Source organism: Streptomyces sp. NPDC006711, assembly GCF_042869775.1.
In the GTDB taxonomy this organism is placed as follows: Bacteria; Actinomycetota; Actinomycetes; order Streptomycetales; family Streptomycetaceae; genus Streptomyces.
This window is the reverse complement of record NZ_JBIAGO010000017.1, coordinates 112,555-161,500: the sequence shown is the minus strand read 5'-3', so window position 1 is coordinate 161,500 and position 48,946 is coordinate 112,555. Positions and strand designations below refer to the sequence as shown.

The 48,946-nt window shown below is 71.7% G+C and carries 47 protein-coding genes and 1 pseudogene (1 of these 48 cut by a window edge); 20 read left to right on the top strand and 28 right to left on the bottom strand.

Annotated elements, in window-relative coordinates; all coding sequences use genetic code 11:
- Nucleotides 1-176 precede the first annotated feature (176 nt).
- Nucleotides 177-968, bottom strand: a complete 792-nt coding sequence (locus tag ACFYM2_RS28050; RefSeq protein ID WP_388460112.1) for a SigE family RNA polymerase sigma factor — start codon at nt 966-968, stop codon at nt 177-179.
- Nucleotides 969-1,161: 193 nt separating this feature from the next.
- Between ACFYM2_RS28050 and afsQ1 the strand changes: the two genes are divergently transcribed.
- From afsQ1 to ACFYM2_RS28025, 5 genes are all read left to right on the top strand, one after another.
- Nucleotides 1,162-1,839, top strand: a complete 678-nt coding sequence (afsQ1, locus tag ACFYM2_RS28045) for a two-component system response regulator AfsQ1 (protein ID WP_189762146.1) — start codon at nt 1,162-1,164, stop codon at nt 1,837-1,839.
- A gap of 40 nt (nt 1,840-1,879) precedes the next feature.
- Nucleotides 1,880-3,385 carry a sensor histidine kinase gene (locus ACFYM2_RS28040; protein WP_388840050.1) on the top strand — a complete coding sequence of 502 codons (1,506 nt, stop codon included), beginning with the start codon at nt 1,880-1,882 and terminating at the stop codon, nt 3,383-3,385.
- Entirely contained in the window at nt 3,382-4,017 is a 636-nt protein-coding gene (locus ACFYM2_RS28035; RefSeq protein ID WP_388840047.1) for a hypothetical protein, read from the top strand. The genes ACFYM2_RS28040 and ACFYM2_RS28035 overlap by 4 nt, the downstream gene beginning before the upstream one ends.
- A 58-nt stretch (nt 4,018-4,075) precedes the next feature.
- Nucleotides 4,076-4,627: a VanZ family protein gene (locus ACFYM2_RS28030; RefSeq protein WP_388460106.1), complete on the top strand. Its 552-nt coding sequence runs from the start codon at nt 4,076-4,078 to the stop codon at nt 4,625-4,627.
- A 93-nt stretch (nt 4,628-4,720) separates the two neighbouring features.
- Complete coding sequence (locus tag ACFYM2_RS28025) at nt 4,721-4,924, top strand: PspC domain-containing protein (protein ID WP_350232300.1); 204 nt, start codon at nt 4,721-4,723, stop codon at nt 4,922-4,924.
- Nucleotides 4,925-4,939: 15 nt separating this feature from the next.
- On the opposite strand, the gene ACFYM2_RS28020 is transcribed toward ACFYM2_RS28025, so the two are convergent.
- From ACFYM2_RS28020 to ACFYM2_RS28010, 3 genes are all read right to left on the bottom strand, one after another.
- The gene (locus tag ACFYM2_RS28020; RefSeq protein ID WP_359003520.1) at nt 4,940-5,632 is read right to left on the bottom strand and encodes a hypothetical protein; all 693 of its coding nucleotides are present in this window, start codon (nt 5,630-5,632) and stop codon (nt 4,940-4,942) included.
- 76 nt (nt 5,633-5,708) lie between these two features.
- A complete protein-coding gene (locus ACFYM2_RS28015; RefSeq protein ID WP_350232298.1) occupies nt 5,709-6,008 on the bottom strand; it encodes a hypothetical protein in 300 nt (99 codons plus the stop codon).
- 124 nt (nt 6,009-6,132) lie between these two features.
- Complete coding sequence (locus tag ACFYM2_RS28010; RefSeq protein ID WP_359003523.1) at nt 6,133-7,287, bottom strand: adenosine deaminase; 1,155 nt, start codon at nt 7,285-7,287, stop codon at nt 6,133-6,135.
- 129 nt (nt 7,288-7,416) lie between these two features.
- Here ACFYM2_RS28010 and ACFYM2_RS28005 point away from each other — a divergent pair, with 129 nt between their 5' ends.
- Nucleotides 7,417-8,181 (top strand): alpha/beta hydrolase, encoded by a 765-nt coding sequence (locus ACFYM2_RS28005; protein WP_388460101.1) that lies wholly within the window; start codon nt 7,417-7,419, stop codon nt 8,179-8,181.
- Nucleotides 8,182-8,209: 28 nt separating this feature from the next.
- Here the strand turns inward: ACFYM2_RS28005 and ACFYM2_RS28000 are convergent, their stop codons facing one another.
- Complete coding sequence (locus ACFYM2_RS28000) at nt 8,210-9,115, bottom strand: LysR family transcriptional regulator (protein WP_359003529.1); 906 nt, start codon at nt 9,113-9,115, stop codon at nt 8,210-8,212.
- 120 nt (nt 9,116-9,235) lie between these two features.
- On the opposite strand from ACFYM2_RS28000, the gene ACFYM2_RS27995 reads away from it, so the two are divergent.
- Both ACFYM2_RS27995 and ACFYM2_RS27990 read left to right on the top strand, forming a co-directional pair.
- Nucleotides 9,236-10,519, top strand: a complete 1,284-nt coding sequence (locus tag ACFYM2_RS27995; RefSeq protein ID WP_359003532.1) for an MFS transporter — start codon at nt 9,236-9,238, stop codon at nt 10,517-10,519.
- 94 nt (nt 10,520-10,613) lie between these two features.
- Nucleotides 10,614-11,615 (top strand): sigma-70 family RNA polymerase sigma factor, encoded by a 1,002-nt coding sequence (locus ACFYM2_RS27990; RefSeq protein ID WP_388840044.1) that lies wholly within the window; start codon nt 10,614-10,616, stop codon nt 11,613-11,615.
- A gap of 151 nt (nt 11,616-11,766) precedes the next feature.
- On the opposite strand, the gene ACFYM2_RS27985 is transcribed toward ACFYM2_RS27990, so the two are convergent.
- Nucleotides 11,767-13,095, bottom strand: coding sequence for a tetratricopeptide repeat protein (locus ACFYM2_RS27985; RefSeq protein WP_388840041.1), 1,329 nt, complete (start codon nt 13,093-13,095; stop codon nt 11,767-11,769).
- Between the two features lie 139 nt (nt 13,096-13,234).
- On the opposite strand from ACFYM2_RS27985, the gene ACFYM2_RS27980 reads away from it, so the two are divergent.
- Nucleotides 13,235-13,486 (top strand): hypothetical protein, encoded by a 252-nt coding sequence (locus tag ACFYM2_RS27980; RefSeq protein ID WP_359003540.1) that lies wholly within the window; start codon nt 13,235-13,237, stop codon nt 13,484-13,486.
- Nucleotides 13,483-13,812, top strand: coding sequence for a hypothetical protein (locus tag ACFYM2_RS27975; protein ID WP_388460092.1), 330 nt, complete (start codon nt 13,483-13,485; stop codon nt 13,810-13,812). The genes ACFYM2_RS27980 and ACFYM2_RS27975 overlap by 4 nt, the downstream gene beginning before the upstream one ends.
- Before the next feature lie 778 nt (nt 13,813-14,590).
- Here ACFYM2_RS27975 and ACFYM2_RS27970 read toward each other — a convergent pair.
- Nucleotides 14,591-15,412, bottom strand: a complete 822-nt coding sequence (locus ACFYM2_RS27970; protein ID WP_388840038.1) for an NAD(P)H-binding protein — start codon at nt 15,410-15,412, stop codon at nt 14,591-14,593.
- Nucleotides 15,413-15,499: 87 nt separating this feature from the next.
- Between ACFYM2_RS27970 and ACFYM2_RS27965 the strand changes: the two genes are divergently transcribed.
- Complete coding sequence (locus ACFYM2_RS27965; protein WP_388840035.1) at nt 15,500-15,919, top strand: winged helix-turn-helix transcriptional regulator; 420 nt, start codon at nt 15,500-15,502, stop codon at nt 15,917-15,919.
- Between the two features lie 109 nt (nt 15,920-16,028).
- On the opposite strand, the gene ACFYM2_RS27960 is transcribed toward ACFYM2_RS27965, so the two are convergent.
- The 13 genes from ACFYM2_RS27960 to ACFYM2_RS27900 form a co-directional block, all read right to left on the bottom strand.
- Nucleotides 16,029-16,355, bottom strand: a complete 327-nt coding sequence (locus tag ACFYM2_RS27960) for an STAS domain-containing protein (protein WP_388840033.1) — start codon at nt 16,353-16,355, stop codon at nt 16,029-16,031.
- Nucleotides 16,356-16,385: 30 nt separating this feature from the next.
- Nucleotides 16,386-16,973 (bottom strand): Uma2 family endonuclease, encoded by a 588-nt coding sequence (locus ACFYM2_RS27955; protein ID WP_388840030.1) that lies wholly within the window; start codon nt 16,971-16,973, stop codon nt 16,386-16,388.
- A 109-nt stretch (nt 16,974-17,082) separates the two neighbouring features.
- The gene (locus tag ACFYM2_RS27950) at nt 17,083-18,360 is read right to left on the bottom strand and encodes a thymidine phosphorylase (protein WP_388460087.1); all 1,278 of its coding nucleotides are present in this window, start codon (nt 18,358-18,360) and stop codon (nt 17,083-17,085) included.
- A 110-nt stretch (nt 18,361-18,470) separates the two neighbouring features.
- Complete coding sequence (locus tag ACFYM2_RS27945) at nt 18,471-18,863, bottom strand: cytidine deaminase (protein ID WP_388840027.1); 393 nt, start codon at nt 18,861-18,863, stop codon at nt 18,471-18,473.
- Nucleotides 18,860-20,149: an ABC transporter permease gene (locus ACFYM2_RS27940; protein ID WP_359003564.1), complete on the bottom strand. Its 1,290-nt coding sequence runs from the start codon at nt 20,147-20,149 to the stop codon at nt 18,860-18,862. The genes ACFYM2_RS27945 and ACFYM2_RS27940 overlap by 4 nt, the downstream gene beginning before the upstream one ends.
- Complete coding sequence (locus ACFYM2_RS27935; protein ID WP_350232281.1) at nt 20,146-21,270, bottom strand: ABC transporter permease; 1,125 nt, start codon at nt 21,268-21,270, stop codon at nt 20,146-20,148. Before ACFYM2_RS27935 ends, ACFYM2_RS27940 begins: the two co-directional genes overlap by 4 nt.
- A complete protein-coding gene (locus ACFYM2_RS27930) occupies nt 21,267-22,802 on the bottom strand; it encodes an ABC transporter ATP-binding protein (protein WP_359003657.1) in 1,536 nt (511 codons plus the stop codon). Before ACFYM2_RS27930 ends, ACFYM2_RS27935 begins: the two co-directional genes overlap by 4 nt.
- 256 nt (nt 22,803-23,058) lie before the next feature.
- Nucleotides 23,059-24,123: a BMP family ABC transporter substrate-binding protein gene (locus ACFYM2_RS27925; RefSeq protein ID WP_359003570.1), complete on the bottom strand. Its 1,065-nt coding sequence runs from the start codon at nt 24,121-24,123 to the stop codon at nt 23,059-23,061.
- A gap of 140 nt (nt 24,124-24,263) precedes the next feature.
- The gene (locus ACFYM2_RS27920) at nt 24,264-25,520 is read right to left on the bottom strand and encodes an amidohydrolase (protein WP_388840100.1); all 1,257 of its coding nucleotides are present in this window, start codon (nt 25,518-25,520) and stop codon (nt 24,264-24,266) included.
- A 215-nt stretch (nt 25,521-25,735) separates the two neighbouring features.
- Nucleotides 25,736-26,812 carry a hypothetical protein gene (locus tag ACFYM2_RS27915; RefSeq protein WP_359003573.1) on the bottom strand — a complete coding sequence of 359 codons (1,077 nt, stop codon included), beginning with the start codon at nt 26,810-26,812 and terminating at the stop codon, nt 25,736-25,738.
- Between the two features lie 26 nt (nt 26,813-26,838).
- Complete coding sequence (locus tag ACFYM2_RS27910) at nt 26,839-27,798, bottom strand: N-acetylneuraminate synthase family protein (protein ID WP_388840023.1); 960 nt, start codon at nt 27,796-27,798, stop codon at nt 26,839-26,841.
- A 52-nt stretch (nt 27,799-27,850) separates the two neighbouring features.
- Nucleotides 27,851-29,062, bottom strand: coding sequence for an acylneuraminate cytidylyltransferase (locus ACFYM2_RS27905; RefSeq protein WP_359003579.1), 1,212 nt, complete (start codon nt 29,060-29,062; stop codon nt 27,851-27,853).
- Complete coding sequence (locus tag ACFYM2_RS27900; RefSeq protein ID WP_388840019.1) at nt 29,062-30,444, bottom strand: DUF6716 putative glycosyltransferase; 1,383 nt, start codon at nt 30,442-30,444, stop codon at nt 29,062-29,064. Before ACFYM2_RS27900 ends, ACFYM2_RS27905 begins: the two co-directional genes overlap by 1 nt.
- A 188-nt stretch (nt 30,445-30,632) precedes the next feature.
- On the opposite strand from ACFYM2_RS27900, the gene ACFYM2_RS27895 reads away from it, so the two are divergent.
- Together ACFYM2_RS27895 and ACFYM2_RS27890 are read left to right on the top strand one after the other, a co-directional pair.
- Complete coding sequence (locus ACFYM2_RS27895) at nt 30,633-31,616, top strand: glycosyltransferase family 2 protein (RefSeq protein WP_388840016.1); 984 nt, start codon at nt 30,633-30,635, stop codon at nt 31,614-31,616.
- Nucleotides 31,616-32,989, top strand: a complete 1,374-nt coding sequence (locus ACFYM2_RS27890; RefSeq protein ID WP_388840013.1) for an alpha-2,8-polysialyltransferase family protein — start codon at nt 31,616-31,618, stop codon at nt 32,987-32,989. Before ACFYM2_RS27895 ends, ACFYM2_RS27890 begins: the two co-directional genes overlap by 1 nt.
- A 24-nt stretch (nt 32,990-33,013) precedes the next feature.
- On the opposite strand, the gene dnaN is transcribed toward ACFYM2_RS27890, so the two are convergent.
- Complete coding sequence (gene dnaN, locus ACFYM2_RS27885) at nt 33,014-34,171, bottom strand: DNA polymerase III subunit beta (RefSeq protein WP_359003589.1); 1,158 nt, start codon at nt 34,169-34,171, stop codon at nt 33,014-33,016.
- A gap of 235 nt (nt 34,172-34,406) precedes the next feature.
- Here dnaN and ACFYM2_RS27880 point away from each other — a divergent pair, with 235 nt between their 5' ends.
- Nucleotides 34,407-35,588, top strand: coding sequence for an acyltransferase family protein (locus ACFYM2_RS27880; protein ID WP_388840010.1), 1,182 nt, complete (start codon nt 34,407-34,409; stop codon nt 35,586-35,588).
- On the opposite strand, the gene leuE is transcribed toward ACFYM2_RS27880, so the two are convergent.
- Nucleotides 35,575-36,237: a leucine efflux protein LeuE gene (gene leuE / locus ACFYM2_RS27875; RefSeq protein WP_359003592.1), complete on the bottom strand. Its 663-nt coding sequence runs from the start codon at nt 36,235-36,237 to the stop codon at nt 35,575-35,577. The genes ACFYM2_RS27880 and leuE overlap by 14 nt on opposite strands.
- A 166-nt stretch (nt 36,238-36,403) precedes the next feature.
- On the bottom strand, nt 36,404-37,984 hold the full coding sequence (locus ACFYM2_RS27870; protein WP_388840007.1) for a methylmalonyl-CoA mutase: 1,581 nt from the start codon (nt 37,982-37,984) through the stop codon (nt 36,404-36,406).
- 197 nt (nt 37,985-38,181) lie between these two features.
- Between ACFYM2_RS27870 and ACFYM2_RS27865 the strand changes: the two genes are divergently transcribed.
- Nucleotides 38,182-39,126 (top strand): L,D-transpeptidase family protein, encoded by a 945-nt coding sequence (locus tag ACFYM2_RS27865; RefSeq protein ID WP_388460078.1) that lies wholly within the window; start codon nt 38,182-38,184, stop codon nt 39,124-39,126.
- 318 nt (nt 39,127-39,444) lie between these two features.
- On the opposite strand, the gene ACFYM2_RS27860 is transcribed toward ACFYM2_RS27865, so the two are convergent.
- From ACFYM2_RS27860 to ACFYM2_RS27845, 4 genes and pseudogenes are all read right to left on the bottom strand, one after another.
- Nucleotides 39,445-40,467 carry a hypothetical protein gene (locus ACFYM2_RS27860; RefSeq protein ID WP_388840004.1) on the bottom strand — a complete coding sequence of 341 codons (1,023 nt, stop codon included), beginning with the start codon at nt 40,465-40,467 and terminating at the stop codon, nt 39,445-39,447.
- Nucleotides 40,467-41,129 (bottom strand): RNA polymerase sigma factor, encoded by a 663-nt coding sequence (locus ACFYM2_RS27855; RefSeq protein WP_359003667.1) that lies wholly within the window; start codon nt 41,127-41,129, stop codon nt 40,467-40,469. Before ACFYM2_RS27855 ends, ACFYM2_RS27860 begins: the two co-directional genes overlap by 1 nt.
- A 461-nt stretch (nt 41,130-41,590) precedes the next feature.
- Nucleotides 41,591-41,755, bottom strand: a pseudogene (locus ACFYM2_RS27850) (ATP-binding protein); the annotation flags it as partial.
- A 13-nt stretch (nt 41,756-41,768) separates the two neighbouring features.
- On the bottom strand, nt 41,769-43,331 hold the full coding sequence (locus ACFYM2_RS27845; RefSeq protein ID WP_388840097.1) for a glycoside hydrolase family 20 protein: 1,563 nt from the start codon (nt 43,329-43,331) through the stop codon (nt 41,769-41,771).
- Nucleotides 43,332-44,173: 842 nt separating this feature from the next.
- On the opposite strand from ACFYM2_RS27845, the gene ACFYM2_RS27840 reads away from it, so the two are divergent.
- The 5 genes from ACFYM2_RS27840 to ACFYM2_RS27820 all read left to right on the top strand — a co-directional run bounded on the left by ACFYM2_RS27840 (nt 44,174) and on the right by ACFYM2_RS27820 (nt 48,401).
- Nucleotides 44,174-44,803 carry a 2-oxo-4-hydroxy-4-carboxy-5-ureidoimidazoline decarboxylase gene (locus ACFYM2_RS27840; protein ID WP_388840094.1) on the top strand — a complete coding sequence of 210 codons (630 nt, stop codon included), beginning with the start codon at nt 44,174-44,176 and terminating at the stop codon, nt 44,801-44,803.
- Nucleotides 44,804-44,970: 167 nt separating this feature from the next.
- Nucleotides 44,971-45,351, top strand: coding sequence for a succinate dehydrogenase, cytochrome b556 subunit (gene sdhC / locus ACFYM2_RS27835; protein WP_100574740.1), 381 nt, complete (start codon nt 44,971-44,973; stop codon nt 45,349-45,351).
- Nucleotides 45,352-45,359: 8 nt separating this feature from the next.
- Nucleotides 45,360-45,839, top strand: coding sequence for a succinate dehydrogenase hydrophobic membrane anchor subunit (locus ACFYM2_RS27830; RefSeq protein ID WP_350232267.1), 480 nt, complete (start codon nt 45,360-45,362; stop codon nt 45,837-45,839).
- 31 nt (nt 45,840-45,870) lie between these two features.
- Nucleotides 45,871-47,625 (top strand): succinate dehydrogenase flavoprotein subunit, encoded by a 1,755-nt coding sequence (gene sdhA / locus ACFYM2_RS27825; protein WP_388460076.1) that lies wholly within the window; start codon nt 45,871-45,873, stop codon nt 47,623-47,625.
- Nucleotides 47,625-48,401 carry a succinate dehydrogenase iron-sulfur subunit gene (locus tag ACFYM2_RS27820; RefSeq protein ID WP_359003609.1) on the top strand — a complete coding sequence of 259 codons (777 nt, stop codon included), beginning with the start codon at nt 47,625-47,627 and terminating at the stop codon, nt 48,399-48,401. The genes sdhA and ACFYM2_RS27820 overlap by 1 nt, the downstream gene beginning before the upstream one ends.
- A gap of 109 nt (nt 48,402-48,510) precedes the next feature.
- Here the strand turns inward: ACFYM2_RS27820 and ACFYM2_RS27815 are convergent, their stop codons facing one another.
- Nucleotides 48,511-48,946, bottom strand: the 3' portion of a protein-coding gene (locus ACFYM2_RS27815; RefSeq protein ID WP_359003673.1) for an Lrp/AsnC family transcriptional regulator. Its footprint extends 17 nt past the window's final position; the window shows 436 of its 453 coding nt (coding positions 18-453); the start codon falls outside the window, past its right edge; the stop codon is at nt 48,511-48,513.

Below are 48,946 nucleotides of genomic sequence, written 5' to 3'. Positions count from 1 at the left end.
TCGTGGGGGGGGGGGGGGGGGGGGGGGGGGGGGGGGGGGGGGGGGGGGGGGGGGGGGGCCGCCCGCCCCCCGGGCCCCCCCGGCCCGGGGGGGGGGGGCCGGGCCCCCCCCCGCTCCCCCCGGGGGTCCCCGTGTCCCCCGTGGACCCCCGTTTCCCTTTCCCCTCCCCCAGACCTTCAGGCCACCAGCTCGCCGAAGGACTCCTCCTCGTCACGGCCGAAGCTGAGGACGTCGTCCTCGCGCAGCCGGCGCAGCGAGCGCCAGATGCTTGACTTCACCGTGCCGACACTGATGTTGAGTATGTCCGCGATCTCCGGGTCGGTGCGGCCCTCGTAGTAGCGCAGGACCAGCATCGTGCGCTGCGTCTCGGGAAGGCGGGCCAGCGCCTGCCAGAGCACGGCGCGCAGTTCGGTGCCGCGCATCGCGTCCGTGTCGCCCGCCGTCTCCGGCAGTTCCTCGGTCGGGTACTCGTTCAGCTTGCGCCGCCGCCAGGCGCTGATGTGCAGATTGGTCATCGTGCGGCGCAGATAGCCGCCGACCGCCGCCTTGTCGCTGATGCGGTCCCACGCCCGGTAGGTGGAGAACAGCGCGCTCTGCAACAGGTCCTCGGCCTCGAAGCGGTCGCCGGTCAGGTGGTAGGCGGTGGCGTACAGGGAGGCGCGGCGCTCCTGGACGTAGGCGGTGAACTCCGCCTCCGACAGGCTCGCCGGCTCCCCCGAGCCCTCCCGGTACGCCGCTTCTCCGCCGGTTTGCCACGCGTCGCCCCCGGACGGAACCGAAGGGGCCTCCACCACCGTCATGTAGGGCAGCGTCATACGAGGGTCCTGCTGCGCGGACGGCGTGTGCTGACGCCCGGCGCCGCGAGCGCACCCCCGCATGCTCGCGGCACCGGACTTCTCGGTGCTCCGTACGACGTCGTGGAGACGCGTCACAACTGCGCTGGAGTTGGTGCTGTGCAGTGCTTTCATCTCGCGCCCCCCGTCGGGTGGAGTCTGTGTTTCATCGGCGTGCTGGGTTACGAGGAAGAGCCTGCCCGGGCAGTTTCATGGGGTTGTCCTTCGACTGTCACAGAGGCGTCACAGCCGTCGTGGCGCACGTCCGCGCGGTCCGGGGGCAGGACGGGGGTCGTACTCCTTCCCCCCATGGGCCAGAATGACCTCTGTGCCTTTCCTGTTGCTGATCGAGGACGACGACGCCATCCGCACGGCCCTCGAACTCTCCCTGTCACGCCAGGGCCACCGTGTGGCCACCGCGGCGACGGGAGAGGACGGCCTGAAACTGCTGCGCGAGCAGCGGCCGGACCTGATCGTGCTGGATGTGATGCTGCCCGGGATCGACGGCTTCGAGGTGTGCCGCCGCATCCGGCGCACCGACCAGCTGCCGATCATTTTGCTGACCGCGCGCAACGACGACATCGATGTGGTGGTGGGCCTCGAATCCGGGGCCGACGACTACGTTGTCAAGCCGGTCCAGGGCCGGGTGCTCGACGCCCGGATCAGGGCGGTGCTGCGCCGCGGCGAGCGGGAGGCCACCGACTCGGCGGCGTTCGGCAGCGTGGTGATCGACCGGGCCGCGATGACCGTCACCAAGAACGGCGAGGACCTGCAACTCACCCCCACCGAACTGCGGTTGCTGCTCGAACTGAGCCGCCGCCCCGGGCAGGCGCTCTCCCGCCAGCAGTTGCTGCGGCTCGTGTGGGAGCACGACTACCTGGGCGATTCCCGGCTCGTCGACGCCTGTGTGCAGCGCCTGCGCGCCAAGGTCGAGGACGTGCCGTCCTCGCCGACGCTGATCCGTACGGTCCGTGGCGTGGGCTACCGCCTGGACACCCCCTCGTGAACCTGTCACACCGTCCCCGTACCCCCCAGAAGCAGGGCAAGTGAAGCGAGCTGTACTCGCCGGTCTGCGCTGGACCAGTCTGCGGCTGCGGCTCGTCGTCGTGTTCGCGCTCGTCGCGCTCACCGCCGCCGTCTCCGCCTCCGGCATCGCGTACTGGCTCAACCGCGAGGCCGTGCTGGTGCGCACCCAGGACGCGGCGCTCAACGACTTCCGCCAGGGCATGCAGAGCCGGGCGGCGTCCTTGCCGTTGCAGCCGGCCGAGCACGACCTCCAGAGCGCCGCCCAGCAGATGGCGGACAGCTCCAACTCCCGGTACAACGTGGTCCTCGTGGACGAGCGCGCCCCGGGCAAGCCGATCGTGGGCGCGTCCGACCTGGACGTCTTCACGCTCGGCGACGTGCCCGCCTCGCTCCAGGACGCGGTCACCAAGAAGGAGAAGGTCACCCAGACCAACGCCTACCCGTACCACCTGTTCTGGCAGCGCGTCACGCTGCACGGCCATCCCTACCTGGTCGGCGGCACCAAGGTGATCGGCGCGGGGCCGACCGGCTACATGCTGGCCCCGCTCGACCAGGAGCGGCGCGACCTCAACTCCCTGGCCTGGTCGCTCGGCATCGCCACCTTCCTCGCACTGCTCGCCTCCGCGCTGCTCGCGCAGGCCGCCGCCACCACCGTGCTGCGGCCGGTACGGCGCCTCGGGGACGCGGCGCGCAGACTGGGCGAGGGCAAGCTCGACACCCGCCTTCGGGTGTCCGGCACGGACGAACTCGCCGATCTGTCACGGACGTTCAACCGCACGGCGGAGGCGTTGGAGAAGAAGGTCACCGACATGAGCGCGCGTGAGGAGGCGAGCCGCCGTTTCGTCGCCGACATGTCGCACGAGCTGCGTACGCCCCTCACCGCGCTGACGGCCGTCGCCGAAGTCCTCGACGAGGAGGAGGACAGCCTCGACCCGATGATCGCGCCCGCCGTGCGGCTCGTGGTCTCCGAGACGCGGCGCCTGAACGTCCTGGTCGAGAACCTGATGGAGGTCACCCGCTTCGACGCGGGCACCGCGCGTCTGGTCCTGGACGACGTGGACATCGCCGACCAGATCACCGCGTGCATCGACGCCCGGGCCTGGCTCGACGCCGTCGAACTGGACGCGGAGCGCGGCATCATGGCCCGCCTCGACCCGCGCCGCCTCGACGTGGTCCTGGCCAACCTGATCGGCAACGCGCTCAAGCACGGCGGCTCCCCGGTGCGGGTCTCGGTGCGGGTGGAGGGCGAGGAGCTGATCATCGCGGTACGCGACCACGGGCCCGGCATCCCCGAGGACGTACTGCCGCACGTCTTCGACCGGTTCTACAAGGCCAGCGCCTCACGGCCGCGTTCGGAGGGCAGCGGGCTCGGTCTGTCCATCGCCATGGAGAACGCGCACATCCACGGCGGCGACATCACCGCCACCAACTCCCCCGAGGGCGGCGCCGTGTTCGTGCTGCGCCTGCCGATCGACGCCACGCCGCCCGCCGGCCCCCGGACGCCGGAAGGAGACGCGGCGCAGTGAGAGGACCCCTGCACCGGCCGGCCGTCATGCTGGCCGGGCTCATGACGCTGGGCGCGGCCGCGTCCGGCTGCGGCATCCGCCCCACGTCCGTCCCCGTCGATGCGGGCCCCGCGCCGTCGCGGGTGGCGTGCACGGTGTCGCAGGACGCGCTGACCCCGCAGTTCGAGGGCGTCACCGTCCAGGTGTATCTGGTGTGCGGCGCCCAGCTGGTCACGGCCGAGCGTTCGGTACGCATCCCCGAGAGCAAGGGCGCGGCCGACCGGGTCCGTTTCGCGCAGGCGCTGCTCGACGCGCTCATCGCCCCGGCGTCGGGCGAGGAGAAGGACGCCGGGTACACCACGGCCCTCAAGGGACCGCTGACCGTCTCGGCGGCCCGCCCGGGCGACCCGGCGGGCACGCTGCGCCTGAGCCGCGAGCCCGAGGCCCTGTCCGCCGTGGCGCTCTCGCAGGTGGTGTGCACGTTCGCGGAGAACACCCCGGCCGCGCCGGACGCCCAGCAGATCCTGCTCGGCGGGCCCGGCGGGGATCCGGCGCGCGGCTACAGCTGCACCTCCGAGATGAAGTCCCGCCCCGACAGCACGGCCACCCTCGGCGAGATCGCCCCCTCCCCGCGGGCCCGGGGGAGCTCCTAGGGGGGAATCACCCGGGCGAGGCGGAACCGTTCCCGCCGCCGGCCGCGTCTTGGGCAGCGTGCAGCAGCGTGAAGGTCAAGGCGGCGACGCCGTCATCCGGTTCCGCGTGGTGGGATGCGTGCTCCTCCTCGCGCATCTGCTGCTCGTGGCATGGGTCACCCTGCGTCCACGGGACGTGCTGTGGGTGACCGCCACCAATCTGACCCCGCTCGCCGGCATCAAGGCCGATCTGGCGCTCGGCCCCCTGGAGGCCGCCCACCGCATCGGCGAGGGGCTTCTGCTGCTGGCGCCGCTCGGGATACTGCTCCCGCTGGCGGGCGGCCGCCTCTCGGTCTCCCCGCTCGCCTCGCTGGTCCGTACCGTCCTGGCCGGCGCGCTGATCTCCCTCGGCATCGCCCTGCTCCAGACGGCCGTGCCAGGACAGGTGCCCGATGTCGACGCGCTGCTCCTGAACACCACCGGTGTGGCCCTGGCCCACCTCGCGGTGGTACCGGCGGGCCGGCGCGGCATACGCCGCAGGAACCAGCGCGTGGGCCCCGCCCCCGTCCTTCGGGAGGACTCCCCTCAGGGGCGCACCCCGACGATTCCCAGGGTCGGGATCGCCCCGTAGCCCGAGGCCGCGCGCCGCGCCGGGCTGGACCATGGAGACATCACGAGGGAGCCCACGCAGAGGGCTCCCCGCCCGCTCCCGAAGGAGCCTTCCATGAGCGCCTCTCTCGTCCGACCCACCGAAGGCCGCATGATCGGCGGGGTGTGCGCCGCGCTCGCACGGCGTTTCGGCACCTCCGCGTCCACGATGCGCGTGATCTTCCTGGTGTCGTGTCTGCTTCCGGGACCGCAGTGCGTGCTCTATCTGGCCCTGTGGGCCCTGATCCCCGGCGAGAAGTCGCCCCGCGCCGCCTGGTAGATCACCGCCGGCAGGTCAGCCGGTCCCGGACCTGGCCAGTTTGGCCAGCTGTACGTCGGCGATTTCGCGCGGCACCCGCACCGCCGGGGCCCAGCGCCCGGACAGGTCGATCGCCATGAACCGCACGACGGTGGCGCCCCGGCGCACGACGACGATGTGCACCGGCGCGGGCGCCTGCCGACTCGGCGCGGTGGCCGTCCAGCTGACCGATTCTCCGCCCGAGACGTCGTAGGGCACCGCCCGCACGTCCTGATAGGTCGCCTCGCGGCCGTCCAGCAGGGTGGCGAAGCCTGTCCCGCAACGGGTCAGCGCGGTGCGCAGCCGGATCATCAGGTCCCGGGCGTCCGGCTCGGCGTAGGCGGAGAGCGAAGCGGACACGGCGAGGCCGGGCACGCTGCGGGAGCCGAGGCCCCGGTTCACGGTCGCGCGGGCGCGGTCGTCGGGGCGTTCGCCCATGACTTCGGCGAGCGGCGCGCAGGCGGTCCGGTCGGCGCGCGGGGTGCCGCGGGTGTCATCCGGCGAGGGGTCGCCCGACACCCGGTAGCCGGGCACGTCGGCGGCCGCGAGCGCGGCGCGCGCAAGGGCGGCGCGCGCCGGGGAGGAAGCGTCCGCGAAGCCGTCGGGCCCACCGCGCGGTCCGGCGCAGGCCGCCGCGGTCACCGCGGTCAGGGCGAGCACCGCCGCTCGGGCGTACGCCGTCGGACGCATGATCCGGACCCTACTCGGACACCCGAGGGGCGCGCACCCGGCTCACGGGTGCCCGCCCCTGGCGGGCCGGCCGAGGTCAGCCGGAGAGACCCGGCAGTCCGCCCGTGTTGAGGCTGCCGGCCACCGGACCCGTGGGCAGTCCGCCGAGGAGCCCGGCGACCGGGTCGGAGCTGGTGCCCTTCTTCTGGCCGGCCAGCGCCTCGGGGGAGGCCGCGGGCACCGCCCGGGCGACGACGCCGAGCGGGGTGCCGGCGGTCAGGCTCGACACCGTTCCCATCGGAAGCGCGGGGGCGGCGGAGGCCGTACCGGTACCGACGGCAGCGAGGGCGGCGGCGCCGAGAGCAACGACACCGATCGTCTTGGGGGACTGCTTCATCAGAGGTTCGTCCTTGGGAAGGGGAGGGTGGGCGGCTCGCCAAGGTAGTCACGCCGGGACCCGGGGGCAAACACCCGAAAACGGCCGGGCGTTCGGCCACCCGGCCGTTCCCGTCCGTCGGGGATCAGCCGCTCGCGGAGGCGGAACCGCTGGTCGTGGCCGTCTGCTGGAACAGCCATTCGGATTTCAACTCGGCATAACCGGGCTTGATCACCTCATTGATCATCGCGAGCCGTTCATCGAAAGGAATGAACGCGGATTTCATCGCATTGACCGTGAACCACTGCATGTCGTCGAGCGTGTAGCCGAACGCCTGCGTCAGGTGCTCGAATTCCTGGCTCATGCTGGTCCCCGACATCAGCCGGTTGTCGGTGTTGACGGTGGCCCGGAAGTGCAGGGTGCGCAGCAGCCCGATGGGGTGGTCGGCGTAGGAGGAGGCGGCGCCGGTCTGGAGGTTGGAGGTGGGGCACATCTCCAGCGGGATCCGCTTGTCGCGCACGTACGAGGCGAGCCGGCCGAGCTTCACGCTGCCGTCCTCGGCGACCTCGATGTCGTCGATGATGCGCACCCCGTGGCCGAGCCGGTCGGCGCCGCACCACTGGAGCGCCTGCCAGATCGACGGCAGACCGAAGGCCTCGCCCGCGTGGATGGTGAAGTGGTTGTTCTCGCGCTTCAGGTACTCGAAGGCGTCGAGGTGGCGGGTGGGCGGGAAGCCCGCCTCGGCGCCCGCGATGTCGAAGCCGACCACGCCCGAGTCCCGGTAGGAGTTGGCCAGTTCGGCAATCTCCAGGGCGCGGGCGGCGTGCCGCATGGCGGTCAGCAGCGCGCCCACCCGGATGCGGTGGCCGCCCGCGCGGGCCCGCTTCTCCCCTTCGCGAAAGCCCTCGTTGACGGCCTCGACTACCTCGTGGAGGGTGAGGCCGCCCTCCAGGTGCTGCTCGGGCGCGTAGCGCACCTCTGCGTAGACGACGCCGTCCTCGGCCAGGTCCTGCGCGCACTCGGCGGCGACGCGGAAGAGCGCGTCGCGGGTCTGCATGACGGCGCAGGTGTGCGCGAAGGTCTCCAAGTACCGTTCGAGGGAGCCCGAGTCGGCGGCCTCGCGGAACCAGATGCCGAGCTTGTCGGCCTCGGTCTCGGGCAGGCCTTCGTACCCGACTTCACGGGCGATGTCGATGATGGTCCCGGGGCGCAGACCCCCGTCGAGGTGGTCGTGGAGCAGCACCTTCGGGGCACGGCTGATCTGATCCGGGGTGGGCACGGATGCGGTCTGGCTCGTCATCTGCGCACTCTAGCCCCTACGCGCGTAGATCGCCGGGTGTCGGGCGTCCGGGCGCCCGGGCGTCGTCGATACGTAACAGTGACCGTGCGGACGGGTGGCGTACACCCGGGCTTCTGAGACTGTTCTGCCATGGCACAGCAAGCGATTCCCCTGCCTGCTGCCCGGCTGGGACGGGCCGTCGGTGCGACCGGCGCCGGCGCGACGGTCAGCGGTGTGGTCCTCGTGCTCCCGGACGGCGACCCCGTCTCGGCACGCCGGCCCTCCCCCTTCTCCTACGCGGCCGCGCTGCCCCTGGCCCGCAGACTGGCCAGGGACGGCCGCGCGGCGGGCCTGGTGGCGCACGGCGTGCACTACCGCGCGGGCGGCTGGAACGGCGGCGACGCCCGGCTCGCCCTGGACGCCCAGTGGGCGGCCGACGAGGCCGTACGCCGCTACGGCGACGTCCAGGTGTGCCTCGCGGGCCACGGCATGGGTGCCCGCGCGGCGCTGCGCGCGGCGGGCCATCCGGCGGTCAACTCCGTTCTGGCGCTCGCCCCTTGGATCCCGCCGGACGACCTGACGGCCGCCGGGGAGCCGGTGAAGCAGCTCGTGGGGCGGCGGGTGCTCATCGTGCACGGCACCAATGACGCGCGCAGCGACCCCGAGCTCTCCTACCGCCTCGCCGAGCGCGCCAAGAAGGCCAACCGGGACACCTGCCGCTTCGAGGTCCACTCCGACGGCCACGCGCTGCGCCAGCACCGCCCCGAAGTGCACGCGCTGGCCGTGGACTTCGTGCTTGGGACCCTGTGCTCGCGCCCGTACGCCCGACCGGTCGAGGACGCCTTCGCAGCGCCTCCGCCGCTGGGGCTGCGCATGCCCCTGGCCGCCGGGTTCGGCAAGTCCCTTCACCCGTAAGGGACTTGGCTGGGCGTCGGCCCGGAACTCACTGCGGGATCAGCTTGCCGCGCCGGGACAGCAGGAAGGCCTTGAAGGCGGCCACCGGCGGGGTGTCGGGGTGGCCGTCGAGCCAGGCCACGCCGATCTCGCGCACCGCGCGCGGCGCGGTGACGGTCAGCTCCACGACACCGGGCCGGGCCACCGCCGGGGGCGGCAGCAGCGCCACGCCGAGCCCGGCGGCGACCAGACCGCGCAGCGTCTCGGCCTCCTCGCCCTCGAAGGCGATGCGCGGCGCGAAGGAGGCCTTGGCGCACAGGTCGTCGGTGATGCGCCGCAGACCGTAGCCGGGCTCCAGCGTCACGAAGGTCTCATCGGCGGCCTCCGCGAGCCGCACCCGCTTGCGCCCCGCGAGCCGGTGGTCCTCGGGCACCACAAGACGCAGCCGCTGCTCGTCAAGGCGCCGGGCCACCAGGTCGGGCGCGTCCGGCACCGGCGAGGTCAGACACAGGTCGAGCTCACCGGCCCGCAGCCGCTCGATCATCGCCTCGCCGTAGTTCTGTACGAGGGTGAAGCGGATCCGGGGATGATCGGCCCGGAAGGCGCGGATGAGACCCGGCACGGTCTCGGAGCCCATGGTGTGCAGAAAGCCGAAGGCGACCTTCCCGGTGCCCGGGTCGGCGTCCGCGCGCACCGACTCGGCGGCCCTGCCGACCTCGGCGAGCGCCCGCTCGGCCGAGCCGAGGAAGGCGCGGCCCGCGGCGGTCAGCGCGACCGTGCGGCCCTTGCGCGCGAACAGGGCGACGCCCAGGTCCTCTTCGAGGCGGACCATGGCGCGCGAGAGGGTCGACTGCGGCACGCCCAGTTCGAGCGCGGCGCGGGTGACGTGCTCGTGGCGGGCCACCCCGACGAAGCAGGCGAGGCGCGGCGCGAGCGCCATCGCGGCGCCTTCCATGGATTCTACGTAACTGTTCAATGACACGCGCGCCTCTGACCTCGGCTGATGCAGGAGTGGATCGATTGTCCCCCATCTGTGCATTGGACGCATCAACGAAGGCGGGCCTACGGTCTTGGCATGCCTCCCGCCAGTACCGGGGCGTCCACCACCGTGGCCGCCTCCACCTCGCCGTCCCCGCTCCAGCTCACCCCGGGCGCCGCCGGTTACCGCCGGATGAGCTTCGCGCTCTTCGCCGCCGGTGTCGCCACCTTCGCCCTCCTCTACTCCACCCAGGCCCTGCTGCCCCTGATCTCCGCCGACCTCGGGGCTACGGCGAGCGCGGCCAGCTGGACGGTGTCGGCGGCCACCGGCGCGCTCGCCCTGTTCGTCCTGCCGCTCAGCGCCCTGTCCGAGCGGTTCGGGCGCACCCGGATGATGACGGTGTCCCTGGCGGTCGCGGTCGCGGTGGGCCTGCTCGTGCCGTTCGCGCCGAACGTGACCTGGCTGGTGGCGCTGCGCGCCGTCCAGGGCGCGGCGATAGCGGGACTTCCGGCGTCGGCGATGGCCTACCTGGCGGAGGAAGTGCAGCCGAAGGCGCTGGTCGCGGCGATCGGCCTGTTCGTCGCGGGCAATTCGATCGGCGGCATGAGCGGGCGCATCCTGACCGGCTGGGTCGCCCAGGCCCTCGGCTGGCGTGCGGCGCTGCTCGCGGTGGGCGCACTGGCGGCGGTGTGCGCGGTCGCCTTCAAGGTGCTGCTGCCCAGGGCCCGCAACTTCCAGCCCGGTTCACTGAACCCGCGCGCCCTGGCCCATACGGTGCGCGGCCACCTCACCGACCCGCTCCTGGTCCGGCTGTACGTCATCGGCGCGTTGTTCATGACGGTGTTCGGCGCGGTCTACACGGTGATCGGCTACCGCCTCACCGCGGCCCCCTTCCATCTGCCGCAGGGCCTGATCGGCTCGATCTTCCTGGTCTACCTGGTCGGTACGGTCTCCTCGGCCATGGCCGGCAAGCTGGTGGCCCGGGTGGGCCGCAGGGGCGCCCTGTACCTGGCGGTGTCCACGACTGCGGCGGGCCTGCTGCTCTCACTCGCGAGCTCCCTGCCGGCGATCCTCGCGGGCCTTGTCCTGATCACCGCGGGCTTCTTCATGGGCCACTCCGTCGCCTCCTCCTCGGTCAGCCACACCGCCAAGCAGGGCCGCGCGCAGGCGTCCGCGCTCTACCAGTCCGCGTACTACCTGGGCTCCAGCGCGGGCGGCACGCTCGGCGCGGTCGCCTTCCACGCGGCGGGCTGGCCGGCCACGGTGGCGCTGGGCCTCGTCGCGGTCGTCGGCGTCGTATCGGTGACGCTGTACGGCACCCACGCGGCTCGCGCCGAGCGCCGCGTCCAGCGCCTGCACTTGGCACACGCCCGCCCCTGACCTGCGCCTTCTTCGGTTGAGCGCGCGATTGTCAGTGGGGTCGGGTAGCTTCGCGAGTGCTGGTGTGGTGCACGGTGCGACACGGGGTGGACCGATGAGTGATCTGGCAGCGGCGGCGGACCTGGACGTACGCCTGGAGGAACACCGCAGGGAGCTGACGGGGTACTGCTACCGCATGCTCGGCTCGGCCTTCGAGGCGGAGGACGCGGTGCAGGACACGCTGGTGCGGGCGTGGCGGAGCATCGACAAGTTCGAGGGCCGCTCCTCCCTGCGCTCGTGGCTGTACCGCATCGCGACCAACGTGTGCCTGGACATGCTGACGGCGGGCAACAAGCGGGCCCGCCCGATGGATCTGTCGGCGCCCACCCCGGTGGCCAACGCCCAGCTCAACTCCCGCCCGGAAGCGACCTGGTTGGAGCCCGTGCCGGACGGCCGGGTGCTGCCCACGACCGAGGACCCGGCGGAGGCGGCGCTGGCCCGCGAGTCGGTGCGGCTCGCCTTCGTCGCGGCGCTCCAGCATCTGCCGCCCAAGCAGCGGGCGGTGCTGATCCTGCGCGAGGTGCTGGCGTGGAAGGCGGCGGAGGTCGCCGAGCTCCTGGACACGACGGTCGCCTCGGTCAACTCCGCGCTCCAGCGCGCCCGTTCGACGCTGGCCGAGTCCGACCCGAAGCAGACGGACGCGGCGGACCCCCTCGACGAGGAGCAGCAGAAGCTCCTGGACCGCTATGTGGCGGCCTTCGAGGGCTACGACATGACGGCCCTGACCGCCCTGCTCCACGAGGACGCGACGCTGTCGATGCCGCCGTACGACCTGTGGCTGCGCGGTCACGACGACATCGTGGGCTGGATGCTGGGCGTGGGCTCGGTCTGCCGCGGCTCCCGCCTCCTGCCGACGGTGGCCAACGGCACGCCGGCGTTCGCCCACTACCACCCGGACCCGGCGGGCGGCTTCGCCCCGTGGGCCCTGATGGTGATCGAAACGACCGGGGGCAAGGTCTCGGGCATCACGTCCTTCCTGGACACGGAACGCTGGTTCCCCCTCTTCAACCTCCCGCCCCACCTGACGGAGGAGGGCGACCCGGCGCCGGTCGGTTGAGGGAGGCAGCCTCTCGGCGCGGGGTGCGGGGAGCTGTGCCTTTTGCGCGGCCCCACCGCGACCGCCGTGGCCCCCGGCACCGGGTGCTCCTACGGCGCCGGGGAAACCGCGCGGGACGCGAACGGGCCGGCACCGAGACCCTGGCCACGCCCTACCCGTAGAGCCGGCCCGGCATCACCGCACGCGCGCGGTCGAGCAATTCGCGGGCCACCGCGTTCTTGGCATGGGGCCGCAACATCCCCGCCATGCGGGACATTCGGTCATCCGCTCGCCCGGACTGCACCAACGGGTAGTCGTCAAGCGCCAGACCCCAGGTATGGCAAGCCGCTTCAAGGTGTCCGACCTGCAACTGCCGTTCGGCCAGAAGCCCCCGGCGGTGCACACGAGAGCGCCGGTAGACATTGTGCCGCGTCCGATCGGACTCCAGCATCGCCTCGACCGCGCCCGCCACATCACCCAGCTCATAGCGGACCTGGCTCACGTGGTAGTGAAGGGAAGCGGGATCGTACGAGCCGAAGGCCTTCCCCCGGGATTCGGCACGGTCCATGGCGGCCTCGGCCTCACTCATGTACCGCAGCGCGCCGACTCTGTCTCCGGTCTGCGCGGCGGCATGAGCTTGCTGTCCGGCCAGGAAGGCCCGCATGCGCGGCCCTGCGGCAGGCGAGGCCGCAGCTGCCGAGTCGGCCAGCCGCGCCGCCGTTCGGCCGTGCCCCAGATCGACGGCTTGAACGCTCATCCCCCGCAGCGTGGTGCAGTAGGTCAGGTGATCGTCGGCCGCCCCCGCAAGCTCAAGAGCCTTCACGTAGTAGCCCTGCGCCAGCCCGTGCAGGCCCTCGTCCACCGCCATGTATCCGGTTAGGTAGCAGAGGTCCGATGCGGCCGACCGCATGGCGTTCTTGACCGCTTCGGAGCCATCGGCGCGGAGAGCGGGAGCCACCGTGTTGACCAGAAAGGCGGCAGCCATGGGGCGTGCGTACCGTCCTCCGAACTCGTCGTCCAGATCGGAAACGCGCTCGGTCATGGCGACGACCATGTCGACATCGTGCGGGCCGATACGCGTGGTCTTCCCTGACTGCAGAGCTTCCGCACGACCTACGACGTCCGGCCATCCGGGGATCGTGAGGGCCACGGAGAACAGGCCCGCACCGAGCACGCCTCGCCGTGACGGGTCCATGTCCCCCCTCCCCAACTCGACCAGCCCCTCCACCGCATCGGGCACGGGTGCAGACGGGGCCGAGCAACGCCCGAACCCCGCCTCGGCGTGGGTCACGGGACGCTGAAGCCGTCGCGACAGCGCTTCGACGACGAAGCCCCGCACCCGGTCCCGGGGCGTCGTACCCCCGAGCCAATGATGTGCCGCGGAGGCGTTGTATCGCAGGGGCGTGCCGTTCTCGCTCCCGACCAGGTTCACGGCGCGCGCCCATTGGCTGAGCGTCCAGCCGCTTTCCGCGAACAGTCGCCGCAGGTGATCGTTCGGCATGCCTGCCATCGTCGCCAACTCCCCTCGCCAGTAAGCGATTTAAACGTTAGAAATCCGCCGCGCCGCATCCACGGTACCGCTGAGCGTGGTAATGCGGTTGCTTAGAGACAGGAGAGACCACCGAGGAAGGAACCGCGCCGTGGACGTGGACAGCACCATGCACCGGGCCGAGGACGCCACCGAAAGCACCGCCGAATACGCGGTGGACACGGCGAACGACAACAGAATCGGCGTCGTACAGGAACGCTTCGAGGGGAGCGTGTACCTTCGGCCGCCGGGTGGCGGAGTGGAGTGGACCACCCGGCCCGAGGCCCTGCGCCACCCCTCGGCCACCGAACTCGTCCAGGCACGCGTCCTCGACACTCCCGTCCAGGGGCGACGGCACCGATGAGCATCAGGAGCACCGCACGGTTCGTGCGCTACCGCGTCATGGCCCACCCGGACGGACCCTTCAGCGTCTCGGCTACGTGCGTGAAGGGGGCCTGCCACTTCGTGGTCCTCCCGACGGACCAGGTCGACAAGGCGAGCCAGGCCATGCGGCAGCACACGGCGAACACCGGCCACGCCGTCTTCACCCGCACGGTCCAGGACACGGCCGTCGTGGTCCTGGCCGACCGGGCCGAACAGGAACGACGGGCCCAGGTCAACGCCTTGGAATACAGGTACCTCGGCGGCGCCGCCGAGGACGCGCGGGCCGACACCCGAAGCATTGAGTAACCCCCAGACCGCGTCCAGTACCGGTCGCAAGGGGGCCGAACTGGCTGGCACGGTCGGCGCGTTGCTCACCGGACAGTGGCGCACCGCCCACGCGGGAGGTTCACCGCGTGGCGAACGAAGCGAAAGCGAAGTAAAAAAGGAGGGTCAACTGGCATGGAAGGCTAGTCCGGCACCGAGACAGTCCGGTTCGAGTACGTGACCTACACCGCGAGGCGCGAAACATGCCCGGCCTGTCGCGAACCCATCCCCTTGGACCTGCCCGCCCAGCGAGGGACGCGCGCTCACGGGGACGGAACGCCTCGTATCGCCTATTGGCACCTTCGGTGCGTCAAGGCCGGCGAGACCCGGCCTAGGGTTCCGTAGTACGGCACGCCGAGCACCGAACGCTGAACAGGCTGTGCTTTTTTTCGGCGGCAATGCGTCCATGGCCGCCTGCGCGTAAGCGGCGCCTCCCTGCCGGTCTCCGGCACGCGCCAGCATCAAGCCCCGGTGCATATCCAGATGCGTGGCGGAGCGTGGCAGAGCCGGGGGGAGCTCCGCGCGGACCGCGTCCTGTGCGGCGACCGCCCCTGGCTCATCACCGAGCCGGGCCAGCAGCAGGGAACGGAATACGTTCAGCCGCGCCGGATCGCCCCGCAGGGCCGGAGCGTTGACCGGCGGGAGGTACCCGCCGTGCGTGGAGGAGTCCAACCGTGCGGCGACATGGGACGCAGGTTTCCGCCGTTCGACCTGCGTCCCACCCGTACGGGGAGTTCGCTGATCAGCACGGGGTGCGGTGCTAGAGGCCTGCCTCTGTCCGTGTGGCGGACGCGACGGCGACGGCCGTGGTCAGCGGGTCGCGGGCCGGGCGGCCGAGAAGATGCGCGAGGTCCGAAGTGGTGCCGTTCAGGAAGCCGTGGCGGATGGCCGTGGCGATCGAAGCGAGCATGGGCGGCTGGAACGGCAGGAGCCCCGGCGTCTCATCGAGAAGCCTGCGCCGGTACTCGCCCAGGCCGATGGTGTGGTGCGGGACGCCGAGTTCGTCCGCCACCTGGCCCGCCGTGATCGGCGTGCCGACAAGGTCGTAGACCATGCCGTCGTGCCGCGCCGGATTCGCCGCGACGATCGCTGCGACATCGGCGAGGTCTTCCCGCGCGACCGCCGCCAGAGCGCCCTCTGCGAACGGGGATTCCAGCGCGTCGCCGGTCCACATCAGCAGGCCGCCGAAGAGCTCGGCGTACAGGCCGTTGCGCAGGATCGTCCACGGCAGGCCGCTCGACCGCACCGCGCGCTCGGTGGCCCGGTGTGCCAGGGCGAATCCGAGGTGGTCGCCGGCCGTGGTCAGGCTCGTGTACACGACGTGGCGCACGCCGTCACGGACGGCGGCGTCCAGGACAGCCGTGTGCCGGCCGACGACCTGATCGTCCTCGCCGTAACCGGCGGATATCAGCACCAGGGTCGACACCCCGGTGAGATCGAGGCTCGCGGGATCGTCGAAGTCGAGGTGGCGCGTTCCCTCGCCCGGTGTGCGGCTGCCGCCCGTGGCGGTGGCGCCGCCCGCCCGCAGCGCCGCGAGGGTGGCCGCGCCGAGGTTCCCGTTTGCGCCCGTCACCAAGATCATGTGATTCGCGGTCTTCCGTCGTGGTTCTCATCAGTAACTACGCTTGATCCTTCATCGCACGCCCACCCGCCACAAGAAGGCACTTTGATGTCAGCCACGCACACCGGGGTAACCACTCCTGCCGCCCTTGACCCCTGTGGCCGCGAAGACCACCCCGACTGCGGGATCCGGGACGTCCTGGACCGCATCGGCGACAAATGGTCGGTGCTGGTGATCGTCGAACTCGCGGGCGGGCCGCGCCGGTTCCGCGAACTGCAACGCGCCGTCGACGGCATCTCGCAGCGCATGCTCACTCTCACCGTCCGCAGACTCGAACGTGACGGCCTCGTACTGCGCACCGTGTATCCGACCGTCCCGGCGCAGGTCGACTACCGCCTCACCGAGACCGGGGCCGGCCTGACCCATCTGGTCAAGGCGCTCGCCGACTGGTCACTGGCCCACCGGGGCGTCATCGCCGAAGCCAGGCAGGCGTACGACCGGACGCACCCCGACCACGACATTCACTGACATTGCCGAGGAAGGCCGTCATCGCGCGTCGGCCGTCCGCTCGCCGGGCCCCGCACCGGGAGGTTTGCCGGGCCCCGTACCCGGGAGGTTTGCCGCGTCGGCCCGGGTATTACGGGGAGTCCAGCCCCAGCCCCGCCAGATCCAGCAGCGCCACCAACCCCGCCCCCGCGTTGCGCAGCACCACCCGTCCCCCGGCGCGCCGCGCCGTGAGTCGCAGCCGGGCCACCGCCTCGACCACGGCCAGGTCGGCCCGGGTCACCGCGCCGAAGTCGCACACCACCTCCCGCGCCCCGGCCCCGTACAGCCCGCGCAGCCGCTCGCACAGGAGGGGTACGTCGGCGAAGGTGAGGGGGTCGGGCACGGTCAGGACGGCGGGCTGCTCCGGGGGATCGATGGGTTCCACACCGATGAGACCCCGGCGGGTCGCGGAAGTCATCGGTGGGCCGGAGCGACCGGCCCGTCCCGCCTAGTCGAGGGGAAACACCCCGGTGTCCAGAGCGAGCGCGAACGGCTCGGGGAGCTGAATGACCTCACCGAACTTGGCCGTCTGGAGAACCCGGTAGACACCGCCCTTCGGGTCACCGTAAAGAATCGTCGTGGGACCGGCCGGAGCCCAACGGTCAATGAGGAGATAGAGCGGAACTCCCGCCACGGCATAGCCCGCCGCTTTCGTCACACGGTCGTGGACGGCGTTCGCCTTCGAGGTGACCTCCACGACCAGCTCGGCCGCGGCCGCCGGCACGAAGCTGCCCGGCTCCGCGTCGACCACCGCGTCCGGCACCACGACCAGGTCGGGGATGTACAGACCGAGCCGGGAAGGAATGGCCACCCCCAGCGTCTGGTGCGGGTTCCAGTCCTCGGGGATGACGCCGAGGAGAGCGCGGTGGACCCTGGCCGCAATGCTGTTGTGCCGGTTCGCCGGAGCTGGTGACACGGTGACGATCCCCTCGATGATCTCCACCTTGCAGCCCTCTGGCCAGTTCGACTCCCCCCACAGACGGACCAGATCGTCCCAGCCCTGTCCGGGGTCGTAGTCGACGGTGAGTGCGCCCACGGCGGTCTCCCTACGTCGGTTCTGTCCCGCAGTCCAGCATGCCGAACGGGACCGGCACAGGTCCACCGGTCCCGTTCACCCATACGAGGGCGTCGCCCAAAACCCCAGGTCAGGCGATACGTTCCCGCACGATCGGCGTCGCCGAGAACGCCGTTCCCGCCGGGGCCACGTCGTACGAGCCCTCCAGGGAACTCAGCGCGTACTCGAACTTCTCCGGCGTGTCCGTGTGCAGGGTCAGCAGGGGCTGGCCCGCGGTCACCGTGTCGCCGGGCTTGGCGTGGAGCTCGACGCCCGCGCCCGCCTGCACCGGGTCCTCCTTGCGGGCGCGGCCCGCGCCGAGGCGCCAGGCGGCGACGCCGATGTCGTACGCGTCCAGGCGGGTCAGGACGCCCGAGGACGGCGCGGTCACGACGTGCTGCTCGCGGGCGACGGGGAGCGCCGCATCCGGGTCGCCGCCCTGCGCCGCGATCATCCGGCGCCACACGTCCATCGCGGAGCCGTCCGCGAGGGCCTTGGCGGGGTCGGCGTCCTTGATGCCCGCCGCGTCCAGCATCTCGCGGGCCAGCGCGATGGTGAGCTCGACGACGTCGGAGGGGCCGCCGCCCGCCAACACCTCGACGGATTCCCGGACTTCGAGGGCGTTGCCCGCCGTGAGGCCGAGCGGGGTGGACATGTCGGTGAGCAGGGCCACCGTCTTGACGCCGCTGTCCGTGCCCAACGCGACCATGGTGGAGGCGAGTTCACGCGCGTCCTCGATGGTCTTCATGAACGCGCCGGTGCCGACCTTCACGTCCAGGACGAGGGAGCCAGTGCCCTCGGCGATCTTCTTCGACATGATCGAGGAGGCGATCAGGGGGATCGCTTCCACCGTGCCGGTCACGTCGCGCAGCGCGTACAGCTTCTTGTCGGCGGGGGCCAGGCCGTCGCCCGCCGCGCAGATGACCGCGCCGGTGGTGTCCAGGACGTTCAGCATCTCCTCGTTGGAGAGCAGCGCGCGCCAGCCGGGGATGGACTCCAGCTTGTCCAGGGTCCCGCCGGTGTGGCCAAGACCCCGGCCCGAGAGCTGCGGCACGGCCGCGCCGCACGCGGCGACCAGCGGGGCGAGCGGCAGGGTGATCTTGTCGCCGACGCCGCCGGTGGAGTGCTTGTCGGCGGTCGGGCGCGTAAGGGAGTCGAAGTTCATGCGCTCGCCGGAGGCGATCATGGCCGCCGTCCAGCGGGCGATCTCCTTGCGGTTCATGCCGTTGAGGAGGATCGCCATGGCCAGGGCGGACATCTGCTCATCGGCGACCACACCGCGCGTGTACGCGTCGATGACCCAGTCGATCTGCTCGGGAGACAGCTCGCCCCGGTCTCGCTTGGTGCGGATGACGGAGATGACGTCCATGGCATTCCTTCCGGCTTGGTGCACGTGCACGTTGGTACGTACGCGACTCTACGCGCATAGAGGGGAGTTGAAAGGGCGGCCCCCGCACGGGCGGTGCGGGGGCCGGTGGGTTACTTCAGATGGTCGGGGCCGAAGGCCTGGGGGAGCATGTCCGCCAGGGTGAGCACACCCTTCGGGGTCTCCAACAGGAGGTCCGGGCCGCCGAATTCGAAGAGCAGCTGACGGCAGCGGCCGCACGGCACCAGCACGTCGCCCTGGCCGTCGACGCAGGTGAAGTGCGTCAGGCGGCCGCCGCCGGAGAGCTGGAGCGCCGAGACGAGCCCGCACTCGGCGCACAGGCCGATGCCGTACGAGGCGTTCTCGACGTTGCAGCCGGTGACCGTGCGGCCGTCGTCCACGAGGGCCGCCGCGCCGACCGGGTAGCCCGAGTACGGCGCGTAGGCGCGGGACATGGCCTCGCGCGCGGCCGTGCGCAGGGCCTCCCAGTCGGGCGTCGGCGTCACTTGCCCTGGCCCTTCCGGTAGCGCATGCCGTCCGCCTTGGGCATCCGCAGGCGCTGGGCGGAGAGCGAGAGGACGAGCAGCGTCACCACGTAGGGCGTCGCGCCGACGAAGTCGCCGGGCACGTCGTCGGTGACCAGGTACCAGACCAGGATGAGCACGGCCATCACCGCGCTGATCGCGGCCTGGACCATGGCCTTCTTGTACGCCTTCCAGCCCGCGAGCGCCGCGAGCAGCACGACGAGCAGGAGCAGCAGGGCGTGCACGGTGGTGCCGCCGTTGCGCAGCTGGAGCGCGTCGGAGAAGCCGAACAGGCCCGCGCCCATGGCGAGTCCGCCCGGCCGCCAGTTGCCGAAGATCATCGCGGCGAGGCCGATGTAGCCGCGGCCGCCGGTCTGGTTCTCCAGGTAGATGTGCGAGGTGACCAGGGCGAGGAAGGCGCCGCCGAGACCGGCGAGGCCGCCGGAGACCGCGACCGCCGCGTACTTGTAGGAGTACACGTTCACGCCGAGGGATTCGGCCGCGATCGGGTTCTCGCCGCAGGAGCGCAGGCGCAGCCCGAAGGCCGTCTTCCACAGCAGCCACCAGGTGCCGACGAACAGCGCGACGGCGATGACGGTGACCCAGGAGACCTCGGTGACCAGGCCGCCGATGATGCCGGCGAGGTCGGAGACCAGGAACCAGTGGTGGTTCTGGATCGATTCCAGGCCGGAGGACAGGCCCGGGACGCTGAAGCTGGGCAGGGGGTCGGCGGGCGGCGACTGCTTGGGGTTGCCGCCCTTGACCTGGGCCTCGCCGCCGTTGAAGAACAGCTTGGCGAGGTACTGCGTGACGCCCAGCGCGAGCAGGTTGACCGCGACGCCGGAGACGATGTGGTCGACGCCGAAGGTGATGGTGGCGATCGCGTGGATCAGGCCGCCGAGGACGCCGAAGCCGACGCCGGCGAGCAGGCCGAGCCAGGGGCTGGACTGCCAGCCGACCCAGCCGGCGCCGAAGGTGCCGAGGATCATCATGCCTTCGAGGCCGATGTTGACCACGCCGGCCCGCTCGGACCACAGACCGGCCAGGCCCGCGAGCCCGATCGGCACGGCGAGCCCGAGCGCGGCGCTGATCTGGCCCTCGCTGGTGAGCTGGTCGGCGCCGGTGATGACGCGTACGGCGGAGACGAGGATCAGCGCGCCCGCGATGATCATCAGGACTTGCGCGAGGGAGAACTTGCGCGTGGCGTTGCCCCGCTTGACCCCGGCCGGAGGCGGTGGGGTCGTGGTCGTGTCGGTCGTGACGCTCATGCCGTCACCTCCGTCTCGGTCTTGGCGGCCTGGGCCGCGAGCTCGGCGCCGACGCGCTGCTGCTGGCGCTTGAGGCCGTAACGGCGGACGAGTTCATAGGCGATCACGACGCACAGGACGATGACGCCCTGGATCACGCCGAGGATCTCCTTGTCGTAGCCGATCACTTCGAAGTGTCCTGTGGTGCGCTCCAGGTAGCCCCAGAGCAGGGCGGCGAGCGCGACGCCCACCGGGTGGTTGCGGCCGAGCAGGGCGATGGCGATGCCCGTGAAGCCGAGGCCGAGCGGGAAGCTGTTGTCGAACTGGTGGCTGTCGTTGAGCAGCGTCGGCATGCCGACGAGACCGGCCACGGCGCCCGAGATGATCATGCTGGTGACGATCATCTTCTTGACGTCGGCGCCGCTGGCGGCGGCGGCCGACTCGGACTGGCCCACGGCCCGCAGGTCGAACCCGAAGCGGGTGCGGCCGAGGGTGAACCAGTACGCCACGCCGACCAGGACCGCGACGACGATGAAGCCCCACAGCTGTCCGGCCGGGCCCATGTCCAGGGTGAAGAACCACGAGGAGCTGGGCAGCGGCTTGGTGGAGACCAGGGTGCCGGCCTGGTCGAGCTGGCCGAGCCGGTCGGGCTGGAGCAGATAGGCGATGATCGCGGTCGCGATGGCGTTCAGCATGATGGTCGAGATGACCTCGCTGACGCCCCGGGTGACCTTCAGGACGCCCGCGACCGCCGACCACATCGCGCCGACCAGCATGGCGACGACGATGATGACCGGGATCTGCACGATGCCGGGCAGGTTCAGCGCGCCGCCGACCACGGCGGCGAGGAAGGCCGCGAGGCGGTACTGGCCGTCGACACCGATGTTGAAGAGGTTCATCCGGAAGCCGATGGCCACCGCGATGCCCGCGAGGTAGTACGTCGTCGCCTTGTTGAGGATGTAGACCTGGCTGTCGCTCGCCGAGCCGTACGACAGCATGTCGTTGAAGGCCGGGAACGGGTTCCTGCCGGTGGCGAGGATGATCAGGGCGGTGACGACAAGGGCCGCGACGAGAGCGAGCAGCGGGGCCGCGATCGCGAGGAGCAGCTTCTCCTTGTCGATGCGGGAGGTGAGCTTCTTCATCGGTCCTCTCCCCCAGTGTTGTGCTGGTGCTCCAGGTGGCCGCTGGCGGCACCGGTCATGGCGGAGCCCAGTTCCTCGGGGGTGATCGTGGCGGGGTCGGCGTCGGCGACCAGACGGCCCCGGTACATCACCCGCAGGGTGTCGGACAGGCCGATCAGCTCGTCCAGGTCGGCGGAGATCAGCAGGACGGCGAGGCCTTCACGGCGGGCCTCGCGGATCTGGTCCCAGATCTGCGCCTGGGCGCCGACGTCCACGCCCCGGGTGGGGTGCGCGGCGATCAGCAGCTTGGGGTTGTGGCTCATCTCGCGGCCGACGATCAGCTTCTGCTGGTTGCCGCCGGAGAGGGACGCCGCGGTGACCTCGATGCCGGGGGTGCGCACGTCGTACTCGCGCACGATCCGCTCGGTGTCCTTGCGGGCGGCCCCGTTGTCGAGGAGGGCGCCCCTGGAGTTGGGCTTCTCGGTGACGTGGCCGAGGATGCGGTTCTCCCACAGCGGCGCTTCCAGGAGCAGGCCGTGGCGGTGGCGGTCCTCGGGGATGTAGCCGATGCCGCCCTCGCGGCGCTTGCGCGTGGGGGCGGTCGAGATGTCGGCGGTGTCCAGGGTGATGACGCCGCCGTCGGGCAGGCGCATGCCCATGATGGCCTCGACCAGTTCGGCCTGGCCGTTGCCCTCGACGCCCGCGATGCCGAGCACTTCGCCCTTGTGGATGGTGAAGGAGACCGAGGACAGCACCTCGCGCACCACGCCGTCGGGGTCGGTGGCCGCCAGGCGCAGGTCGCTGACCTGGAGCATGGGCACCGTGGTGACCGTCGACTCGCGGGTCTCGGGCGAGGGCAGCTCGCTGCCCACCATGAGCTCGGCCAGCTGCTTGGTGGTGGTCGTGCGGGGGTCGGCGGTGCCGACCGTGGTGCCGCGCCGGATCACCGTGATCTCGTCGGCGACCGACAGCACCTCGCCGAGCTTGTGCGAGATGAAGATGACGGTCAGGCCCTCGGCCTTGAGCTCGCGCAGGTTGTCGAAGAGGGCTTCGACCTCCTGCGGGACGAGGACCGCGGTCGGCTCGTCGAGGATGAGGGTGCGGGCGCCGCGGTAGAGGACCTTCAGGATCTCCACGCGCTGGCGGTCGGCCACGCCCAGGTCCTCGACCAGGGCGTCGGGTCGCACGCCGAGGCCGTACGCGTCCGAGATCTCCTTGATCTTGTTGCGGGCCCTGGCGCCGATGCCGTACAGCTTCTCGCCGCCGAGGACGACGTTCTCCAGGACGGTCAGGTTGTCGGCCAGCATGAAGTGCTGGTGGACCATGCCGATGCCGAGCGCGATGGCGTCCGCCGGGCCGGCGAAGGAGGCCTGGGTGCCGTCGATGGTGATGGTGCCCTCGTCCGGCTTCTGCATGCCGTAGAGGATCTTCATCAGGGTCGACTTGCCGGCGCCGTTCTCACCGCACAGGGCGTGCACGGTGCCCTTGCGGACGGTGATGTCGATGTCCTTGTTGGCGACGACACCGGGGAATCGTTTGGTGATGCCGCGCAGTTCGACGGCGGGAGGGCTGGACGCGTTGATGGCGCACTCTCCTCGTGGGCAGGAGCAGGGGGGCGGGGAGCTTCCGGGGAAGCCGGGAAGCGTACTGGTGTGCCACGCCGGGTCCCGGCGTAGTAGTTCAGCACACTCACGGCGCGCCAACTCCGGCCTACGCGCGTAGAGTTGACACTTCGTTACGGCCCGGTGGGCAGGGCGGTCCCTGCCCACCGGGCCGGTTCGTGACGGGGCGGTCAGCGACCGCCACGGATCACGGGGTGGTCTTGACCTTGATGGTGCCGTCGACGATCTTCTTCTGGGCCGCGTCGAGCTGCGGCTTCAGGTCGTCGATGAAGCCACCGCTCGTGGCGAGCGAGACGCCGCCCTTGGCCAGCGGGTAGCTGTTGGTGCCGACCAGCGGCTTGCCGTCCTTGATCGACTTGATCAGGTCGTAGACGCCGATGTCGACGTTCTTGACGACCGAGGTCAGGATCGAGTCCTTGTACTTGGACAGCGAGGCCTGCTGGTACTGGTCGGAGTCGACACCGATCGCCCAGGCCCCCTTCTTGCCCGCGACGGCCTCGATCGCGCCGGTGCCGGAGGAGCCGGCCGCCGTGTAGATCACGTCGGCGCCGTTGTCCAGCATGCCCTGCGCGGCTTCCTTGCCCTTGTCGGGGCTGGCGAAGCCGGAGGTGTCCGAGCCGTGCGACAGGTACTGGTTGTCGATCTTGACGTCCGGCTTGGTGTCCTTGACGCCCTGGTTGAAGCCCGCCTCGAACTTCTTGATCAGGGGGACGTCCACACCGCCGATGAAGCCGACGTGGCCCGTCTTGGACTTCAGCGCCGCGGCGACACCCGCGAGGTAGGAGCCCTGCTCCTCGGTGAAGACGATGTTGTCGATGTTCTTGGGGCCCTCGACGACGGAGTCGACGATGCCGAAGGTGGTGTTCGGGTACTTGTCCGCCACCTTCTTCATCGACGTCGCGTACGCGTAGCCGATGCCGATGACCGGGTTGTAGCCCGCGCCCGCCAGGTCGGTGAGCCGCTGCTCGCGGTCCGCCTCGGTGTCGGTCGTCTTGGCGGTCAGCTCCTTGACGGAGCCGCCGAACTCGGACTTGGCCTTGTCGATGCCGCGCGCGGCGGAGTCGTTGAACGAGTGGTCGCCACGGCCGCCGACGTCGTACGCGACACCGATCTTGACGCCCTTGCCGCCCGTGGAGGACGACGAGGACGTGCCCGAGTCCTTCTGGGAGGACGTGGAGCCACAGGCGGTGGCGGAAAGCGCGAGCGCGGCGGTGGCGACACCCGCCGCAGCGATCTTGGATACCCGGCGCAAGAGGAGGTCCCTTCAAACCTGAACCGAGGCGCCCCTACCGGCGCTGGTTTCGCGTCGGATCGTAACGCGCGTAGATGTCGCGTAAAGCCCTGTTCGGAAGCCGTTATCGGATCGTCGCGAACAGGGGATGAAGTGTCCGGTTACGAGCGGTTGCCATCCAGCAGCGCGGCGGCGGTGAAGAGCTCCACCCCGACCTTGATCGCGGCTTCGTCCGCGTCGAAATCACCCCGATGGAGGTCAAGCCGGGCATGGGAGCCGGGCGTACGGACCCCGAGCCGGGCCATCGCCCCAGGTACGTGCTCCAGGTACCACGAAAAGTCCTCGCCACCCAGTGACTGCTCCGTGTCCTCGACCGAGAAGGCGCCCCGGCGGGCGGTCATGGCGTCGTGCAGCAGCTCGGTGATGGCGGGATCGTTGACGACCGGGGGCACCCCGCGGACGTAGTTGATCTCCGATTTGGCCCCGTGCAGGGTGGCCACCTCGTCGATCGCGGCGTGTACGAGGTCGGGCGCGTCGCGCCAGGCCGCGAGGTCCAGGCAGCGCACGGTGCCGGCCAGCTCGGCGTGCATCGGGATCACGTTGCAGGCGTGGCCCGACTCGATGCGGCCCCAGGTCAGGGCGAGGCCCGCGCGGGCGTCGACGCGGCGGGCGAGCAGCGCCGGCACGTCGGCGGCGACCCGCGCGACGGCGGTCACCAGATCGGTGGTCAGGTGCGGGCGGGCGGTGTGTCCGCCGGGCCCGTCCAGGGCGACCTCCAGGCGGTCGCAGGCGGAGGTGATGGCGCCGGTGCGCAGCCCGATCCGGCCGGCGTCCACGCGCGGGTCGCAGTGCACGGCGATGATCCGGCCGACCCCGTCCAGGACGCCCGCCACGATGGCGTCGGCGGCGCCGCCCGGCAGCACCTCCTCGGCGGGCTGGAAGAGCAGCCGTACGGGAGCGGCGAGGCGGCCCTCGCGGTGCAGGGCGGCCAGGACCAGGCCGGCGCCGAGGACGGTGGTGGTGTGCACGTCGTGGCCGCAGGCGTGCGCGCGGTCGGGCACGGTGGAGCGGTAGGCAACGCCCGCCTTGGCGTCGGGGATGGGCAGGGCGTCGATGTCCGCGCGCAGGGCGAGCATCGGGCGCGGGGCGCCGCCCTTGCCCGCGCCGCCGCCCTTCGGCCCGGTCGCGGTGCCGATGTCACACGTGAGCCCGGTGCCGCCCGGCAGGACGCGGGGTTCAAGGCCCGCCGCTTCGAGGCGGGCTCTGATCGCGGCGGTGGTCCTGAACTCCTGATTGCCCAGCTCGGGATGCATGTGCAAGTCCCGGCGGAAGGCGATGAGTTCGGCACACAGGGCCTCGCTCAGCTCGCCGGGCAGCGGTGCTTCGCCGGGCAGATCGGCTTCGGACTCACGGGACATCAAGTGGTTCACTCGTTGAGGGTAGGCCTTTTCGAGGCTCAACTCGCTCGCGATCAACAAAAGTTCAGCCGCATAGGGGAAAGAAAGCTGGTCACCTGGCGCATGTCGATCGCGTCACCTGGGTACTGTATTTCGTCCTTTTGCCCGATGCCCGGGACCGGTGCACAGCCTCCGCCCGGAGCCTCGGCGTGGAGCCGGGCCGGTGCGCGCACGGCTCACGCCGCCACCGTCGCGAGCCCGTGGGCCTTGCGCGCCGCCCCCGTCACACCGTCGAGGAAGCCCTGCGCCCGGGGGGACGCCCGCTCGGTCAGCCAGCGCGGGTCGATGTCGCAGACCACGACGGACACGCCCGTGCCCGCGAGCGCGAGCGGCAGGGTGTGGACGACGGTGGAGGGAAAGCTGAGGACCGTACGGCCCACCGGCCCGCGCCGGGCTATCAGTTCGAGCGGCAGATCGGGCCGGACTATTTCGAGGCCCGTGCGGCCGTGCAGGGCGTGCAGTTTGTCCGCCGACTCCCTGCGGTGGGCGAAGTAGCGGGTCACCCCGTGGCGGGCGGCCAGCTGGCCGACGGCGTCGAGATAGCTCCCTGGGTCCACGACGCCGGTCTCCACCAGCGAAGTCCCCACCAGATCGGCCCCCTTGGTCAGCCTCGGCGGCCCGAAGCGCGCACGGGTCCAGCCGAAGGTGTTGGCCGTGACGGTGACCCCGTCGGGCGCCTCTATGGGCATCGCGCTGAACACCTCGACGCCGTGCCGCGCCCCGGGGGTGAGCCGGCGCCGGGCGGCGGCGGAGACCGGCGCGAACACCAGGTCGCGCGCGCCGGCCCTGCTGCCGCGCCGGTGCCAGCGCACCAGGCGTTCCCCGCCCGCGAGTTGGGAGACGAACTCCATGGTGGCCGTGCCGTCGTCGACGACCACCAGGTCGCGGGCGCCGGCCACGGTCAGGAGCAGCTGTACGTAGCGCGAGAAGGGGTCACCGATGACGATCCGCTCCGCGCGCCGCAGCGTCGGGGTGAGCCCGGCCACCGTGTGCAGCGGCGCCGTGAGTCCGCCGCGCGCCTCCTCCCACCGCACCGTCGCGCCCGCGTCACGGGCCAGTTCGGCCATCCGGCGCAGCTGGCCGCGTGACATGGGGTCGGTCGGCGAGAGCACCACGACGGTCAGGCCCGCCAGGTCCTGCGTGGCGCGCTGCTGCACGGGCACGCCGTCAAGCAGCGGCCCTGGCGCGTGCGCCCACTCCAGGACGTTGAGCAGCTGGACCGGGCTCTCCACGAACGCGACGGTGGCGGCCATCTCCCGGGGCACGGTGGGCGGCCCGCTCAGACCGCGGCCGCAGCGCGGTCCTCGGAGGCGCTGCCGGCCCGCTCGGCGTCCTGGTCCGCTTCGGCCTGGGCGACGACACCGGCGACGCGGCGCAGCTTCTTCATCGGGGCGAGCTCGGAGTCGTAGACCTTCTTGACGCCGTCGCCGAGCGCCGCCTCGATGGTGCGGATGTCGCGGACCAGACGGGCCAGGCCGCCGGGCTCGACGGAGGCGGCCTGGTCGGAGCCCCACATCGCGCGGTCCAGGGTGATGTGGCGCTCGACGAAGGTGGCGCCGAGGGCGACGGCGGCGAGCGTGGTCTGGAGGCCGGTCTCGTGGCCGCTGTAGCCGATCGGCACGTTGGGGTACTCGGCCATCAGGCTGTTGATCACCCGCAGGTTGAGCTCTTCGGCCTTGGCCGGGTAGGTCGAAGTGGCGTGGCACAGCAGGATGTTGGCGCTGCCGAGCACTTCCACCGCGTGCCGGATCTGCTGCGGCGTGGACATGCCGGTGGAGAGGATGACGGTGCGTCCGGTGGCCCGCAGGGCGCGCAGGAGCTCGTCGTCGGTGAGCGAGGCGGAGGCCACCTTGTGGGCCGGCACGTCGAACTTCTCCAGGAAGGCGACGGCCTCGGTGTCCCACGGGGAGGCGAACCAGTCGATGCCGCGCTCCTCGCAGTGCGCGTCGATGGCGCGGTACTCGTCCTCGCCGAACTCCACCCGGTGGCGGTAGTCGATGTACGTCATCCGGCCCCACGGGGTGTCGCGCTCGATGTCCCACTGGTCGCGCGGGGTGCAGATCTCCGGGGTGCGCTTTTGGAACTTGACCGCGTCGCAGCCGGCGTCGGCGGCCGCGTCGATCAGGGCGATCGCGTTGTCCAGGTCACCGTTGTGGTTGATGCCGATCTCGCCGGTGATGTACACGGGCCGGCCCGGACCTGCGGTGCGGCTGCCGAGGGTGCGCAGACGGTTGCTCATGAGGGCGTTTCCTTAGCTGTGCGGGGTGGGGTGTGGCTGGGGTGCGGTCGGGTCACGGGGTGGATGAGCGGGCGGGTGAGGGGGTGCGGTCGAGCTCGGGTCCCAGGAGCCAGGCGGCGATCTCGCGGACGGCTCCCGCGCCGCCGGGGGCGCTGGTGACGGCGCGCGCGGCGGCGCGCACCGAGTCGTGGGCGTCGGCGACGGCCACGGGCCAGCCGGCGAGCGCGAAGCAGGGCAGGTCGTTGACGTCGTTGCCGGCGTAGAGCACGCGCTGAGGATCGACGCCCTGCTCCTCGCACCACTGCTTGAGGGCGAGGTCCTTGCGGTCGATGCCGTGCAGGACGGGGATCTTCAGCTTGCGGGCGCGGGCGGCGACCACGGGGTTCTGCTCGGTGGACAGGACGAGCAGCTTCAGGCCGGCCCGGCGCAGGGCGGCGACGCCGAGCCCGTCGCCCCGGTGCACCGCGACGAGTTCGCGTCCCTCGGAGTCGATGAGCACCCTGTCGTCGGTCTGGGTGCCGTCGAAGTCGAGGACGACCGCGTCGACGTCGTCGAGTACGGGGGTGGTCGCGGGATCGATGAGGGGGGCGAGCGCGCGGGCCCGCGCCAGGTCGTGCGGCTCGTCGATCTCCAGGACCCGCGCGGGGTCGGTGCGCACGAGCGCGGTGCGGCCGAAGAAGCGGTGCTGGTGCTTGCGGAAACCTTCGGCGGCCATGGCGTAGGCGGCGCCGGTCTCCAGGAAGTCCTGGGGGCGGTCCTGGCGGCGCGGCCGGAACGCCTTGTCGTGGCCCATGCCCTGGCCGCCGCCGAGTTCGTCCTCGCGCCACAGGAACCCGTGGAAGGGGGCGACGGTCACCGCGCTGTCGGCGCCGTCCTCGACGACCGCGGCAGCGACGCCCTCGACGTCCTCGCGGGCCAGGAACGGGCTGGTGCACTGCACGAGCAGCACGACGGCGGTGGTGGGGTAGGCGTCGAGGGCGTGCAGGACGGCGGCCTCGCTGCTGGCGGTGTCGCCCGCGATGGCGGCGGGCCGGACGACCACGTCGGCGCCGGCGGCGCGGGCCGCGGCGGCGATCGCCGGGTCGTCGGTGGAGACGGCGACGTCGGTGACGTGGCGCGCGGCGCGGCAGGCCAGCACGGCCCGTACGACGAGCGGGACACCGGCGACGGGGGCCAGGTTCTTGCCGGGCACCCCCTTGGAGCCGCCGCGCGCGGGGATCACCGCGAGGACCCTGGTGGCCGGGGTGGCCGTCGCTGGACTCATCACAGTTCTCCCATCCGGCGGATCACGGGCGCGATCCGCTGTACGCCGTGGCGGTAGGCGCCGCGCGCCGCGTCGCGCACGGCGTCCCTGAACACCCGGCGCAGCCCCTTCGGCTCGCGCGCGGGGGCCGCGCCGGGCAGCGGGGTGCCGTCGGGCGCGAGGTGGTGGCGGGCGAGGACACCGGGCAGATAGCCGGGCGCGGTGGCCGGGGTGTAGTACGGCGCGATGGGCGGCAGGCTCCGGCGCGTGAGCAGGGCGTCCAGGCGCTCTCGTACGCCGTCGAAGGCGCGCTGGTGGGCCTCGCCCGGCGCGACGCCGTGGGCGGCGAGCCAGCCGGCGTCGGGCGCGGGCCGGTGCCCGGCGTCGAGCCGGTCCCACGAGGTGAGGCAGCCGGAGCCGACGAAGTGGTGGTTGCCGAGGTTTTCGCGTACGCCGAGGTCGGTCAGGACGGCGGTGGGGACCGAGCGGTGCAGGGACTCAAGGGCGGCGGTCGAGGAGACGGTCACCAGGAGGTCGGTGCGGTCGAGGACCTCGCCCATGTTCCCGTACGCCAGGCGGAAGTTGGGCGGCAGGTCGATGCCGCGGGCGAGCTTTTGGAAGGGGTGCTCCTCGATGTGGGTGGTGTGCTCGCCGGGCTGTGAGCGGAGCTTGAGTACGACCTCGCGCCCGGGGTGGCGCCGGGCGTGCGCGACCAGGCGCCGCAGCAGGTACTGGCGGTCGGCGCGGGACTCCGGCACGGAGGGCTGGGCGGCGAAGACGACGGTGTCGCGGCCCGGCTCGGCCCGGTGGGGGGCGCCGCCGAGGAAGGGCAGCGCGGCCTCGGTGACCGCGCCGGCGTCGGCGCCCACTCCCTCGTACACGGCACGGAAACGCTCCGCGTCGTGGCGGGAGTTGGCGAGCACGATGTCCGCGCCGTGCCGCAGGAGCAGGCCGTCGGCCAGCTTCTCGTAGACGACGCCGACATAGCCGGTGACGACCACGGGCCGGCGCGCGCGCCCCCGCCACCGGGCGGCGAGTCCGTGCAGCGCCGCCTGGGCCGCGCCGCCGACGAGCGCGAGCACGATCACGTCGTACGCGGGCTCCTCGGCGCGTCCGATGGCCGACTTGGCCGCCCCGTCCAGGAATTGAGCCATCGTCAGCTCCGCCGGGGCGCCGGCGTCCGCGCCGACCTCGGCGAGCTGGCGTGAGGTGGGGGTGGCGCGGCCGCGCAGCAGGAAGCCGTCGAGGTCACAGGCGGCGGGCCGGGACGCGTCGGCCTCGGATCCGGGCACCTGTCCGGCGAGACGGCGCGCGGTGAGCGCGCCCCATTTCCACCGGGTGTCCGAATCCGCGAGGACCGCGATCCGCAGCCGTGAAGGTGTAGAAGGTGTACGTGATGGCACGCCGTAGAAACTAGGAAGCCCGGCGGATTCGCGGCCCAACTCGGCCGCAACAAAGGGTTAACAGCGTGACTACGAATGGCGCCCGGTGCATACGGACGGGCCGGTTAACGAATTCGCCGTCCGTCGTTCATCCGGCATCCGGCCGCCGGACAGGACGAAGGACGCGCGGCGCGCCTAGCGTCACGGCCGTGGTCAAGCTCTCCGTCATCGTGCCGTTCTACAACGTGCGCGCCTACGCACCCGACACCCTGCGAAGTCTGCGCGCGAACGCCCGCGACGACTTCGAGTTCCTGCTCGTCGACGACTGTTCGTCGGACGGCACGATCGCGCTGCTCGAACGCGCCGAGCGCGAGCTGCCAGGGGCGGTGCTGCTCAGACACGAACGCAACGGCGGTCTGGCCACCGCGCGCAACACAGGTCTGAACGCGGCGCGCGGCACCTATCTGGCCTACCTGGACGGCGACGACTGGGTGGCGCCGGGCTACTTCGCCCAACTCCTTTCCTCCATGGAGGAGTTGGGCTGCGACTTCATACGCACCGACCACGTCCAGGTGACGGGGCAGGAGCGTACGGTGCACCGGGTGCCGCACGGGCGGCGCGGCGAGGTGATGTCGCCGCGCGAGGCGATCCTGCCCGCCACCCGCTCCACCTCGGTGGACTACGCCTTCGCGTGGGCCGGGATGTACCACCGCAGGCTCGTCGACCAGGGCCTGCTGCACTTCACCGACGGCCTGCGCACCGCGGAGGACCGGCCGTGGATCTGGCGGCTGCACCGCGAGGCGCGGACGTTCGCCGTCACGGGCGCGCTCGGCGTCTTCTACCGGCGCGGCGTCGCCTCCTCGCTCACGCAGATCGGCGATGTCCGGCAACTCGATTTCATTCGCGCATTCGACCAGGTAATAGAAGAGACGGCAAAGGACCGAAATGCGGCCGATCTGCTCCCGAAAGCGGTACGGACGTACTGCGCGATCATTTCCCACCATATGAGCGGCATCGAAAGGTTCGAACCCGCCGTGGCCAGAAAGCTGCGGGCCATGAGCGCGGACGCCCTGAGAAGACTGCCGCAGGACCATCTCAGGGACGCGCTGGACTCCATGGACTCCAGCCGCGCCGCCCGGCTGCGCAGGCTGCGCCGCCGCCCGGTCACCGTCTCGGCGGGGGCGGCCGCCTGATGCCCACGACCCCCGCCGTACGCACCACGCAGATCTTCGCCGCGTCCACCCTGTACGGGGTGGCCACGCTGGCCGCCGCGCTCGACAGCGGCTGTTTCCCGGCGGCCGACCGCCGGCTCCTGCTGATCAGCAACAACGCGCCCGTGCCCGAGACGTCGGCGCCGCTGGACACCATGCCGGGCTTCGAGCCGCTGCGGGAGCGCTTCGACGGTGTCCTCTCCTGGAACGCCACCATCGCGCCCTTCCACCCCGGCGGCTGGTCCCCGAGGGCTGACGATGTCCCGCTGTGGGAGCGGCAGTTGAGGACAGTGTGGGGTCTTGGCGAGGACCGGATCGAGCTCGCCGTCGAATCCATCCAGGTGAACCCGGCCCAGGCCGTGGCCCAGCTCTTCCCCGACGCGCCCCTGACCGTCTACGCGGACGGCCTGATGACGTACGGTCCCACCCGCAACAAGCTCGACCCGCTGATCGGCGGGCGGGTGCGCCGGGTGCTCCACCTCGACCTGGTGCCGGGCCTGGCTCCGCTGCTCCTCGGCGAGTTCGGGGTGCCGTGCGAGCCGGTGCCGACGGCCGCGTTTTTGAAGGTGGCGAGCGAACTGACTGCTGCCGCGGGTGAGTTGGAGGCGGTTGCCGGGGGCGAGCCGGTGGCACTCCTGCTCGGCCAGTACCTCTCCGCGCTGTCCATCCTCACCCCGGAGCAGGAGGAGGAGCTGCACCTGCGGATGCTGCGGGGCGCGGCGGCGCGCGGGCACCGGCACATCGTGTTCAAGCCGCACCCCTCGGCGCCGCCCGCCGGGACGCGGGAACTCGCGCGTGAGGCGGACGCGCTCGGCGTCCAACTGACCGTCCTTGGCCGCCCGTTGCTCGCCGAGGTGCTGTACGAGCGGCTGGCCCCCGCGCTCGTGGTGGGCTGCTTCTCCACCGGCCTGCTCACCGCGTCGGCGTTCTACGGCATCCCCACCGCCCGGGTCGGCACCGAGCTCCTTCTCGACCGGCTCGCGCCCTACCAGAACAGCAACCGGGTGCCGGTGACCATCGTGGACGCGCTGGTCCCGCCCCTGGAGAAGGAGCCGGCGCCCTCCGTCGACCTGCCGGAGCTCCTGAGCGCGGTCGGCTACGCGATGCAGCCCGAGATCCGCCCGGATCTGCGGGGCGCGGCCGAACGCTACCTCGCGGGGTCGCTCAACGCGTACACGTGGCGCTACTTCAAGCGGCGCCGCCTGACCGCGCTCGCCCTTCCGGGCGCGATACCCGGGCGGCTCGCTTTCGTCCCGCGCAACGCGACGGTCCGCAGACTCGCCCGCCGAGCCCGCGCCCTGACCCGCACCCGCACCGCGACCCGAGCCCGCACCCTGGCCCGCCGCCGCGCCTGAGCGGGGGGCGCGACCGGGACGGCGTCAGGCCAACTGCCGTACGGACATGAGCAGATGGCGGTGTTCGTCCGCCGCCGTGGCCACCGCGCCGTCCGCCGCCGGGGCGCCGCTGAGCAGGGCCCGCTGGCCGGGGCCCAACAGTTCGAAGCGGACCCGGGGCGCCCGCAGCGAGGTGAGGGCGTCCAGCAGATAGGCGGGGTTGAAGGCCACGGTCAGGTCGTCGGCGCCGGTCAGCGCGCAGGGCAGGCGCTGCGCGGCGATGTCGTCCTCGTAACCCGCCTGGAGGAGCACCGTCCCGTCGGCGCGAAAGCCGAGCCGGACCGGGCTGTTCGGCTCCGCGACGACCGCGACCCGGCGGACCGCGTCGGCGAGCGCTTCGCGTCCGGTGACGGCGACGGCCGGGTCCGCGAGCGCGAAGAGCTTGTCGTAGCGCGGCAGCCGGCCGTCCAGGAGGCGCAGGGTTGTGCGCGCCCGGGAGCCCTCGAAGGCGATCAGGCCCCGGCCCGAACCGCCGTCCCCCACCGGCGCGTCCAGGCCCACCGTGAGCGTTCCCGCCTTCGCCAGGGAGCGCGAGAGCTCGGCGAGCCTGCGGCCCGGGATCACCACCTGGGCCGGCTCCGGGTCCGGCCGGTCGGGCCGCCACGGCAGGGTGCGCACGGCGTACCGGTAGCGGTCGGAGGCCGCCAGGGTCATCGAGGCGCCGTCCAGACGGAGCTGGATGCCGCTCAGGACGGGCAGCGCCTCGTCGCGCCCGGCCGCGACCGACACCTGGGCGACGGCCGTCGCGAACGCCGCCGCGTCCACCGACCCGCGCCGCGCGGGCCGCGCGGGCAGCGCCGGGTACTCCGCCACCGGCAGGGTGGACAGGCCGAAGCTGATCCCGCCGCCCTCGACGGTGAAGCGGGAGCCCTCCATCGCGCAGGTCAGCGTCGCCTCCGGCAGCACCTTGCAGATGTCGAGCAGCCTGCGGCCCAGCACGAGGACCTGCCCGGCGGCCCCGGTCCCGGCCGCGACCTCGATGTGCGCGGACGCCTCGTGGTCGAACCCCGACAGGGCGAGCCGCCCCTCCCCCGCCGTCAGGAGCAGGCCGCCGAGCACCGGCACCGGTGAGCGCGCGGGCAGCGATCCGGCCGCCCACGCCACCGCGTCGGCCAGCGCGCCCCGTTCGATCCGGAACTGCATCCCGTGGTCCCCGTTCCTCGCCGTTCGTGGTCCGCGCACGCTATCGGCCGCCACTGACAACGGGCCCCCGCCACCTGGAATCGACGCCCAGGAGAACGCGTCGGGGCGTGAGATGAACATGCCGCGTCGGGTGTGGGAACTCCCGGGCGGTGGGCCCTTTTTGGGCGTTCGGCGGTCCTACGCTGTCGACGCCGAGGCCCGCCGGGCCGCAGGAGAACCGGGCCAGAGGAGAACCGTGACCAACACCCTGCCGGTGGCCAACGTCGCCGCCGGCCGCCCGACGCACCGCCCGACGCCCGCGAAAGCGCCGGTGGCGGCCCCGGTCTCGCGGCTTCGCGCGCTCGACGGACTGCGTCTGATCGCGGCCCTGATGGTCGCGCTCTACCACTACGGCGGCCGCTCGGGCGACATCAGCAGGGGCTGGGGCGCCTCCCCCAAGAAGCTGTTCCCGGACGCCCACGAGTGGTTCTCCTACGGCTGCCTCGGGGTGCAGATCTTCTTCGTCATCAGCGGCTTCGTCATCTGCATGAGCGGCTGGGGCCGCCCGCTGCGCTCCTTCTTCGCCTCCCGCGTCTCGCGGCTCTACCCGGCGTACTGGGCGGCGCTGATCATCGTCACGGCGGTGTTCGCGCTGCCCTGGGTGGTCTACAGGACGGTCACGCCCAGCGAGTTCGTGGTGAACCTGACCATGCTCCAGATGCCGGTCGGCGTGCACCGGGTGCTCGGGGTGTGCTGGACTCTCTGGGCCGAGCTGCGTTTCTACGCGCTGTTCGCGCTGTGTGTCGTACTGCCCGGCGCGACCCGGCGCCGCGTGGTGCTGTTCTGCGCGGGCTGGACGCTGGCGGCCGCGCTCACCTCGACGGCCGAACAGCCTTTCCTGGACGCGGTGTTCATGCCCGAGTACGCGTCCTTCTTCATCGGCGGCATGGGCCTGTACCTGCTGCACCGCAACCGGCGGGACGTGACCGCCTGGGGCATCGTCGCCGTCAGCTGGGCCATCGGCCAGCACTGGGCGGTCGCGGGCCTGTGGCACAAGCCGAACCCGGCGGCCTTCTCCAACCGGCACGTGTGGGTGATCGTCGCGATCGTCACGCTCGGCTTCCTGCTCGTCGGCGCGATCGCGCTGGGCCACCTGCACTGGGCGAACTGGCGCTGGCTCACCGTGGCGGGCGCCCTCACCTACCCGTTCTACCTGGTGCACGAGCACCTGGGCTGGGTGGTGGTCGGCGTGCTCCACCGCGAGCTGCACGTCCCCGCGCCGGCCACCTTCGCCCTGACCATCGCGGCGATGCTGCTCCTCGCCTGGCTGCTCAACCGCTATGTGGAGCGCTGGGCCACGCCGCTGCTGCGCCGGGCGCTGACGGTCCGGCCCGCCACGGCCCGGCCCGGCACACCCCGGACCGTCACACCCCGCTGAGGGACAGCTTCACCGCGAAGCCGAGGAAGAGCGCGCCCGCCGCCGACGCCGCGCCCGCCGAGAGCCGCTTGCGGCGGCGGAACGCGGCCGCGAGGCGGGTGCCGCTGAATATGAGCGTCGACAGATACAGGAAGCTGCCGAGCTGGAGCAGCGCGCCGAGCACCAGGAACGACAGGGCGGGGTAGGCGTAGTCGGGCGACACGAACTGTACGAAGAAGGAGATCATGAACAGGATCGCCTTCGGGTTGAACAGGCTCAGCATGAGCGCCCGCCGGTAGGGGCGCTCAGCCGCCGCGCCCGCCGCGTCCTGCGAGGGGGCAGCGGACTCCTGCGCCTTGTCGTGCCGTGAGCGCCACATCGCCACCGCCTGTCGCAGCATGCCGAGCGCCAGCCAGCTCAGATAGCCCGCGCCCGCGTACTTGACGGCGGCGAACAGCAGCGGCGTCGTCTGGAGCAGCGAGGCCGCGCCCAGCGCGGACAGCGTCATCAGCACCGTGTCGCCGGTGAAGACCCCGGCGGCGGCCGCGTACCCCGTCCGCACCCCGCGCCGGGCGGCGACGGACAGCACGTACAGCGAGTTCGGCCCCGGCAGCAGGACGATCAGCGCCACGCCGGCGAGATAGGTCGGAAGATCGGTCACACCCAGCATGGGGGTGAGTCTCGCACGGGGGTACGACAGCGGGCACGCGCGTTTCACAGAGCGGAACACACCCTTCCGCCCGGGCCCGGCCCCACCGCCCGGGGCCGCGTCCCACTACCCGGGGCCGCGTCCCACTACCCGGGTCCACGCCCCGCCACCCCGGCCCGGTCCACCCTCAGAACGCGTCCGTGGGCGCGTACGTCCCCCACACCTCGCGCAGCGCGTCGCACACCTCGCCGACCGTCGCCCGGGCCTTCAGGGCGGTCTTCATCGGATACAGGACGTTGTCCTCGCCCATGGCCGCCCGCTTCAGCTCCGCCAGGGCCGCGTCCACCGCCGCCCGGTCGCGGCCGGCCCGCAGCGCGGCGAGGCGGGCCGCCTGCTGCGCCTCGATCGCCGGGTCCACCCGCAGCGGCTCGTAGGGGTCCTCGGTCTCGGCCCGGAAGCGGTTGACGCCGACCACGACGCGCTCGCCCGCGTCGGTCTCCTGCGCGACGCGGTAGGCCGAGCGCTCGATCTCGCCCTTCTGGAAACCCCGCTCGATCGCCTCGACCGCGCCCCCCAAGTCCTCGACGTGCCGCATCAGTTGGAGCGCGGCCTCCTCCACCTCGTCCGTCATCTGCTCGACCGCGTACGACCCGGCGAAGGGGTCCACGGTCGCGGTGACGTCGGTCTCGTAAGCGAGGACCTGCTGGGTGCGCAGGGCAAGGCGCGCGCTCTTGTCCGTCGGGAGCGCGATCGCCTCGTCGAAGGAGTTGGTGTGCAGCGACTGGGTGCCGCCGAACACGGCCGCGAGGCCCTGGACGGCGACGCGCACGAGGTTGACCTCGGGCTGCTGCGCGGTGAGCTGCACGCCCGCGGTCTGGGTGTGGAAGCGCAGCATGAGCGACTTGGGGTTCTTCGCGCCGAACTCCTCGCGCATCACCCGGGCCCAAATGCGGCGCGCGGCACGGAACTTGGCGACCTCTTCGAGGATCGTGGTGCGGGCCACGAAGAAGAAGGACAGGCGCGGTGCGAAGTCGTCCACGTCCATTCCGGCCGCGACCGCCGTGCGGACGTACTCGATGCCGTCGGCCAGCGTGAACGCGATCTCCTGCGCGGGCGATGCGCCGGCCTCGGCCATGTGGTAGCCGGAGATCGAGATCGTGTTCCACTTGGGGATCTCGGCCCCGCAGTACTTGAAGATGTCGGCGATCAGCCGCAGCGAGGGCTTCGGCGGGAAGATGTAGGTGCCCCGCGCGATGTACTCCTTCAGGACGTCGTTCTGGATCGTGCCGGTCAACTGGTCGGCAGGTACGCCCTGTTCCTCGCCGACCAGCTGGTACATCAGGAGCAGCAGCGCCGCCGGGGCGTTGATCGTCATGGACGTCGACACCTTGTCGAGCGGGATGCCGTCGAACAGGACGCGCATGTCGTCCAGGGAGTCGATGGCGACGCCCACCTTGCCGACCTCGCCGGAGGCGATCGGCGCGTCGGAGTCGTGGCCCATCTGGGTCGGCAGGTCGAAGGCGACCGAGAGGCCCATGGTGCCGTTGGCGATGAGCTGCTTGTAGCGGGCGTTGGACTCGGTCGCGGTGCCGAAGCCCGCGTACTGGCGCATGGTCCAGGGGCGGCCGGTGTACATCGACGGGTAGACGCCACGGGTGAAGGGGTACGCGCCGGGCTCGCCCAGCTTCTCGGCGGGGTCCCAGCCGGCGAGGGCGTCAGGGCCGTAGACCGGCTCGATGGGCAGACCGGATTCAGACTCGCGCGCCATGTGCTGTGCCTCCCGTTGAAGCCGTATTACTGGCTGGTACCCGACCCTCGCGACGGACTGTAGCGGCGAGGGCGCGCGGGGTGGGCGGACGCGCGCTGGGAGCTTGCTCACAACGCGCCCGATGCGGACGGGCGCTTTTGCAACCGTTCGCGCCGGGAAACTGTCTAGGGGGACACCAGAGAATCAGGGGGCGACGCATGCGCCGGAACCACCGCACCACTCTCATAGCCCAAACCCTCACCGCGACCGCCGTCATCGCGGCGGCCGTGGGATGCGGTCCGCAGAGCGCCGGGGCCGGCGCGAAAGCTCCGGCCGCCCCGGGCGCACCCTCGGCGCCGTCCGCCGCGCCGTCCACACCCGCGCCACCGCCCGCGTCCGCGTCGGCGGCCACCGACGACAAACCCGCCGCTCCGGCAGACGCCGTCGCCGGGCGCTCGACCGGACCGGCGGCCAAAGCGGCGGCCGAACCGGCCGAACCGGCGGCCAAGGCCGACCCCAAGCCCGCGCCCAAAATCTTGATGGCGAACGGCTCCAAGGGCGCCCAGGTCAAGGAGCTCCAGGCCCGGCTCGCCCAGATCGGCTGGTTCGACGACACCCCGACCGGCACATACGGGGCGGCGACCACCGCCGCCGTCAAGGGCTTCCAGGGCAAGCGCGGGCTCCCGGCGACGGGCAGCACGGACAGCGTGACCTGGGCCAAGCTGCTCGGCATGACGACCGAGCCGACGGCGGGGGAGCTTGCGGGCCGCGCGGTCAACAAGCCGGCCGTCAAGCTCGACCCGCGCTGCCTGACGGGCCACGCGATCTGCATCAGCAAGACGAGCCGCACCCTGTCCTGGGTGGTCGACGGCACGGTGCGCTCGACGATGGACGTGCGCTTCGGCTCGCAGTACACGCCGACCCGCGAGGGCGTCTTCAAGGTCTTCGAGAAGAGCCGTGACCACGTCTCGACGATCTACCACACGGCCATGCCGTACGCGATGTTCTTCAGCGGCGGCCAGGCCGTGCACTACTCGTCCGACTTCGCCGCCCGTGGCTACAACGGCGCCTCCCACGGCTGCGTCAACGTCCGGGACAAGGCGAAGGTCGCGGCGCTGTTCGACCAGGTGAACATCGGCGACAAGGTCGTCGTGTACTGGTAGCGGCGCTCGGGCACGGCGCGCGTCCGACGGTCACGAAGGGGGGCGCGGGCGGGACCGGGGGAACGTGTCCCGCCCGCGCCATTCGCGCGGAGCCGTGGGTACGGGGGGAACCCCGGCTCTTCTGCGCCGCCGATGACCAGTCGGCTCACTCAGTACTGCGCCGGCGTCCCGAAAAACGTTACTGCGGGTTCTGGGAGGGGTTCTCGAACGGGTCCCGGGCCTGTTCCAGACCGGCTCGGACTGATTACCGGACCGGCGCTCGGATTGGTCCCGGGTCTCGGTTCGGCGCTGCGGCCAGGGCCACGGGCGCCCCGCCCCTCAGATGCCGGCCGCCGTGCCGAGCGTGGGCGTGAGCAGGCCGAGGAGCGGGCCCGAGCGCGCCATCGAGTTCTGCTTGCCGCCGCCACCGCCGCCGTTCTTGTTCCCGGCGCCGTCGCCCTTGCCCTTGCCCGCGCCGCCGTCCGCTCCCCCGGGCTTGCCGCCCTTGCCGTCACCGTTGCCGCCCTTGGCGCCACCGCCTCCCGCGCCGCCCTTGTCGTCGAGCAGCAGGTCGCAGAACGCCTTCACGGCGGCCCGCCCGTGCGCGGCGGACTCCAGGTCGCGGCGCTTGTCCTGGTCGAGCCGGCCCGAGCGGTAGTCGCGGCAGTCCTCGGCCGTCCTGGCGAGCCATTGGCCGCCGCCCGTGTTCTCGTTGCCGTCGCCTGAGCCGCCCTGCCGGGCGCCGTCGTCCGTTCCCCGGTCCGGGCTCGCGGCGGCGCTCGGCGCACCCTGGGTGCCCGAAGGGCCGGCGTCGTGCGTGGGCGCGGAAACGGAGGGCGTGGGCCGGCCCGGCGCCGGGGAGCCCGAGGGCAGCGGGTGCGAGGGGGAGGCGTCGGGGGGGCTGGGGGTCAGGTCGGCGGAGACGGTGGACGCGGGGGTGGGGTCCTGCTCGTCGGAGGCGAACGGCCCCGGCAGCACCCCGGTACCCGCGGCGACGGCGACCCCGCCGAGCGTGCAGCAGGCCACCGCGGCGGCGATGCCGAGACGTACCGGCGCGAAGCGGCGCCGGCGCGGCGCGGCCACACCGGCGCCGTCCTTGACGTGTCCGACCCGCACGACGCCGAGCGCTTCGCCGGCGGGCGCGCTCGCGCTCCCGGCCCGGGCTTCGCGGAAGGCGGCGAGGGCGGCCGCCTCGCCGGGGAGTTCGGTGGTGGCCTGCTCGGGGCCGCGCAGGGAACGCAGCAGCCCGGCGAGCTCGGCGGCCTCGGCGCGGGCCCGCTCGTCGCCGGGCTCGGCTCCTTCGCCGCGCAGCAGTCGCTCGGCGGCATCCCCGTCAAGCCACTCGTGCCGCTCGTCAGCCATCACATGTCCTTCTGCGTCCGGGCCCGCGATTGCGTCACACCGCGTTCCGGCGCACGCTGCGACGGCACGGCACCCAGCTCCTCCGCGTCCTGGGCCACATCCCCCGGGGGGCCGTCCGCGCCGAGCAGTTCAGCAAGCCGCTTCAGGCCCCGGTGCGCGGCGGTCCGCACCGCGCCGGGCCGTTTGCCCAGGGTCAGCGCCGCGCTCTTCGCGTCGAGGCCGACTACCACGCGCAGGACCACGGCCTCGGCCTGGTCCTGCGGGAGCTGGGCGATGAGCGCCATCGTACGTCCGGTGCCGAGCGCTTCCATCGCCTCGTCGGCGGTGTCCGACTCGGCGGGCCGGTTGGCCAGCTCGCTCTCGTCGCCACCCCCCGCGGGCCTGCGGCCGCGCATCCGGATGTGGTCGAGGGCCCGGTTGCGGGCGATGCGGGCGGCCCAGCCCCGGAAGCGGTCGGCGTCGCCCTTGAAGCGGTCGAGGTCGCGCGCGATCTGGAGCCAGGCCTCGGAGGCCACGTCCTCGGTGTCGGGTTCGCCGACCAGTGTCCGGATGTAGCCGAGCAGGCGTGGGTGCACAGAGCGGTAGACGGTACGGAAGGCTTCCTCGTCCCCGTCCTGCGCCCTGAGCACCGCGGCGGTCAGCTCCGCGTCGTCCCCCAGCAATCCCTGCACCTTGTCCTGGCCGACTTCTCCGATGTCACCGCTGGTCGTCACGGCCGCGTCCCCGAACGCGAATCTGCACGCTACGGCCTCGGCGCCCCATAAGTCCACGACTTGTACAAGCTGCAACCAACCCGGCAACCCGCTGTCACGACCCGCTGCCAGAGCGCGCTGTGACAGAAAACGCACGCACGGCGCTGAAGAGAGTACGGGGTCGCCACAACGGCCCCGCCGGACGACGGCCGGGGCCTCTCCTGTGGGGGGTGGCGGCCCCGGCCGTCCTCCGGGCCCACCTGCCCTGACCTGGGGCGATGCGTGCTTGCTGAGGCGAATCCAGTCGGCCTGCCCCGGCAGCGGCGATCTCTGTCGACACGGCTCGAACCGAACCGAGCCGTCACGGCCTGGTCCCCTACCGGCCGCCGCCGGCCACCCAGTACAACGCCTGGCGTGAAGACCGGCCGCGGCGTCCCCCGGCGAGCCGCGGTCGCCTTGGCCTCGCCCAGGAGCGCGATCCTCGCGCGGGGAGCCTGCGGGCGCTCGCCTGCGGCCAGGGCGATGACACCGACCTCGTGCTTCGTCCGGGCGGCCTGGTCGGCGACCTCGGTGGTGCCGACCGGGCCGGGCTGCCCGGGCTGCCCGGGCTCAGCCCAGTCGGTCCGCGAGGGACTTGAATTCCTCCCAGGCCATGGCCGGCGGGCGGGTGTCCCAGAGCTTCTGGGCCGTCGCGCGCAGCGGCATCCGGATGCCGCGCGCCACCTGTTCCTCGGTCTGGGCGCCGGGGATGTCGCCCCAGACCGCGAAGCGGCCGCCCAGGATCTGGCCCGCGTACTTGGCGTCCACCGGCTTGGTCCCGCGCAGCACCAGCGGCGTCCACTCCTCGTAGATCCGCTTGCCCGTGGGGTACTTGAACGTGTTGGGCTCACCGAGCACGTAGTACAGGTACTCGTCGTTGAGGTTGACCATCCTGCGGCCCTCGGCGAGGAAGTCCTCGGGCGGGCGCGCCCCGTTCTCCTTGCCCGTCCAGTACTCCACCTCGCGGCCCTGGTCCGCGGCCACCTGGCCGTCGGGGAAGAAGCCGTCGTTCCACGCCTTGAAGGTGAGCCCCGTGTCGGCCGACCGCAGGGTCTCGGCGCGGTCGTTGAGCCAGCCCGTCGCCAGGTCCTTGATGTCCGCCTTCGGCCCGTACTTGTCACGGGCCGCGGCCGCGAGACCCGGATAGGTGGTTTCGGGAGTGGCCGGGGCCCGCACCACCAGCGCCTGGTACTCGTCGCCGCCCAGATGCCAGTACGGCCCGGGGAAGAGATCGGCGTACTCCCGCAGCAGGTCGTCGACGATGCGCGCGGACGCGGGGTTGGCGATGTCGATGGCGCCCTTGACCGCCCTGCCGTCCTTGTCGCGCAGCTGGAGGTCGGGGTGGGCGGTGATCACCGCGCCCAGGTGGCCCGGCGAGTCGATCTCGGGCACCACCGTGATGTGCAGCTTGGTGGCGAGCGACACGATCCGCTGGACGTCGCGCTTGCTGAGGTGGTCGCGCGAGACGATCTCGGGGTGGCTCTCGGATTCGATCCGGAAGGCCTGGTCGTCGGAGAAGTGCAGGCCGAGCTGGTTCATCTTCAGGTCGGCCATCTGCCGCAGCTGGCCCTCGATCCAGGTCTCGGTGTACGGCTTGCGCGCGATGTCGAGGTTGAGGCCGCGCTGCGGCTTGTCGGGCCGGTCCTTGACGACGCCCTCGGGCATCACGCCGCCGCCCTTGAGCGCCTGCTTGAGGGTGCGGGTGCCGTAGAAGACCCCGGCATCGTCGGCGCCGGTGATCCAGGCCCGGCGGTCGTGGGTGGTGAGCGTGTACGACTCGGGGACCACCTGCTGGCCTGCGGGCGGCGGGCTCAGGGAGAGCTCGATGTCCCCCGCGCGGGGCTGCCCGCCCAGCGCGTATGCGGCGCCCAGCTCCTGCGCGAACAGCTTTCCCTCGTCGGCGAGGCTTTCACTGCCGACGGCCACGATGACGCGGGACGAGCCGGCCGGCCGGAAGCCCGGGCCCCGGGCGGCGTGGTGCTCGCGCACCGAGGGGATCGTGCGGGGCGGGGAGGAGATCGGGTAGATCGAGGGCGTGGGCAGCGCCGACGCGAGGCTTCCGCTGTCGATGGGGCCGCCGTGGCCGCCCTGGGTGTCGTCGTCCGGCCAGACCGCGACGATCAGGGCCAGCATCGCCAGACAGACCAGGGCCACCCGAAGGACCAGCGCGCGGCGCCCCCGGGGCCGGTGCAGCCAGGCGGGCCTCGACCAGGGCGCCCGGGGCCGGGAGGCGCGCACCCGGGACGGCGTGGGCGCTCCCTCGGGACCGCGCGACCACGGCATCCGGGGCCGGGACATCCTGAAACGCGACATCACTCAGAAACCTCCCGTCCTGCAAGAGTAAGGGCGGAACCGGCGCCCCCGGAAGTGAATCCGGTCGCCCCGGCTGTCGTTCCGGCGTCCCAGGGTGCCCGGGCTTGTGTCCGAGCGCCCCGGACGTGGGTCCGGGTGCCCGGGCTTGGGTCCGGGTGCCCGGGCTTGGGTCCGGCGTCCCCGGACGTGAATCCGGTCGCCCCGGGTGTCGTTCCGGCGCTCCCGGACGCGAATCCGGTTGCCCCGGCTGTCGTTCCGGCGTCCCCGGGTGCCCCGGTTTGTGTCCGAGCGCCCCGGACGTGGATCCCGGGGTCCCGGACGCGGGTCCGGGTGCCCGGGCTTGGGTCCGGCGCTCCCTGAATCCGGTCGCCCCGGGCGTGAATCCGGCGTCCCGGGCCTGGATCCGGTTGCCCCGGTCCCTGCCCGGACCGCCGGGCACCGCTGGAATGCCGTGCCGGGAAGCTCGTCCACCGCGCGTGGCCCGGTTTTCACGTCCGGGTGAAATTTCGCGCAACAGTCGGGCGTCTCCCACTCCACGTGGATAGCGTGGCGGCACTCCCACCTCTCGCGCCACTCCAGATCCCGCGGTCCGAGCCCGTCCGTCCCGGACCGCACCGCCCGCACCGCACCGCACCGTCCCGCGTGCATTCGAGGAGCCCACGCTGTCCAGCGATTCCCACCCCGGTCCCCGGAAGCGACCGCCGCCACTCCATCACACTCCTCGTGCCCAGGGGTGCGCGGCCATACCGCATCAGGCCCGTGGCACATCCGTTCCGTCGGCCCCACAGCGCCCCGGCGGGCTCGACCGGTTCAACCACGCGGCACCCGGCGCGGCCGAGACCGCGCTGCTCGCCTGCTGCGCCAGCCGCCGCTGGGCCCTGCGGATCGCCGCCCACCGCCCCTACCCCGACCTGGACTCCCTGCTCGCCGCCGCCGACGAGGCCAGCTACGACCTGAGCGCGGCCGACCTCGCCGAGGCCCTGGCCGACGAGGTCTCGCCCTGCCTGCACGACAGCGCCCCGCAGGCCGCCCAGACGGCGCTCGCCGCGGCCCACGCCGCGTACGAGAGCAGCTTCCGGCACGCCTTCGTGATCTGCCTGGACGGCGTCGAGGCGGCCGAACAGCTGGACCGGGTGCTGACCGGGATCCGGGTCCGGATGAACAACGAACCGGACGAGGAGCGCTCGATCGCCGCCGACGAGCTGCGCCGCCTCGCGCGGGCCCGGCTCGCCCATCTCGTGGCATCCCATCCCGAACCCGGCACGCCGAGCACGGCCCACCGCGTCCTTTAGGCCGTACGAGGCTGTTTGATTGCCTGTTTGATCACACCTATGGACCCGGCGCGAGGGAACCGACATCGCGTCGCTACGATGACCGGGGCCGGTGGACCGTACCCGGCCGGGTCAGACCGACACTGAAGCCGGCCGGCCCTCGCACACCGCTCCCGGAGGGTTCTTCCGTGCCGGCTGGAACGCTGTACCGCGGCCGGGAAGGAATGTGGTCCTGGGTGGCTCATCGAGTCACCGGCGTCCTCATTTTCTTCTTCCTGTTCGTCCACGTCCTCGACACCGCTCTCGTGCGCGTCTCCCCCGAGGCGTACGACAAGGTCGTGGCCACCTACAAGACGCCCATCGTCGCGTGTCTGGAATACGGCCTCGTCGCCGCCATCCTGTTCCACGCACTGAACGGCCTGCGCATCATCGCCGTCGACTTCTGGGCCAAGGGCCCGCGTTACCAGAAGCAGATGCTCTGGACCGTCGTCGGCGTCTGGGTCGTGCTGATGGTGGGCGCGCTCTACCCGGTGCTCGGCCACGCCGTCCGTGAACTGTTCGGGAGCTGAGGACTGAGATGTCTGCCGAAACCTCTTCCGCCGCGATCGGTGAAGTCGAGGGCGCGAGCCTGTACGACGCCGAGCACCCGGCCCCGCTCATCGAGGCCCCGCGCCAGCGCACCAGGAAGACCCCGAAGTCGACCCGTACGAACTTCGAGCTGTACGGCTGGATGTTCATGCGGCTGTCCGGCATCGTGCTGGTCGTCCTGGTCCTTGGCCACCTGCTGATCCAGCTCGTCCTTGACGGCGGCGTCACCAAGATCGGCTTCGCGTTCGTCGCGGGCCGCTGGGCGTCCCCGTTCTGGCAGGTGTGGGACCTCGCCATGCTGTGGCTGGCCATGCTGCACGGCGCCAACGGCCTGCGCACCGTCATCAACGACTACGCGCAGCGGGACAACACCCGCTTCTGGCTGAAGATGCTGCTCTACACCGCCACGGTGTTCACCGTCCTGCTGGGCACGCTGGTGATCTTCACCTTCGACCCGAACATGCGCTAGTCCACGGGCTGAGGGACTGAGGAATTCAACGATGAAGATCCACAAGTACGACACCGTCATCGTCGGCGCCGGCGGCGCCGGTATGCGCGCGGCCATCGAGTCGACCAAGCGCAGCCGCACCGCGGTGCTGACCAAGCTCTACCCCACCCGCTCCCACACGGGCGCGGCGCAGGGCGGCATGGCCGCCGCGCTCGCCAACGTGGAGGAGGACAACTGGGAGTGGCACACCTTCGACACGATCAAGGGCGGCGACTACCTGGTCGACCAGGACGCCGCCGAGATCCTGGCGAAGGAGGCCATCGACGCCGTCCTCGACCTGGAGAAGATGGGTCTGCCCTTCGGCCGTACGCCCAAGGGTGAGATCGACCAGCGCCGTTTCGGCGGTCACTCCCGCAACCACGGCGAGGCCCCGGTCCGCCGTGCCTGCTACTCGGGCGACCGCACCGGCCACATGATCCTCCAGACCCTCTACCAGAACTGCATCAAGGAGGGCGTGGAGTTCTTCAACGAGTTCTACGTCCTCGATCAGCTCCTGGTCGAGGAGGACGGCGTCAAGAAGTCCGCAGGCGTCGTCGCCTACGAGCTGGCGACCGGTGAGATCCACGTCTTCCAGTCGAAGTCGGTCATCTACGCCTCCGGCGGCACCGGCAAGTTCTTCAAGGTGACGTCCAACGCCCATACCCTGACCGGTGACGGCCAGGCCGCGTGCTACCGCCGCGGGCTGCCTCTGGAGGACATGGAGTTCTTCCAGTTCCACCCAACGGGCATCTGGCGCATGGGCATCCTGCTCACGGAGGGCGCCCGCGGTGAGGGCGGCATCCTGCGCAACAAGGACGGCGAGCGCTTCATGGAGAAGTACGCGCCGGTCATGAAGGACCTCGCGTCCCGTGACGTCGTCTCGCGCTCCATCTACACCGAGATCCGTGAGGGCCGCGGCTGCGGTCCCGAGGGCGACCACGTCTACCTCGACCTCACGCACCTGCCGCCGGAGCAGCTGGACGCCAAGCTCCCGGACATCACGGAGTTCGCGCGCACCTACCTGGGCATCGAGCCGTACACGGACCCGATCCCGATCCAGCCCACCGCGCACTACGCCATGGGCGGCATCCCGACCAACGTCCAGGGCGAGGTCCTCAGCGACAACACCACGGTCGTGCCGGGTCTGTACGCGGCCGGCGAGGTCGCCTGTGTCTCCGTGCACGGCGCCAACCGGCTGGGCACCAACTCGCTCCTGGACATCAACGTGTTCGGCAAGCGCGCGGGCATCGCCGCCGCCGAGTACGCGCACACCGCGGACTTCGCCGAGCTTCCGGAGAACCCGGCGGCCATGGTCGAGGCGCAGGTCGCCAACCTGCTGTCGGCGACCGGCACCGAGCGCGTCTCGGTCATCCGCAAGGAGCTCCAGGAGACCATGGACGCCAACGTCATGGTCTTCCGCACCGAGCAGACGATCAAGACGGCGGTCGAGAAGATCGCCGAGCTGCGCGAGCGCTACAAGAACGTGTCCGTCCAGGACAAGGGCAAGCGGTTCAACACCGACCTCCTGGAGGCCATCGAGCTGGGCAACCTGCTCGACCTGGCCGAGGTCATGGCCGTCTCCGCCCTGGCGCGCAAGGAGTCCCGCGGCGGTCACTACCGCGAGGACTACCCCAACCGCGACGACGTCAACTTCATGCGCCACACCATGGCGTACCGCGAGGTCGCGGACGGCGGCAAGGACTCGATCCGACTCGACTACAAGCCCGTCGTCCAGACCCGCTACCAGCCGATGGAGCGTAAGTACTGATGGCAACCCCGACGATGGACAAGCCCGGCACGGCCGGAGCGCCGGAGCCCGGCTTCGCCGACTCGCCGTACATCACCGTCACCTTCCGCATCCGCCGCTTCAACCCGGAGATCTCCGAGGAAGCGACGTGGGAGGACTTCCAGCTGGAGATCGACCCGAAGGAGCGCGTGCTCGACGGTCTCCACAAGATCAAGTGGGAGCTGGACGGTTCGCTGACCTTCCGTCGCTCGTGCGCCCACGGCATCTGCGGTTCCGACGCCATGCGCATCAACGGCAAGAACCGGCTCGCCTGCAAGACGCTGATCAAGGACATCAACCCCTCCAAGCCCATCACCATCGAGGCCATCAAGGGCCTCACGGTCCAGAAGGACCTGGTCGTGGACATGGAGCCGTTCTTCCAGGCGTACCGCGACGTGATGCCCTTCCTCATCACGAAGGGCAACGAGCCGACGCGCGAGCGTCTTCAGTCCCCCGAGGACCGCGAGCGCTTCGACGACACCACCAAGTGCATCCTGTGCGCGGCGTGCACGTCGTCCTGCCCGGTGTTCTGGAACGACGGGCAGTACTTCGGCCCGGCCGCGATCGTGAACGCGCACCGCTTCATCTTCGACAGCCGTGACGAGGCGGGCGAGCAGCGCCTGGAGATCCTGAACGACAAGGACGGCGTGTGGCGTTGCCGCACCACGTTCAACTGCACCGACGCGTGCCCGCGCGGCATCGAGGTCACCAAGGCCATCCAGGAAGTCAAGCGCGCTCTGATCACGCGCCGCTTCTGATCCCTGTACGGCTCGACGAGGGCCCCGCACCCGGGAGTTCGCTTCCGGGGGCGGGGCCCTCGTGCGTGCGACGGGTGCGCGGAGGGCGCCTCGGCCGCGCGCCCCGGCCTCACGTTCCGGCGGCGCGCTCCGGCGAGAGGGGCCGCTCGAAGAACGTCTCCAGGGAGACCGTCGCATGGGTGCCGCTCACGCCGTCGATCGCGTAGAGGCGGCGCAGCACGTCCTGGAGCTGTTCGGTCGTCGCCGTGCGGACCTTCACCAGGACCGAGGCGCTGCCCGCGATGACATGGGCCTCCTGGATCTCGGGTATCGCCGCGAAGGCGGCCGCCGATTCGCCCATCCACGCCGTCGAGTCGACCATCACGAACGCCAGCACGCCCTGGCCGAGGGCCCCGGGGTCCACCTCGATCGTCGTACGCCTGATGACGCCGCGCTCGCGCAGCTTGCGCACCCGCTCGTGGGCGGCGCCGGCCGACAGGCCCACCTCCTTGCCGAGCGCCGCGTACGCCGTCGTCGCGTCGTGTTGCAGCAGGGCGATCAGCCGG

What these genes read in the sequence shown, in the direction of transcription:
- ACFYM2_RS28050 (WP_388460112.1), bottom strand. Translation starts at nt 968, where the DNA reads ATGAAAGCACTGCACAGCACCAACTCCAGCGCAGTTGTGACGCGTCTC.
- ACFYM2_RS28025 (WP_350232300.1), top strand. Translation starts at nt 4,721, where the DNA reads ATGAGCGCCTCTCTCGTCCGACCCACCGAAGGCCGCATGATCGGCGGG.
- ACFYM2_RS28020 (WP_359003520.1), bottom strand. Translation starts at nt 5,632, where the DNA reads ATGCGTCCGACGGCGTACGCCCGAGCGGCGGTGCTCGCCCTGACCGCG.
- ACFYM2_RS28015 (WP_350232298.1), bottom strand. Translation starts at nt 6,008, where the DNA reads ATGAAGCAGTCCCCCAAGACGATCGGTGTCGTTGCTCTCGGCGCCGCC.
- ACFYM2_RS28010 (WP_359003523.1), bottom strand. Translation starts at nt 7,287, where the DNA reads ATGACGAGCCAGACCGCATCCGTGCCCACCCCGGATCAGATCAGCCGT.
- ACFYM2_RS28005 (WP_388460101.1), top strand. Translation starts at nt 7,417, where the DNA reads ATGGCACAGCAAGCGATTCCCCTGCCTGCTGCCCGGCTGGGACGGGCC.
- ACFYM2_RS28000 (WP_359003529.1), bottom strand. Translation starts at nt 9,115, where the DNA reads ATGGAAGGCGCCGCGATGGCGCTCGCGCCGCGCCTCGCCTGCTTCGTC.
- ACFYM2_RS27995 (WP_359003532.1), top strand. Translation starts at nt 9,236, where the DNA reads ATGCCTCCCGCCAGTACCGGGGCGTCCACCACCGTGGCCGCCTCCACC.
- ACFYM2_RS27990 (WP_388840044.1), top strand. Translation starts at nt 10,614, where the DNA reads ATGAGTGATCTGGCAGCGGCGGCGGACCTGGACGTACGCCTGGAGGAA.
- ACFYM2_RS27985 (WP_388840041.1), bottom strand. Translation starts at nt 13,095, where the DNA reads ATGCCGAACGATCACCTGCGGCGACTGTTCGCGGAAAGCGGCTGGACG.
- ACFYM2_RS27975 (WP_388460092.1), top strand. Translation starts at nt 13,483, where the DNA reads ATGAGCATCAGGAGCACCGCACGGTTCGTGCGCTACCGCGTCATGGCC.
- ACFYM2_RS27970 (WP_388840038.1), bottom strand. Translation starts at nt 15,412, where the DNA reads ATGATCTTGGTGACGGGCGCAAACGGGAACCTCGGCGCGGCCACCCTC.
- ACFYM2_RS27965 (WP_388840035.1), top strand. Translation starts at nt 15,500, where the DNA reads ATGTCAGCCACGCACACCGGGGTAACCACTCCTGCCGCCCTTGACCCC.
- ACFYM2_RS27960 (WP_388840033.1), bottom strand. Translation starts at nt 16,355, where the DNA reads ATGACTTCCGCGACCCGCCGGGGTCTCATCGGTGTGGAACCCATCGAT.
- ACFYM2_RS27950 (WP_388460087.1), bottom strand. Translation starts at nt 18,360, where the DNA reads ATGGACGTCATCTCCGTCATCCGCACCAAGCGAGACCGGGGCGAGCTG.
- ACFYM2_RS27940 (WP_359003564.1), bottom strand. Translation starts at nt 20,149, where the DNA reads ATGAGCGTCACGACCGACACGACCACGACCCCACCGCCTCCGGCCGGG.
- ACFYM2_RS27935 (WP_350232281.1), bottom strand. Translation starts at nt 21,270, where the DNA reads ATGAAGAAGCTCACCTCCCGCATCGACAAGGAGAAGCTGCTCCTCGCG.
- ACFYM2_RS27920 (WP_388840100.1), bottom strand. Translation starts at nt 25,520, where the DNA reads ATGTCCCGTGAGTCCGAAGCCGATCTGCCCGGCGAAGCACCGCTGCCC.
- ACFYM2_RS27915 (WP_359003573.1), bottom strand. Translation starts at nt 26,812, where the DNA reads ATGGCCGCCACCGTCGCGTTCGTGGAGAGCCCGGTCCAGCTGCTCAAC.
- ACFYM2_RS27910 (WP_388840023.1), bottom strand. Translation starts at nt 27,798, where the DNA reads ATGAGCAACCGTCTGCGCACCCTCGGCAGCCGCACCGCAGGTCCGGGC.
- ACFYM2_RS27905 (WP_359003579.1), bottom strand. Translation starts at nt 29,062, where the DNA reads ATGAGTCCAGCGACGGCCACCCCGGCCACCAGGGTCCTCGCGGTGATC.
- ACFYM2_RS27890 (WP_388840013.1), top strand. Translation starts at nt 31,616, where the DNA reads ATGCCCACGACCCCCGCCGTACGCACCACGCAGATCTTCGCCGCGTCC.
- dnaN (WP_359003589.1), bottom strand. Translation starts at nt 34,171, where the DNA reads ATGCAGTTCCGGATCGAACGGGGCGCGCTGGCCGACGCGGTGGCGTGG.
- leuE (WP_359003592.1), bottom strand. Translation starts at nt 36,237, where the DNA reads ATGCTGGGTGTGACCGATCTTCCGACCTATCTCGCCGGCGTGGCGCTG.
- ACFYM2_RS27870 (WP_388840007.1), bottom strand. Translation starts at nt 37,984, where the DNA reads ATGGCGCGCGAGTCTGAATCCGGTCTGCCCATCGAGCCGGTCTACGGC.
- ACFYM2_RS27865 (WP_388460078.1), top strand. Translation starts at nt 38,182, where the DNA reads ATGCGCCGGAACCACCGCACCACTCTCATAGCCCAAACCCTCACCGCG.
- ACFYM2_RS27860 (WP_388840004.1), bottom strand. Translation starts at nt 40,467, where the DNA reads ATGGCTGACGAGCGGCACGAGTGGCTTGACGGGGATGCCGCCGAGCGA.
- ACFYM2_RS27845 (WP_388840097.1), bottom strand. Translation starts at nt 43,331, where the DNA reads ATGCTGGCCCTGATCGTCGCGGTCTGGCCGGACGACGACACCCAGGGC.
- ACFYM2_RS27830 (WP_350232267.1), top strand. Translation starts at nt 45,360, where the DNA reads ATGTCTGCCGAAACCTCTTCCGCCGCGATCGGTGAAGTCGAGGGCGCG.
- sdhA (WP_388460076.1), top strand. Translation starts at nt 45,871, where the DNA reads ATGAAGATCCACAAGTACGACACCGTCATCGTCGGCGCCGGCGGCGCC.
- ACFYM2_RS27820 (WP_359003609.1), top strand. Translation starts at nt 47,625, where the DNA reads ATGGCAACCCCGACGATGGACAAGCCCGGCACGGCCGGAGCGCCGGAG.